Source organism: Streptomyces sp. NPDC048434, from assembly GCF_043200375.1.
Classification (GTDB): Bacteria; Actinomycetota; Actinomycetes; order Streptomycetales; family Streptomycetaceae; genus Streptomyces.
In genome coordinates, this window is the sequence record NZ_JBICXQ010000034.1 from 1 (window position 1) to 54,879 (window position 54,879).

Genomic DNA, 54,879 nt, shown 5'->3' on the forward strand with positions numbered 1-54,879 from the left:
GGACCTGGCGGCCGGCGCTCGTACCCCACCAGCCCTCGCATCTCCTGCACCGCCCGTGGGGGGGGGGGGGGGGGGGGGGGGGCCCCCCCCGGGGGGGGGGGGGGGGGGGGGGGGGGGGGGGGGGCGCCCCCCCCCCCCCCACGGCCCCGTCAGATCTCGCGCACCTCGAAGGTGTCCAGGACGAACTCCGCTTTCCCGTCGTCGGCCACCTTGCGCAGCCCCACCCATGCCTCGCCGTCGGCCGGTGCGGTGAACTCATAGGTGTGGGCGGCCGGTTCGGTGGCGACGGGCAGCGGGGTGCGGGTCAGTTCGCGGGGTGCGGGCGCGTCGACGGCGGTGACCCAGGCGTACTGGCCGGCCTTCTCGTTCTCGTAGCGAAAGGTGATCCGGTAGCGGCGGCCGGGGAGGAAGCGGACGGTGTGCGGGACCGTCCGGTAGACGAGCCCGGTGTTCTCGCCGCGCGACTTGAGCGACTGGCCGCCGTCGATGACATCGTCGACGGCCTTGCCGTTCCAGCCGCGCCGGGTGAATGGGGCGTGCCGCTGGGCGATATGGGTGCGGGGGTCGGTGACGCCGCCCGCGTCGCCCTTGACGAAGACGCCCCAGCCCTGGGGCACCTGCTCGAAGTCCTCGTAGGCCAGGGCACCCTTCTTGGTGGTGGGACGGGAGGGTACGACGCGCAGGCTGTCGAATCTGACCCGGGCCCGGCCCGCCGCCGCGGTGAGGGCGAGGGTGACCGGTCCGCCGCCCTCGGGGACGGTGAAGTGGGTGAAGAGGCGCTGGAAGCGGGTGCCGGACTTCCGGTCGGCGGCGACGTAGTTGCCGGCGGTGGAGGTGTCGGTCCAGTTGGCGGCACCGACGCCGTCGGCAGTACGGATCTCCAGGGCGGCCCGCCGCCGCTCGCCCGCCGTGGCGCCGACCTCGACCTGTACCGAGGCGGCATAGCTGCCGGGGGCGAGCCGGGCGAGTGACTGGGCGACGGTGGCGGCCGCGCCCGCCTCGATGACCAGCTCATAGTCGCCCAGCTTGCTGAGCTGGACGGAGGCCGGGCCGGTGACCTGCCGGCCGGCCAGGTTCCCGGAGTGGAAGCCGGGGTCGGTCAGGGGCGTGCCCTCGCCCCAGGCGGGGTCCCTCCGGGCCGGGGCCTTGCCGCGGTGGACGACGTAGGCGACGCCGGGCCGGGCGGTGAGGGTGATCCTGCCGCCGCTGACGGGGACCCGGGTTTCCTGGGTGCGGCCCTGGTCGGTGAGCCGGTAGGCGTAAACGGCCGCCGTGCCCGACCAGCCGCGGGGCAGGGTCCAGGTGGTCGTGCCGCCGTGCGGGCTGTAGTGGTAGAGCCGGTGCGGGTCGGTGGCCCGGCGGGGTTCCCAGGGGAGCAGATAGGTGCCGTCGTCGTAGACGAGGCGGCCGTCGGTGGTGATCTTGCGGGTGCCGTCGGCGTCGCTGACGGAGGTCTTGGTGGGGCCCTCGAAGGCGATCTCGTGCGCGCCCCAGGTCCTGATCGGGTACGCCTGGAGGTACTTGGCGGGCAGGGCGTCGGTCCAGATGATGGTGTGGAACGCGTTCCAGTCGGTCTTGCCCACCCAGCCCTCGAAGTTGCCCATCCGGCCGTTGCCGAGCAGGGTGGGCCACTTGTCGGCGAAGACGTCCTTGTGGTGGTTGCGCAGGAAGCGGATCAGCCGGGAGTTGATGCCGCGGGAGGTGTCGGGGCCGTAGTCGGTCTCGTTCGCCCAGTGCGACCAGAGGGCGGAACGCTCCAGGCCGTGCCCCCATTCGGTGGCGATCTGCCAGCCCTGGTCGCGCAGATGGCGCTGCAGCCGGTCGGAGTTCCAGCCGGACTCGCGGAAGACGTCGAGGTAGAGGGTGTTCAGCGCGGGGTCGGTCTCCTTGCGCAGCTGCGCGAAGCGCCGGGCGATATCGCCGGAGACCAGATCGCGGCGGGCGTCGATGCGGTAGGACTGGTCGAGCCAGTCCCACTGCTCGTCGTCCTTGTCGACGAGCGTTTCGGAGAAGGCGTGGGCGACGGGGTAGGACTCGGTGGCGTTGACGTGCACCGCGAAGTCGCTGTTCCACTTCTTTCCGGCGCGGAGCAGGGTGTTGAGGTCGTCGAGTCCGCCGGCCCGCGAGTTGTAGTTGCCGCCGTAGTCGGGGTGTGCGGAGTCGTGGCCTTCGGACTGGTAGCCCTTGAGGAGGGTGAACTGCCGCAGTCCGTCGGTGGCCAGGGAGATCCGCTTGACGTGGTCGAGGGTGGCGAGGAACGGGTTGGTGGCCTGGCTGGCGAAGTTGAACGGGATGTGCGGGACGACCCGCAGATGCTGTTCGTCGGCGCCCAGCGGCACGACCATGATGTCGCGCAGCGCGAGGGCGCCGTCCTGCCAGTCGGTCTTGCCGTCGCCGTTGCGGTCGCGGGTGACGATGACGGTCGCGTACGGCAGCGGGTCGGTGGCGAGGGGGGCGCCTCCCGCGCGAGCGGAGTCGAGAGTGGGGGACGGCTGCCCGGCCGCCCGGTGTGTCCACTGGCCGCAGGACAGCTGCGCCTTGACGAACCCGTCGCCCTTGACGGTCTGCCGCCAGAGCCGGCCGTTCTCCCAGGTGGTGGCTCCGGCGGGCTTGTCGTAGGAGGTGTTGGTCTCGACGGCGGCGGCCAGCTCGTCGGTGGCGACGACGGCGTAGGCGCATCCGGTGGGTGCGGCGTCGGCGGGGGTGGCGCCGGTGACCTGCACCAGGGTGTCGCCGCTCTTGGCCTTGTCCAGTTCGATCCGGGCGGCCAGCAGAGCGGCGCCGGGCTGGTCGCTGCGGACGCTCAGCAGGGCGAGGCCGGGGATCTCCAGGGTGCCGATGCGCAGTGCCGGGGTGTCGGTGATGCCGGTGACCCGCCAGGTCGTCTGCCGGCCCCGGACGGCGATCTCGACGGTGATCCTGGTGCCGCCGTCGAAGCCGAGGGTGTAGGCGGCGCGGTCGGCGCGGGTGCGGTGGGTGACGTGCGGGGTGCGGGCGGTGCCGTCGATGAGGACCTGGGTGACCGGGGTGTCCTGGCCGTGCAGGACGGCGCCGGTGCCGCGGTCGGTGTAGGAGACGATGCGGGGGAAGGCGGTGTCGACCCGGACCTCCAGCGCGTCGGACCGGAGTACCGCCTCGCCGGCGCGGGGCGCGGCGGCGGCGGGGGGCGCGCCGAGCGGGAGGGCGCCGGTGACCCCGGCGAGCGCGGTGGCGGCGACGACCGTTCTGCGGCTGGGCCCGCGCGGGGCGCCTGTCTGTTCGTTCACGCGCGCTGTCCTCCTTCGTGCCTGCACTGCCTGTCGGCGGACAGCGTGCTGCGCATGCGGGGTGTGCGCCTATGGACAAAGGAGGGACAGGTGTTGGACAGATGTGGGGCGCCCGCGGGTGGCGGCGGGAAGCCGGTCCGGCCGGGTGGCCTCAGACCGTCGCCCCGCCGTCGAGGGGCAGTACGGCGGTGAGTTCCCAGCCGCCCTCCGCCGCGGGGCCCGCGCTGAGCCGTCCGCCCATCGCCTCGGCCCGTTCGGTGAGGCCGGCCAGGCCGAAGCCGCCGCCGCGGGCCTGTTCGCACAGCCGCGCCGGGCTGCCGCCGTCGTTGGCGATACGCAGTTCCGCCCCCACGGGTACCGGCCGCAGGCCGATCCGTACCGCCGTGGCGTCCGCCGCGTGCTTGCGGACATTGGTCAGCGCCTCGCGCACGATGCGGTAGACCGCCGCGGCCACATCGTCCGGCAGCGCCTGTGCCAGGCCTTTGTCGACGGAGAGGACGACCGGCGGGCCGGTGCGGGCGAATGCCTCGGTCAGCGAGCAGACCTCGGCGAGCCCGGCGACCGGGTGGGGGTGCACCCCGTCCTCGCGCAGCACCCGCACCAGCCGGCGCATCGCGCCCAGCGCCTCGCTGCCGGAGGCCTCGATCCGTTCGAGGGTGGCGCCGGCCTGACGGCCTTCGGGGGCGGTGAAGCGGGCGGCGCGGGCCTGGACGACGATGCCGGTGACGTGGTGGGCGACCAGGTCGTGCAACTCCCGCGCCAGTTCCAGCCGCTCGGCGGCCCGGACGGCCGCGAGATCGCGCAGCCGCCGGGCGTCCTGCCGGCGCAGGATCGTCGAATAGGCGGCGACGACCACGGTGAGCACGACGGAGACGACGGTGAAGAGGCCCGGCCGGATGTCCCGTACCGGGGCGAGGACGCAGGCCAGGCCCAGCATCGGGCCGAGGACGGCGGCGGTGCGGCCGGGCGCGCGGCGGACCACGGCGGTGAGCAGGACGAGCAGGGCGATGCCCTCGCCCAGGCCCCACACCTCCCGCGCGTGCTGCCCGGCGATCAGCACCGCCGACGCGGAGAGGGAGACCACGGCCGCGGTCCGGGCCCGGGCGGTCAGCGGGATCCGGGCGGCGGGTACCGCGCACAGACAGACCACGATGCCGGAGGCCACCACGATCAGGTGCGTGTGGGTGGGCCGACGGGCCAGCGCCAGGGCCTCGATACCGACGAGGAGCAGCAGTGCCACCGCCAGACCGGCCCGGGCGGCAACGGCTTTCCGTGGATGGGTCCTCGCCCACTCCGCCGGGCTCCGGCGCGCGGCCCGCCGGGCGCGACCCGGTCCGCCGCCCGGGACGCGACGCCTTCCGGTGCCCGCACCGTGCTCGCTCACGAGCTGCCGGAGCCCAGACCGCTCTCCCAGGCCCAGAAGGCGACCTCGACCCGGTTGCGGGCGTCCAGCTTGGTCTGCACGTTCGCCAGATGGGACTTGACCGTGGACAGCGAGAGATACAGGGCGCCGGCGATCTCGGCGTTGGTCCGGCCGCCGGCCAGCGCGCACACGACGTCCCGTTCGCGGTCGGTGAGCGGCTCGGAGGGGGTGCGGGCCGCCCGGCTCGGGCCGCCGGCCGGGGCCGGCTCGCGCAGCAGCCGGGCGGTGATCGCGGGCGAGAGCAGCAAGTGGCCGACGGCGGCGGCCCGTACGGCCTCCACGAGCAGCGCGGGGCTGGCGTCCTTGAGGAGGAAGCCGGAGGCACCGCCGTGCAGCGCGGCGTGCACATATTCGTCCAGGTCGAAGGTGGTGACGATGACGATCCGGGGGGTGTGCCGGTACCCGGGGCGGCCGGCCGCGCGCCCGGTCAGCCGGCGGGTGACCTCCAGACCGTCGGTCCTGGGCATCCGGATGTCCAGCAGCAGCACGTCGGGGCGCAGCCGTTCGACGGCCGCGAGGGCGGCCTCGCCGTCGGTGACATCGGCGACGACGTCGATGTCGTCCTGGCTCTCCAGGACCATCCGGAAGCCCATGCGGACCACTTCCTGATCGTCCGCGATCACCACACTGATCGGCATGTCGTTCCTCCTCGGCGCCATCGGGGTCGCGGGCCCGTATCCGTCCCTGCGGCCGGCCGGCCGTGCGCGCGGGCCGCTGCCGGGGGCGGTCCGGTGGACCGGCGCCGGGGCCCCGGTCAGCCCCGGACCGCGTTCGGGGGATCGTCGGCCGGCAACTCGACGGGCTCGTGCGGGCCGCCGAGCAGCACATAGGCGAGGGTCGCGGCGGAGGCGGTGAGGAGCAGCGCGGCGAGGACCGTCACGCGGTGATCGCGGTCGCGTGCCGGGCGCCGGGGGCGGGTCTCGGTGGTCATGCCGTTCACGTTAGGGAGCCGTGCCGCGGCAGCCCATAGGCCGTCCGGTCATCCGTGACGGCACAAGGCCCGTCCGGAAGCACGAACTTGGTCCCGCGGCGGGCGGACCAACGGCCGTGGGGCGAAGGGACCAACGGCCGGGACCAAGGTCCGGGACTCCGGACCCGGCGAAGGGCCCGGGGAGCGGCTCCCCGGGCCCTTCGTGTGCGTGGTGCGGTCAGCCGCCCAGTTCGCCCGCGGCCTTCTTGATGTTCGCGGCGAAGGTGCTCACCTCGCTGTAGACACCGGGCTTGCCGGGCCGTGCGCAGCCCTCGCCCCAGGAGACGATGCCGACCTGGAGCCACTGCCCGCCGTCGTCCTTGCGGAACATCGGGCCGCCGGAGTCACCCTGGCAGGTGTCGACGCCACCGGTGTCCAGCTTGCCCGCGCAGATCTCGTCGCCGGGCGTCAGCTGGTCGCCGTAGGCCTTCTGGCAGGCGGCGTCGTCCACGAAGGGCACGGTGGCCTTGAGGAGGTAGCGCTGCTGGCTGCCGCCTTCCTTGTCGGCGCCCCAGCCGGCGATGGTGAAGTCGCCGTTGTTGAGCTTGTCGTCCTCGGCGATCTTCAGCGTGGGCTGGTCAATCGGCTTGGCGAGCTTGATGAGCGCCCAGTCCTTGCCCTTGCCGTTGTAGCCGGGGGCCTGCAGGACCTTTGTGGAGTTCACCTTGACGGCGTGGGCGTCCTCCAGGTCGGCCACGCCCGCGGTGGCCGTGATGGAGGTGTTCGCTCCGCTGCCGTCGACGCAGTGCGCCGCGGTGAGCACGATGTCCTTGGCGTACAGGGCGCCGCCGCAGCCCATCGACAGCCGGACCATGAAGGGGAATTCACCCTGGTCGGCCTTGGTGCCGCCGACGACCTTGGTGTGGACGGAGCCGGACGGGCCCGGCGAGGGGGCGGCCGAGGCCGATCCGGGCTGGAGGCTGAAGGCGGCCAGGGCGACCGCGCCGAGGGCAGTGGTTCTCTTGAGGTACTTCCGGTAGCTGCGCAACGGGCTTCCTTTCGTGGGGGGTTGCCGTCGCTGACGAGCCCATGCCAACACCGGAGCCGGACGTGGCCGCCGCAGAAGGTGCGTGGAGGACGGCAGCACGCCGCAAGGCGTCCGGACCCAGTGGGGGATGAGTCCGTAAAGCGCCCTGTGATTATGTGGAGTGTCCGATCAGGGTGACAAGAGTGCGCATCCGGCCAACTCGCCTGCCACACAGGCCCCGTACGGCCCATACCGGACCTTCCCGGCCCCCCGTACAGTGGCCGGGTGACCACGGGCGGCAGTGAGATCGAGCACGGATACCCTCATCTCGACACGGTGCGCGCGGCCGTCCATGCGCTGTTCAAACGCCTGTCGTACGACACGGTGAACACCTTCGCCACCAGCGTGCTGCCGGTCGATGTGGCCTTCGACGAGACCGAGGATCTGCACCTGGGGGCCCAGCGGGTCGCCCGTGCCATGGTCCGCCGGCTGCATCTGCCGGACGCACGGACGGTCATCACCTTCCGCGAGATGGAACACGCCGCCGCCGTCGAACTCACCGCGGGTCCCGAGTACTTCATCGAGCTCAACGACCGCTTCAAGAAGCACCGCAAGGACATCGGCGCCGCGCTGGCCCATGAGGTGATGCATCTGTACCTGCACCGTCTGGACCTGTCGTTCCCCGGCACCCGCGACAACGAGATCCTCACCGACACCGCCGCCGCCTACCTCGGCGCGGGCTGGCTGCTGCTGGACGCCTACCGTGAGCACGGCCCGTTCTCGCAGAAACTCGGCTATCTGACGCCGGAGGAGTTCGGCTATGTCCTCGCCAAGCGGGCCGAGTTCTTCGGCGAGGACCCGTCACCGTGGTTCACCAGCCCGCAGGGGTACGACGCGTACACCGCGGGCGCGGCGCGGGCCCGGCAGGACGCGCGCCGGCCACCGCTCGCCGCCGCCGGCTGGGCCGCCCGGCTGCGCTACGCCAAGGACCGCCGGGCGGCGCAGGATCCACGGCGGGCCGGTCACCCGCCCACCGCCGGCGACTACGCCTTCGAGGGCCCGCCGCCGCTGCGGGTGTCCTTCCCCTGCCCCGCCTGCCACCAGCGGATCCGCGTCCCGGTCCGCGGCCGGCTCCAGGCCCGCTGCGGGCTGTGCAAGACGCTGCTGGACTGCGATACGTGACGGCGGGCAGCGCCGTTCGGGACCGGCCGCCGTTCGGTGGGCCGGGCCCTAGACCCACCCCTCCAGACCCGCCATGAAGCCGTCGAAGTCGTCGCGGTGGATGGTGTGTCCGACGCCGGGCACCGTACGGACTTCGAAGCCGCGGCCGGTCAGCTCGTCCGCCGCCTGCTCGGAGAAGAGGAACCCCTCCCCCGCGAACTGCACCAGCGAGGGGACGACCGGCTTCTCGGGCACATGGTCCTGCCGGTGCACGGCGGACAGCGCGAGGGCGGTAGCGGTGTCCCACTCCGCGACCGTGGCCAGCTCGATGTCGAGATCGGCCTCGTTCCAGCGCGGATTGAAGGTGCGCAGCATCGCCCGGTCCGCCCGCTTGAACGTGACGAACAGGGCCGGGTCGACGGGCTCCTGGAACCGGGGGAACGACCACGCCGGATCGCTGTAGACCGCCCGCCGCGGCTGCAGCCGCTCCACCGCCAGGGACAGCGCCAGGCCGCCCAGTGAATGCCCGATGACGACCTCGGGGGAGGCGGGCAGGGTCTCCACGAGGTCCTCGGCGAACAGTTCGGTGTCGTAGTCGCCGCGCGGGCTGCGGCCGTGGCCGCGCAGATCGACGGCGAGGACGCGATAGCCCCGGTCGGCGAGCGCCGGACCGACGCGGTGCCAGGTGCGGTGATCGGACATCAGCCCGTGGACCAGCACCGCGGTGCGTTCACCGGAGCCCCATTCGTGGGTGTGCAGCTGCATGCCCGTGCCTCTCCTCGGTTCCCGCGCTCGCCGCCTGCCGATGTTCTCCGGCCCGGTGCCCCGGGCCGGGCCGCACCCGCGCGAGATTACACGTGTAAGTAGCGTTGAGGGATCCGCCCCGCCCCGGCCCGCCGCACCAAATCCCTGTGCGAGGATGCCCAGCAGCATGACTGACCGAGCCGGCCCTCGGGCCACCTCAACTCCCCCGACCAGTGCGGCTGTTGCCCGCCGCGCCGGGGTGTCGCGCGCCACGGTCTCCTACGTACTGAACGGGCAGACCGCCGGGCGGGTCGGCGAGCGCACCCAGGCCAGGGTGCGGGCGGCCGCCGAGGAGCTGGGGTATGTGCCGCACGCCGCCGCCCGCAGTCTGCGGTCCGGCCGGGGCAGCCTCGTGGTGCTGGCCGCCCCCGCCGACACGGCCCCGGTCTTCGGCCCCCTCTTCACCCGCTTCGTGGCCGGCTTCCAGACCGCGCTGGACCGCCTCGGCTACACCGGCGTGCTGCACGGCGCACCCGCCGGCTCCCCCATGGCGGCCGCCCGCGCCTGGGCCGAACTGCGCCCCGCCGCCGTGCTGACCCTGCACGGCCCGCCGCTGGACGCGCCCGCCGTCGAGCTGCTGCACCGGTCCGGCACCGCCGCTGTCCTCACCCACGGCCCGTCGGCACCCCCCGGCGCCCACACCCTCCTCCTCGACCAGCGCGAGGCCGGACTCCGTGCCGGTGAGCGCCTCCTGGCCCGCGGCCGTCGCCGGATCGGTGTGGTGCGGCCGGCCGAACCGGGCCTGGCGGACCGGTCGGAGTCCCGCCTGGCGGGCGTACGGGCCGCGGCCGCCGGGCACCCCGGTGCCGAAGTGCGCCCGCTCGGCCTCGCCCGCACCGAGGAGTCCGCGGCGGCGCTGGCGGCGGCGTGGCCGGAGCTGGGCCTGGACGCGGTGTTCGCCTACGACGACGAGTACGCGATGCTGCTGATGCGCGCCCTCCAGGACGCCGGCCACCTCATCGGCGCCGACGGCCCGGACCGCCTCGCGGTGGTCGGCGCCGACGATCTGCTGCTGGCCCGGCTGCTGCGGCCCCGGCTGACCAGCGTCCGCGCCGAGATGACGCCCCCGGAGCAGATCGCCGGTCTGGTCGCCGCCCTGATCCGCGACCCCGCCACCGCGCCCACCACCCACCGGCTGGGCACCTTCCACGTCGAGGCACGCGACTCGGGCTGACGGCCGGGGCCCGTCACGGCGGCACCTCGCGGACCGTCATGCGCCTCGGGCGCCTGGGCGCGCACCTCGCCCCGTACGGGTCACCGCACCGTCCGGCCCCGGCCCGCCCCGGGCGGTCCGCGCCCTCACAGCCAGTGCTTCTCCGGCGTGGCCGCGGCCAGGACGTCCCGTGCGCCGGTGCGCAGGGGTACGCCGTGCGGTACGCACACCGTGTCCACGTCGTCGAGCGCGGCGAGCCGCCGGAAGGACGCGATGGCTTCCTCCCGTGCGACGTTGAACGGGCCGAGGACCACTCGGCCGCCGTCGGGGCTGGTGGCGATGATGTCGCCGGGGAAGAGCAGCCGGCTCGCGGGCAGGTGCAGTGCGATGCCGCCGGGTGTGTGGCCGGGGACGTGCAGCACCCGCACCGTCTCCCCCCAGCCGTCGAGGGTGTCTCCGTCGTGCAGGACGACATCGACCTCGGCGTGGCGCAGCGGCGGTGTCCCGGCAGCCGCCAGGTCCGCCATGACCCGTTCGTGCAGGGTCAGTTCCATGGGGGTCGGCACCGGCGTGGGTTCGGGGGCGGTGCCACGGATGTACGGGGCGTCCAGTGCGCCGGCCAGGACGCGGGCGCCGGTGGCGGCGGCCAGGTCGGCGGCGGAGCCCATGTGGTCCAGGTGGAAGTGGGTGAGCACGATCTGCCGCAGCTGTTCCGGCCGGCCGCCGAGCCGGGCGAGGGCGTCGAGGATGGCGGGGGCCGAGCCGGGGATGCCGGTGTCGACCACCGCGTAGCCGTCGTCGGGGAGGGCGACGACATACACATGCCCGACGGGGAAGGGCAGTTGCCAGACGGTGGGGGTGATCTCGATGAGTGCGTCCATGACCCGGACGCTAGCGGGCGGACGGTCCACCGCCGCCGCTTTTTCGCCGTGGGCGGACCGGGCGAAGGGACCTCTCCCCGGCCCCGACGGCATCGACGGAATGCGGCCGGAACCTGTCTTGCGCCTGGTGCGTCCCATCCGTGACACAAGGAGGCAATGTCATGCGAGGATCCCACCTCTCCCGCACCCGTACCCTCACCACCGTGCTCGCGCTGGCGGCGGCCGGTGCCGTCGCGCTGTCCGGCTGTGGCCAGAATCAGCAGAAGGTGACCCCCGCGTCGCCGCCGAAGAAGCAGGATGCGTTCGACCGGCGGGCGGACCAGATAGTGCAGGACTGGCCGAAGGTCTCCCCGGTGCACGGCCGGCAGCAGGCGCTGCTGCCGCTGGTCGCCGCGGAGCGCCCCAAGAACACGGGGGTACGGGAGATCACCGTCACCGTCGGGCACAGCGCCTGCGATATCCGCTTCGGTGCGCGCAGTCATGAGTCGAAGGACCTCGTGGTGATCACCGGCTGGGGCAAGCGGAAGAGCGCCAAGGGGATGTGCACCGAGCAACTGGCCACCGACAAGGTGACGGTGCACCTCAAGAGCGCGCTGGACGGCCGCAAGGTCGTGGACGCGGCGACCGGCAAGCAGCTCCTCAAGGGCTGACCGGCGCGCGCGGCAGGACAGCGCGTCCGCTGCGCGGTGCGCGTTTCGAGCGCACTCCAACACCTAGGCTCGTCCGTATGAGCCCTTCCATCGCCAGCAACACCCGTGTCGAGCTGCCCGAACTGCTGGAGTTCGTCCGCCCCCGTCATCGCGCGATCCTGCTCACCCGCCGCAGCGACGGCACCCCGCAGGGCTCGCCGCTGACCTGCGGGGTGGACGACTCCGGGCGGCTGGTCATGTCGACGTATCCGGAGCGCGCCAAGGTCCGTAACGCCCGCCGGGTCTCGTCGGTCAGCGTCATCGTGCTGTCCGACGAATGGAACGGGCCGTGGGTGCAGATCGATGGCGAGGCCGAGGTCGTCGACGCCCCGGATTCGATCGAGCCGCTCGTCGACTACTACCGCAACATCGCCGGGGAGCACCCGGACTGGGACGAGTACCGGGAGGCGATGCGCAAGCAGGGCAAGTCGCTGATCCGGGTGACGCCGCTGCGCTGGGGGCCGGTCGCGACCGGCGGTTTCCCGGCCCGGCTCACGGAGGACGGCGACGCCTGACCCGCGCCCGTCGCGGTCCGGTGCGCCGGCCGGGCGGGCGTCAACGGGTGGTGCGGGTACCGCCGTTGACGTTCAGCACCTGGCCGGTCAGGTGCCGGGCCGCCGGTGACGCCAGGAAGGCCACGGTCCCGGCGATGTGGTCCGGGGACCCCGGGCGGCCCACCGCCGAGGCGGCCACCAGGCGGTCACGGCGCTCGTCGGTGAGCCGGTCGCGGAAGAAGTCGGTGCCGGCGATATAGCCGGGCGCGACGACGTTGGCGGTGATGTCGCGGGGGCCGAGGGTCCGGGACAGCTCGACGTTCCAGGAGGCGAGGCCGGCCTTGGCCGCTCCGTAGGCACCGGCGCCCTGGTCGGCGGCGATCGATCCGATGTGGACGACCGCGCCACCGGGCGCCAGCCGGCCGTCGAGCGCCTTGGTGGTCAGCGCGGCGCTGACCAGGTTGGCGTCGAGGTTGGCGCGGAAGTCCCGGGCGTAGGCCCCCAGGCCGGTGGCGCCGTCCGCGTCGAGGTCGGTGTTGCCGCCGGCGTTGTTGACCAGGACGTCGATCAGCTCGGGGAGTCCGGCGAGCAGCGCGGTGAGCGCCCGGGGGTCGGTGTGGTCGCACACCAGCAGGCGGACGGTCCGGCGGCCGGCCGCGGTCTCGTCGAGGGGCCCGGGGCGCCGGCCGGTGACGATGACATCGTCGCCGGCGTCCGCGAAGTGGTGGGCGACGGCGCGCCCGATGCCGGTGCCGCCGCCGGTGACCAGGATGGTGCGTGCCATATGCTGAGCTCCGTCCGTCACGTTCAGCTCTAAATTTAGAGCTGAACATAACACCGCCGGGAGGGCCCGTGGCAAGAGAATCCGAGCCGGAGGACGGCTACGGCTATCCGATGGCCCACGCCTCCTCGTACCCCGTCGAGGAGATCGCCGCCGCCTGGGAGCGCGAGCGCCCCGGCACACCGGTCTCCTCCATCGGCATCGTGACGCCGATCTGGCGGCTGGCGAAGCTGCTGGGCGACGACCGGCGCCGGGTGCTGGCCCGCGCCGGGATGGACCCGGCCACCCTCGACCTGCTCAGCGTGCTGCGCCGCAGCGGGAAGCCGTACACCCTGACCACCCGCGAACTCGGCCGTCGCTCCCTGATCACCGCGGGGGCGGTCTCCCAGCGGGTGGCCCGCGCCGAGCGCGAGGGGCTGGTCACCCGGCGGCCCGGCGAGGGGCGTCCGCGTACGGTCGTGGTCGAGCTGACCCCGGCCGGCCATGAGCGGATCGAGGCGACCGTCGACCAAGTGCTGTGCCGCGAGGCCGAGTTGATCGACGGACTCACCCCCGAGCAGCAGGAACAGCTCGCCGGTCTGCTGCGGATCCTGCTCCAGGACACCCAGCGCAAGCTCGGCGACGACCGGATCGGCCAGGTCGGCGAAGACTGAGAACCCGGCCGGTCAGGTGCGGGGCGGAGCGAGGGCGAGGGAGGGGAACAGTGCCTCGTCGGACAGCCCGAGCTGCGCACGGAAGGCCGTACGGCCCGTCGCGGTGACGGTGAGGATGCGGGTGGCGACGGCCTTGACGATCCAGCCCTGCTCCAGGGCGTGCCGGTAGAGGGCGGCGCCGACCGCGCCGGAGAGATGCCGGCGGCGCACCGTCCAGTCGAGGCAGGTGCGGACATGGGCCCGGTGGACGGCCGAAGGACCGGCGTCGGGGATGCCGAGGGCGGTCAGCCAGCCGGCGCCGGCGCCGGTCAGCACCGGGCCGTAGTCCCGCCCCAGCAGGCCGCGTTCGATCATCGCCTCGACGATGGCGACGCCGAGCGCACCGGCGATGTGGTCGTAGCACGTCCGGGCGTGGTGCAGGGCCCTGCGGTGATTGGCCTCGGCCAGGGAGCGGATCGGGACCTGGCGGTAGGGGGCCAGGGCGGCGAGGTTCTCCAGGGTTTCCGCGGCCTCCGTTCCGGCCAGGCGTACGTAGCGCCGTCGCCCCCGGCGCTCCTCGGCGAGCAGGCCGCCGGAGACCAGGAGGTTGAGGTGCTCGGTGGTGGTGGAAGGTGCGACCGCGGCGTACTCGGCCAGTTCGCCGGCGGTCCAGGAGCCGCCGTCGAGCAGGGCCATACAGATGGCGGCACGGGTGCGGTCCGCGAGCAGCGCCGCCAGGGCGGCCAGATCGGGGGTTTCCGCGACGCTTTCCAGATCGGCGTCCCATCGTTTCATGTACACAGAGTAACCTCTGATAACATTTCGGTGAGCACCGAATCATCCGGCTTCTATCCTCGGGACCATGAAGGTCGCGCTGGAGAAGAGCAGTTCGGTCGTCCCGGCGCTGCTGTCCACGGAGAATGACGACGGGACATTCGTGCTGGTCGAGCTGCGCATCCGATGGGAGCTCGGACCGGTCGTCAGCGTCTGGCTGCCGGCCCGCGGGCGGACCGCGCAGAATCTCGCGGTGCGCCCGGACGTGGTCTTCAATCTGCCGCCGGACGGGGCGGGAGCCGAGGAGGGGACGAGCGTCATGCCCCGCGCCACGGACACGCCGTGGACGGAGCCGTCCGAACTGGTGCGGCCGCCCCGACTGGTGCACTGTCCGGTGCAGTTGGAGGCGCGCCGGGTCGGGGAGCGGACGGTCACCGACGGGGCGTGGACACAGATCGAGGCGCAGGTGCTGCGGGTGCATGCCGATCCGCGGTGGGTGCTGCCGCTGGGCGGCCGGCGGACCGACCGGGAGTCCTGGCATCCGCCGGTGCACGATTTCCGGCCGTCGGGCACTCCCCCGCCACCGGCCGTGCCGGCGCCCGCGCGGGAGATGGCACGGCAGTTGGGGCGGCGCTTCCCCGCCGGCCGCGGCGGCTCGTAGGGCGCCTGCCGCAGCGCAGCGGGCCCGGTGGCAAAAATCCGCGGCGCCTGCCCTCCGGTCGGGGGGAGGGGACAGGCGCCGCGGCTGTTCCGTACGACGTTGTACGGGACATCAGGGGACGGGTCACACGGTCAGTGCGCGATCCGTCGGCTTGATGGGAGCCGGCAGGGCGCTGGCTCCGGTCAGGAAGCGGTCCACGCCCTTGGCCGCGGAACGGCCCTCGGCGATGGCCCACACGATCAGCGACTGGCCTCGGCCGGCGTCACCGGCGACGTACACGCCGGGGACGTTGGTGGCGAAGTCCGTGTCGCGGGCGACGTTGCCGCGCTCGTCGAGCTCCAGGCCGAACTGCTCGACCAGGCCGTTCTCCCGGTCGGTGCCGGTGAAGCCCATGGCGAGGGTGACCAGCTGGGCCGGGATCTTCCGCTCGGTGCCCGGCCTCGGCTCCGGGCGGCCGTCCTTGAACTCCACCTCGGTCAGGTGCAGCCACTGGACGTTGCCGTCCTCGTCGCCCTCGAAGTGGGTGGTGGAGACGGAGTAGAGCCGCTCACCGCCCTCCTCGTGCGCGGAGGTGACCTTGTAGAGCATCGGGAAGGTCGGCCAGGGCTGGTTGGGGTTCCGCTCGTCGCCCGGCTTGCCCATGATCTCCAGCTGGGTGACGGAGGCCGCGCCCTGGCGGTGGGCGGTGCCGACGCAGTCCGCGCCGGTGTCGCCGCCGCCGATGACGACCACGTGCTTGCCCTCGGCGCTGATCGGGGCGACGGTCAGGTCGCCCTCCTGCACCTTGTTGGCGAGCGGGAGGTACTCCATCGCGAAGTGGACGCCGCTCAGCTCGCGGCCGGGCACCGGAAGGTCGCGGGAGGTGGTGGAGCCGGCGGCGATGACCACGGCGTCGTAGCGCTTGCGCAGCTTCTTGGCGTCGAGGTCCCGGCCGATCTCCACCTCGGTACGGAACTTGGTGCCCTCCGCGCGCATCTGCTCGATGCGGCGGTTGATGTGGCGCTTCTCCATCTTGAACTCGGGGATGCCGTAGCGCAGGAGGCCGCCGAGACGGTCCGCGCGCTCGTAGACGGCGACGGTGTGGCCGGCCCGGGTCAGCTGCTGGGCGGCGGCGAGCCCCGCCGGGCCCGAGCCGATGACGGCGACGGTCTTGCCGGAGAGGCGCTCGGGCGGCTGCGGGGTGACGTCGCCGTTGTCCCACGCCTTGTCGATGATGGAGACCTCGACGTTCTTGATGGTCACCGGCGGCTGGTTGATGCCCAGCACACAGGCGGCCTCACAGGGTGCGGGGCACAGACGACCGGTGAACTCCGGGAAGTTGTTGGTCGCGTGCAGCCGCTCGCTGGCCTCGGTCCAGTCCTCGCGGTAGGCGTAGTCGTTCCACTCGGGGATGAGGTTTCCGAGCGGGCAGCCGTTGTGACAGAACGGGATACCGCAGTCCATGCAGCGCGACGCCTGCTTGCTGATGATCGGCAGCAGGGAGCCGGGCTGGTAGACCTCGTTCCAGTCGTTGACGCGCTCCTCGACGGGGCGGGTCTTGGCGATCTCGCGCTCGTGGTTCAGGAAGCCCTTGGGGTCAGCCATTGGTCGCCGCCTCCATCATCTTCTCGTGGGTCTCGGACTCGGAGAGTCCGGCTCGCTCGGCGGCGTCCTTGGCGGCGAGCACTGCCTGGAATGTGGCCGGGACGACCTTGCTGAAGCGGGCGGCGGCCGTGTCCCAGTCGGCGAGGAGCTTCTCGGCGACGGTGGAGCCGGTCTCCTCCTGGTGGCGGCGCACGACGTCGTGCAGCCACTGCTTGTCGGTGTCGTCCGGGGTGGTGACCGCATCGGCCAGTTCACGGTTGACGTTGTCCGGGTCGAGGTCGATGACGTAGGCGATGCCGCCGGACATGCCCGCCGCGAAGTTGCGGCCGGTCTCGCCCAGGACGACGGCATGGCCGCCGGTCATGTACTCGCAGCCGTGGTCGCCGACGCCCTCGGAGACCACCGTGGCACCGGAGTTACGGACGCAGAAGCGCTCGCCGACCCGGCCGCGCAGGAACAGCTCGCCGCCGGTGGCGCCGTAGGCGAGGGTGTTGCCGGCGATGGTGGAGTACTCGGCGAGGTGGTCCGCGCCGCGGTCCGGGCGGACGATGACCCGGCCGCCCGACAGGCCCTTGCCGACGTAGTCGTTGGCGTCGCCCTCCAGGCGCAGCGTGATGCCGCGCGGCAGGAACGCGCCGAAGGACTGGCCGGCCGAGCCGGTGAAGGTGATGTCGATGGTGTCGTCGGGCAGACCGGCGCCGCCGAACTTCTTGGTGACCTCGTGGCCGAGCATGGTGCCGACGGTCCGGTTGATGTTCCGGATCGCGATCTGTGCCCGGACCGGCTGGGCGGCCTCGGCGTTCTCCGCGGCCAGGGCGTCGGCGGCGAGCTTGATCAGCTCGTTGTCGAGCGCCTTCTCCAGGCCGTGGTCCTGCTCGATGACCTGGTGGCGCACGGCGCCGTCGGCCAGCTCGGGGACGTGCAGCAGCGGGGCCAGGTCCAGGCCCTGCGCCTTCCAGTGGTCCACGGCGCGGGAGGTGTTCAGCAGTTCGGCGTGGCCGACGGCCTCGTCGAGGCTGCGGAAGCCCAGCTCGGCGAGGATCTCACGGACCTCTTCCGCGATGAACTGGAAGAAGTTGACGACGTACTCGGCCTTGCCGCTGAACCGCTCGCGCAGCGTCGGGTTCTGGGTGGCGATGCCGACCGGGCAGGTGTCCAGGTGGCAGACGCGCATCATGATGCAGCCGGAGACGACCAGGGGTGCGGTCGCGAAGCCGTACTCCTCGGCGCCCAGCAGGGCGGCGATGACCACGTCGCGGCCGGTCTTGAGCTGACCGTCGGTCTGCACCACGATCCGGTCGCGCAGGCCGTTGAGCAGCAGCGTCTGCTGGGTCTCGGCCAGACCCAGCTCCCAGGGGCCGCCCGCGTGCTTCAGCGACGTGAGCGGCGAGGCACCCGTACCGCCGTCGTGGCCGGAGATCAGCACCACGTCCGCGTGCGCCTTGGAGACACCGGCGGCGACCGTGCCGACGCCGACCTCGGAGACCAGCTTCACGTGGATGCGGGCCTGCGGGTTGGCGTTCTTGAGGTCGTGGATCAGCTGAGCCAGGTCCTCGATGGAGTAGATGTCGTGGTGCGGCGGCGGCGAGATCAGCCCGACGCCGGGAGTGGAGTGCCGGGTCTTGGCCACCCACGGGTAGACCTTGTGGCCGGGCAGCTGACCGCCCTCACCGGGCTTGGCGCCCTGGGCCATCTTGATCTGGATGTCGTCGGAGTTGACGAGGTACTCGCTGGTCACACCGAAGCGGCCGGAGGCGACCTGCTTGATGGAGGAACGGCGCGCCGGGTCGTAGAGACGGTCCGGGTCCTCGCCGCCCTCACCGGTGTTGGACTTGCCGCCCAGCTGGTTCATGGCGATGGCCAGGGTCTCGTGCGCCTCCTGGGAGATGGAGCCGTACGACATGGCGCCGGTGGAGAAGCGCTTGACGATGTCGGACGCCGACTCGACCTCTTCGATCGGGATCGAGGGGCGCTCGGAGGCGAAGGAGAACAGGCCGCGCAGCGTCATCAGCCGCTCGGACTGCTCGTTCACCCGCTCCGTGTACTGCTTGAAGATGTCGTAGCGGCGCGAGCGGGTGGAGTGCTGGAGCCGGAAGACGGTGTCCGGGTCGAAGAGGTGCGGCTCGCCCTCGCGGCGCCACTGGTACTCGCCGCCGATCTCCAGCGCGCGGTGCGTGGCGGCGATGCCGGAGGCCGGGTAGGCCTTGGCGTGCCGCGCCGCGACCTCCTTGGCGATGACGTCCAGGCCGGCGCCGCCGATCTTGGTGGCGGTGCCGCGGAAGTACTTCTCGACGAACGCCTCGTCCAGACCGACGGCCTCGAAGACCTGCGCGCCGCGGTAGGAGGCGACGGTCGAGATGCCCATCTTGGACATGACCTTCAGGACGCCCTTGCCGAGCGCCTTGATGAGGTTCTTGATGGCGGCCTCGGCCTCCACACCGGGCAGGAAGGTGCCGGCGCGGACCAGGTCCTCGACGGACTCCATGGCCAGGTACGGGTTGACGGCCGCGGCACCGAAGCCGATGAGCAGCGCGACATGGTGCACCTCGCGCACATCGCCGGCCTCGACGAGCAGACCGACCTGGGTGCGCTCCTTGGTGCCGATGAGGTGGTGATGGACCGCGGCGGTGAGCAGCAGCGACGGGATCGGCGCGTGCTCGGCGTCGGAGTGGCGGTCGGAGAGCACGATCAGCCGGGCGCCGTCGTCGATGGCGGCGTCGGCCTCGGCGCAGATCTCCTCGATCCGGGCGGCCAGCGACTCGCCGCCGCCGGAGACCCGGTAGAGGCCGGAGAGGGTCACGGCCTTCATGCCGGGCATGTCGCCGTCGGCGTTGATGTGCACGAGCTTGGCCAGCTCGTCGTTGTCGATGACCGGGAAGGGCAGGGTCACGCTGCGGCAGGAGGACGGGGTCGGCTCCAGGAGGTTGCCCTGGGGGCCGAGGGAGGAGATCAGCGAGGTGACGAGCTCCTCGCGGATGGCGTCCAGCGGCGGGTTGGTGACCTGCGCGAAGAGCTGGGTGAAGTAGTCGAACAGCAGCCGGGGGCGCTCGGAGAGCGCGGCGATCGGCGAGTCGGTGCCCATCGAGCCGATGGGCTCGGCGCCGGCCTTGGCCATCGGGGCGAGGATGACGCGCAGCTCTTCCTCGGTGTAGCCGAAGGTCTGCTGGCGGCGGGTGACCGAGGCGTGGGTGTGCACGATGTGCTCACGCTCGGGCAGGTCCGCGAGCTCGATCAGACCGGACTCCAGCCACTCCTGGTAGGGCTGCTCGGCGGCGAGCTGCGCCTTGATCTCGTCGTCCTCGATAATGCGGCCCTCGGTGGTGTCCACGAGGAACATCCGGCCGGGCTGCAGCCGTCCCTTGCGGACGACCTTGGCGGGGTCGATGTCCAGGACGCCGACCTCGGAGGAGAGCACGACCAGGCCGTCGTCGGTGACCCAGTAGCGGCCGGGGCGCAGACCGTTGCGGTCGAGGACCGCGCCGACCTGGTTGCCGTCGGTGAAGGTGACACAGGCCGGGCCGTCCCAGGGCTCCATCATCGTGGAGTGGTACTGGTAGAAGGCACGCCGGGCCGGGTCCATGGAGGGGGAGTTCTCCCACGCCTCGGGGACCATCATCAGCACGGAGTGCGGCAGCGAACGGCCGCCGAGGTGGAGCAGCTCCAGGACCTCGTCGAAGGAGGCGGAGTCGGAGGCGTCCGCGGTGCAGACCGGGAAGATCCGCTCCAGTTCCTCGCTGCCGAAGAGCTTCGAGGCCAGCTGCGACTCACGTGCCCGCATCCAGTTGCGGTTGCCCTTGACCGTGTTGATCTCGCCGTTGTGCGCGACGAAACGGTACGGGTGCGCGAGCGGCCAGCTCGGGAAGGTGTTGGTGGAGAACCGCGAGTGGACCAGCGCGATGGCGGTGGCGAAGCGGCGGTCGGACAGGTCCGGGAAGAAGGGCTCCAGCTGGCCGGTGGTCAGCATGCCCTTGTAGACAATCGTCCGGGCGGACAGCGAGGGGAAGTAGACCCCGGCCTCCCGCTCGGCGCGCTTGCGCAGCGCGAAGGCCTTGCGGTCCAGCGCCAGGCCGGTGTTCTGGCCATCGCTGACGAAGATCTGGGAGAAGGCCGGCATGGTGGCGCGGGCGCCGTTGCCGAGCAGCTGGGGGGCGACGGGAACGACGCGCCAGCCGATGACGTCCAGGCCCTCCTCACCGGCGATCGTCTCGATGCGTGAGACGGCCTCGGCCGCTTCCTGGGCCTCGGACGGGAGGAAGGCGATGCCGACGGCGTAGGCGCCGGCCTCGGGGAGCTCGAAGGTGACGTTCTCGCGAAGGAACGCGTCCGGCACCTGGAGCAGGATGCCGGCGCCGTCACCCGAGTCGGGTTCCGAGCCGGTGGCACCGCGGTGCTCCAGATTCGTCAGGACGGTGAGTGCCTGCTCGACCAGTGCGTGGCTGGCCTCGCCGGTGAGGGTGGCCACAAAGCCGACGCCACAGGCGTCGTGCTCATTGCGCGGGTCGTACATGCCCTGCTGGGCAGGGCGGCCGTCCATGGGCGACCAGGCGGCGGCGCTGGCGCTGCTGGTGGTCGCGGAGTGCGTGGACGCGAAACGCATCGGCTCTCCCAACGTCGTCGTGGCATAGGCATTGCCGAGGGACGACGTTGGCCCTCCGCGAAATTTCGTGCAGGTTACAGGATGGCTCCCTTCCCAAAAAGCGAAAAGGGGCTTCCAACATGCGGACACCGCACATGCGGTGAGTCAGTACGCGGACGGAATCGGGGCCGTCCCACAAGGCGGCGTTCGGCGAGCGACATTGCCCGCGACGCCTGGGCCTTATGCCCGGTCGTCAACAAACCGAAACCGCTGGGTAACGCGGTAATTATGCAGTCACTCGCATGACACCTCAGCCTACGACGGTTCCGAACAGTGCTCCCAGGGCGTACGTCACACCCGCCGCGGCGCCGCCGAGGGCCAGTTGGCGCAGCCCGCTGAACCACCAGGAGCGCGCCGTCACCCGTGCCACCACAGCCCCGCAGGCGAACAGTCCGGCCAGCGCGAGCAGCACCGCGGGCCAGATCTCGGACGCCCCCAGCAGATAAGGAAGGACAGGCAGCAGTGCGCCGAGTGCAAACGATCCGAAGGAGGAAACCGCGGCAACGGTGGGCGAAGGAAGGTCGGACGGGTCGATACCCAACTCCTCGCGGGCATGGATCTCCAGGGCCTGCTCCGGGTCCCGGGAGAGCTGTTCCGCGACCCGCCGGGCGAGCGCCGGCTCGACCCCGCGCGACTCGTAGAGGGCCGCCAGCTCCTCCAGCTCGTCCTTCGGGTGCTTGCGCAGCTCGGTCCGCTCAATATCCAGCTCGGCCTCCACCAGCTCCCGCTGCGAGGCGACCGAGGTGTACTCCCCCGCGGCCATCGAGAAGGCGCCGGCGGCCAGGCCCGCGAGGCCGGTGATGATGATCGTCTGCTGCGACAGCGCACCGCCGGCGACACCCGTCATCAGGGCGAGGTTCGAGACCAGCCCGTCCATCGCGCCGAAGACCGCGGGGCGCAGCCAGCCGCCGTTGACATCACGGTGGGTGTGGTTGTCGCGGTGGGCCACATGCGTCGGCGCCGCGGCATCCATGATCTCCATGACGGACATATCGGTACCTACTCCCTGCAACGAGGTGTGGGCCGATGGCGGCACTTCCCCCTCCAACACCTCGAAGTTATGCGCGCATTACCCTCCGCCGCTAGCAAGGAAGGCCGAACTTACCGCGCTGACCTGCGGTTTTTCCGCGGGCCCGGTGATGAGATCCGGGTCACACACCCTTTTCGGGTCCTCGGGCGGTCCGGTCCGGCGGGCCGCCCGAGGGAGTCGACCGGGTGACCCTGCCGCCCCGGAGAGGAGAGCCGGGCCGCCGCGTGGCACGGATACAGCGCAGCGGTCCGAAGCCGGCCGGCGCCCCGCGGTCCCGGGCGGCGGTCCGGCCCGTACGACAGAACGGCACGCACCATGAGCGCAGCGCACTCCCCGCCCGCGGATCCGGCCGTGCCCGCCGCGGGCGACGGTGGGCGCGACCGGGCCCGCGGCGCGATGCTCGGGCTCGCCGTCGGTGATGCGCTCGGCGCCCCGGCGGAGAACATGAAGCCCTCGCAGATCCGCCATCGCTGGGGCCGGATCGAGGGGTATGTCGAGGACGACCCGGCCGGCACCGACGACACCGAGTACGCCATCTTCTCGGGGCTGCTGCTCGCCGGGCACGGCTCGGCGCTGACCGTCGCCCACGTCGAGGCCGCGTGGCACCAGTGGATCGCCGACCGCGACGAGGGGCCGTTCCGCGGCGCGGGCTTCAGCGAGCGCGGCACCTTGGAGAACCTGCGCCGGGGCCTGGCCGCCCCCATCTCCGCCCAGCACCGGCATGCCTGGAGCGACGGGCTGGCGATGCGCGCCGCGCCGTTCGGGGTGTTCGCCGCCGGGCGGCCCGCCGAGGCCGCCCGGCTGGTCGCCATCGACGGCACCGTCAGCCACGACGGCGAGGGCATCTACGGCGGCATGGCGGTGGCCGCCGGGGTCGCCACCGCCATGGTCGCCCTCCCCCAAGGACCTTCGACAGGCTCCGCTCCAGGGGGGACCCCCAACACCGACGCGGTGATCGCCGCCGCGCTGTCCGTCGTACCGGAGGACTCCTGGACCGCCCGCTCGCTGCGCCGGGCGGTCGGCGCCGCCCAGCGCTCCCGCTACGACTCGGGCATCACCCAGCTCGGCACCGAGCGCGCGGTGCGCTCCGCGGTCGTGGTCGGCGGCTACCCCTGGACGGATCTGGCGCCCGAGGCCGTCGGCTTGGCCTTCGGCGCCTTCGCGGCGGCCCGCGGCGACTTCTCCGGCTCGGTGCTGACCGCGGTCAACATGGGGCGCGACGCCGACACCACGGCGGCCGTGGCCGGCGCGCTGGCCGGTGCGCTCTGCGGCGCCGCCGCGATCCCCGAGGACTGGGCCGGTGCCATCGGCCCGGCGCGCGGCAGCTGTCTGCCGTCGATGGCCGGCTATCACGTCCTGGACATCGCGGAACTGCTGACGCCGCAGGGGGCCTGGGCCCGTACCGCGGTGCGGCCGGGGACCGGGAGGGACGTCGGGGCCGGAGCGGGCGCCGGGGTGGGGGCCGGATGAACGGCGGGCGCGCCCCGCGGGACGCCGCCGCCCCGGGCGGTCCCCCGGACACCGCCGACGCACGGGGCCGTATCGAAGGGCTGCTGCTCGGGCTGGCCTCGGGCGACGCCGCCGGGTGGCCCGCGGCCCGGCACCGGGCGGCGCGGATGCCGGAGTGGACCCGGCGGCTGACCCGTGAACTGGACACCTTCGCCGAGCAGAACGCGACCACGACCCTGCCGGTGCCGATCGCGCTGAACCAGCCGCCCGAGCCGCTGCGGCTGGGCCCCTCCGACGACGCCGAGTGGGCGGCCTTCACCGCCGAATCGGTGCTCACCGCGGCCGATGCGCTCCTCAGCGACCTGGGCCGCGACCGCCGGATGCGGGCCGCGATCGACCTCGCCTGGAACGCGCTGGCCGGCGAGGTCGCCGCGGCCGCCGACCGGGCACCCGAGGTGGAGTCCGCCGTGCTGCCGCTGCGCGCCCGGATCTCCGTACGGGCCGGGCTCGGCAACCTGGCCGCCGGGCTGCGGCCGCCCGCCACCGGCCACGACAACCCGCACTTCTTCGACGACGCGGCCTGTGTGCGCGCCGTCGTGCTGGCGGTGGTGCATCCGGGCGAGCCGTCCGCGGCGGCCGACCTGGCCGAGTACGACGCGCGCTACACCCAGGACGGCGACGGGGTGCACGGCGCCCGTGCGATGGCCGCCGCGGTCGCGGCCGCGCTGGGCGGCGCGGGGGCCGGCGGCTGTGTGGACGCGGCGCTGGACCAGCTCCCCGAGGGCACCGAGATCCGCCGCAACGCGCTGCATGCGGTCCGGCTCGCCCAGGCCTTCGCCACCGACGGTCGTGGCCGTTGTTGCCGCCCCGGCACCGCCTTCGCCCTGGTGCCCGTGCTGGAGCACGAGATCGTCGATCACGTCTACAGCTACGGCATCGCCGCGGCCGAGACCGTCCCGGTGGCACTGGCGCTCGCGCTGGCGTCGGACGGGCTGGTCGCCGAGGCGGTACCGGCCGCCGCCTGCCTCTCCCGGGTCGCCGACTCCGCCCCGGCCCTGGCCGGGGCGCTGACCGGAGTGCTCGGCGGCGCCCACGCCCTGCCCCGCACCTGGCGCGACGCCTGCCGGGTGCTGTCCGGCTGTGCGCTGCCACGGCTGGCCGGCACGGACCTCGTCGAGCTGGCCGGGCTGCTCGCCGGTACGGAGCTGACCGCCCCCGAAGCCGCGGGGGCGGCCGTCCCGCCGGCCCTCCCGGAAACCGTCCCCGGCGCCCTTGCGGCCGCCTCCCTCTCCCCCACCGTGGAAGGACTCACCCGCACATGACCTACGCAAGCGAGCAGACACCGGCCACGACGCCGGGCACGGCGGACGCGTCCGGCGCGGAGGCCGCCCAGGCCACCCGGGTCCTGCCGGGCATCGCGGTCACCCCGGTCGCCACTTCCTCGCCCATGAGCCCGGTGCCTCCCGTCGTCTCCGCCCCGCCGTCCCTGGAGGACCGGGCGGCCGGGGCTCTGGTCGGCGCCGCCGTGGGCGATGCGCTCGGCGGGCCCGTGGAGGGCTGGTCGCCGCAGGAGATCGTCAGGCGGCACGGCGGCCGGGTCGGGGGCATCGTCGGACCGTTCCACGACGACTGGCGCACCGCCCGCCCGATCGCGCCGTACCACAAGGGCGACGGCCACGTCACCGACGACACCTTGATGACGCATGCGCTGGTGCGGGTCTACGAGACCGTGCGCGATCACCTCGACGCCTATGACATCGCCGACCACCTCGTACCGGATCTGATCGGGACTCCCCGCTGGATCCCCGAGCTGGAGACCGAGGCGCTGCCGCTGCAGCGGATCTTCCTCGCCGAGAAGTGGATCGTGGCACGGCTGCACTACGGGCATGCGGACCCGCGCGAGGCGGGCGTCGGAAACATCGTCAACTGTGGTGCGGCGATGTACATGGCACCGGTCGGCATCGTCAACGCCGGTAATCCGGACCGGGCGTACGCCGAGGCGCTGGACATCTCCGGCGCCCATCAGGCCTCCTACGGGCGGGAGGCGGCGGGGGTGTTCGCCGCGGCGGTGGCCGCCGCGTTCACGCCGGACGCCACCCCGTCCTCGGTCGTCGTCCAGGCGCTGCGGCTGGCCAAGGACGGCACCCGCGCCGCGATCGAGGCGGTCTGCGAGGCCGCGGCGTCGCTCACCGACCCCGAGTCGGCGCTGGTGCCGCTGCGTGCGGCGATCGCCCCCTTCGACACGGTGGGCCCGGACTACCGCAACCCGTCGCTCGGTGCCCGGCGCCCCTCCCGGCTGCACGCCATCGAGGAACTCCCCATCGCCCTGGGCATGTTGCTGATCGGTGGCGGCGACTTCCGGGCCACGGTCCTCGGCGCGGTCAACTACGGCCGTGACTGCGACTCGATCGCCACGATGAGCGGCGCGCTCGTCGGCGCCCTGCGCGGCGCGGCGGCGGTGCCGGCCGAGTGGAGCGAGGAGGTCGCCCGCGCCAGCCGTCTCGATCTGCAGGCGCCCGGGACCGCGCTGGCCGCCGTCGCCCGCGAGATCTTCACCCGTGACCGGGCCCGCGCCCGCACCCATGAGCAGGCCTTCACCGCCATCTCGGCCATCCCGGCGATGACGGAGGCGGGCGAGCGGTGACGGCCACGGCGGCCGTCGCCCGGCCCGTTTCCGCGGCGCCGCTCCGGGTGACCTGGGTGCAGCCCGAGGACCTGATGGGTCATGAGCTGCGGCAGGCGGCGGAGGACGGCCGGGACGCCGCCGGGATCGCGCGGCGGTGGCGGGTGGCGGGCGGCACGACGGCTCCCGGCCGGGCGGGCGCCTCCCCCGGCCCCGCGGACCCGGCGCTTCGGGCCCTCGCCGGGACGCTGCTCGACGAACTCGCGCTGCTGCCCTGCCCGTCGGAGGACGACGAGCCCACCGGACTGACGGCCATTCAGGCAACCTGGGCGCCGGTGAGCCGCGGCCCCCGGCCGGACGGCCGCACCCTGACCGCCCGCCTGGAGGCCGCCTGGCTCGGGCGGGCGGCCGGCTGTCTGCTCGGCAAGCCCGTCGAGAAGCTGCCGCTCAGCGGTGTGCGCGCGCTCGCCCGCTCGACCGGTAACTGGCCGCTGGCCGCGTACTTCACCGACAGCGGACTCGATCCCGCGGTGGCCGCGTGCTACCCGTGGAACCGCCGCAGCCGCACCACCTCGCTCGCCGGGAACATCGACGGCATGCCCGAGGACGACGACCTCAACTACCCGCTGCTCGGTCTGCTGCTCCTCGAACGCCACGGACACGGCTTCGCCACCGCCGATGTGGCGCGACTGTGGCTGGACGAACTCCCGGCCGGCCGTACCTTCACCGCCGAGCGCCTCGCGTACCGCAATCTCCTGGACGGCATCGAGCCGCCGCACACCGCGCGGCACCGCAACCCGTTCCGGGAGTGGATCGGCGCGCAGATCCGGGCCGACATCTTCGGCTGGACGCACCCCGGCGATCCGGCGGCCGCCGCAGCCGAGGCCTGGAAGGACGCCACGCTCAGCCATACCGCGAACGGCGTGTACGGCGCGATGTTCGCGGCCGCCGCGCTCGCCGAGGCGGCCGGCGGCACCGCCGACGTGCACGGCGCGCTGCGGGCCGGGCTGGCCGTGATCCCGGCGCCCTCCCGGCTCGCGCAGGCCGTCCGCTGCGGGATCGCGGCGGCGCACGACGAGCCCACCGGTACGCCGGCCGGCTTCGCGGCCGTCGTCGACCGGCTGCACACCGCGTACGGGCACCACCACTGGGTGCACGCCGTGCCGAACGCGGCACTGCTGGCCGCCGCGCTCACCCACGCCGACGGCGACTTCACCGGCTCCATCTGCCGTGCGGTGTCCGGGGGTTGGGACACCGACTCCAACGGCGCCACGGCCGGCTCGCTGGCGGGGCTGCTCGCCGGATCGCCCCGGGCGCTGCCCGCCCGCTGGACGGCACCGCTGCGCAACCGGCTCGCCACCGGCGTCGGCGGGCTGGACGGCATCGGCTTCGACACCCTCGCGGCACGTACCGCCGCCCTGGCCGTGCCACGCCACTCCCCCGACCGACCGGAGGCACCCGCGCCATGACCGACCCGTCCCTGTCCGGGATGACCGGGCCCGCCGCCGGCGACCGCACCGCCGCTGAGCCCCCCGCCGGCGGTCCGCTCGCCGGGCTGCGGGTGCTCGACCTCGCCACGCTGTTCGCCGGTCCGCTCGCCGCCACCCTGCTGGGGGACTACGGCGCCGAGGTGATCAAGGTCGAGCATCCGCACCGGCCCGACCCGTCGCGCGGCCACGGCCCCGCCAAGGACGGCATCGGGCTGTGGTGGAAGCTGCTGGGCCGCAACAAGAAGACCATCACGCTCGACCTCTCCCACCCGGACGGCCGGGACGTCCTGCTGCGGCTGGCAGCCGGGGCGGACGTCGTCGTCGAGAACTTCCGGCCCGGGACCCTGGAGCGATGGGGGCTGGGCTGGGACGAGCTGTCCGCCGCCAACCCGCGGCTGGTGCTGGCCCGGGTCACCGGCTTCGGGCAGTTCGGCCCGTACGCCCGCCGCCCCGGGTTCGGCACCCTGGCCGAGGCGATGAGCGGCTTCGCCGCGATCACCGGTGAGCCGGGCGGGCCGCCGACCCTGCCGCCGTTCGGTCTCGCCGACGCGATCGCCGGGCTGACCACGTCGTACGCCGTGATGGCCGCGCTGCACGGGCGGGCGGCCACCGGGCACGGCCAGGTCATCGACCTGGCGCTGATCGAACCGATGCTGACCGTCCTCGGCCCGCAGCCGCTCTGGTACGACCAGCTCGGCCATGTCCAGCCGCGGACCGGCAACCGCTCCGCCAATGTCGCGCCGCGCAACACCTACCGCACCGCCGACGGCTCCTGGGTGGCGGTCTCCGCCTCGGCCGAGTCGGTCGCCGAGCGGGTGATGCGGCTGGTCGGCCGGCCCGAGGTGATCGACGAGCCCTGGTTCGCGACCGGGGCGGGACGCGCCCGGCACGCCGATGAGCTCGATACGGCGGTCGCGGACTGGATCGCCCGGCACGACCGGGCCGAGGTGACGGCCGCCTTCGAGAAGGCCGAGGCGGCTGTGGCGCCCATCTACGACATCCGCGAGGTGATGGCGGATCCGCAGTACCAGGCGCTGGGCTCGATCACCGAGGTCCCGGACGACGAGCTCGGCACCATCCGGATGCAGAACGTCCTCTTCCGGCTCTCCCGGACGCCGGGCGCCATCCGGTGGGCGGGCCGCCCGCACGGCGCGGACACGGACGAGGTGCTAGCCGGAATCGGGCTGACCGGTCCCGAGATCGACGGGCTGCGCACGGCGGGTGCACTGTGAAGCCGGCTCCCCCGGCGCCTCGGCAGACCGCCGTTCCCACGCCGCTGACCTGGCTGTATGTTCCCGGGGACCGCCCCGAGGTGGTCGCCAAGGCGCTCGGCTCCGGGGCCGATGTGGTCGTGATCGACCTGGAGGACGCGGTCGCCCCGGACCGCAAGGAGTACGCGCTGCACGCCACCGCCGAGCTGCTGAGCGACCCGTCCCCGGGCCCCTCCCCGGTCCATGTCCGCGTCAATGCGCTGGACGGCCCGCTCGCCGAGACCGAGATCCGCACGCTCGCCACGCAGCCGGGCCTGGCCGGTCTGCGGCTGCCCAAGGTGCAGAGCCCGGCGGATGTCCAACGCGCCGCCGGCTGGGCGACGGCGGCGGCCCGGCCCGTCCCCGGGCACCTCCCCTACGCCGCGGAAGGGGCCGTGCGCCCGGCCGGGCGCACCCTCGCGGGCCACCGGCCCCCTTCCCGTACGGCCGCGGGAACCACCACCGCCACCCTCGCCCCCGCGGCCACCGCGAGCGCGCTCCCCGCCACCCCGGCCCTGTACGCCCTGCTCGAATCCGCGCTGGGCATCGAGCACGCCTTCGCCATCGCCACCGCGCACCCGGCGCTCCGCGGGATCGCGCTCGGCGAGGCCGATCTGTGCGGGGAGCTGGGGGTGCGGGACGACACCGGGCTGGCCTGGCCGCGCAGCCGGACCGTGGTCGCCGCCCGCGCGGCGGGGCTGGCCCCGCCGCCGCAGTCGGTCTACCCCGACCTCCACGATCTGGACGGGCTGGCCCGGTCCTGCGACCGGGGCCGCGCCCTGGGGTTCCTGGGCCGGGCGGCAGTGCATCCCCGCCAGCTCCCGGTCATCGAGGCCGCGTATCTGCCCTCGGCGGAGGAGATCGCGGTGGCACGGGAGACGGTGCGGGCGGCCGCGGCGAAGGGCGGCGGGGCGCTGGCGCTGCCGGACGGCCGGTTCGTGGATGCGGCGGTGGTCGCGGGGGCCCGGCGGGTGCTGGAGCTGGCCGAGCGCCGGCGCTGACCGCGCGCCGCCGCCGGGTCCGGATTCCGGGTCCGGGTCCGGGTCCGGGTCCGGACAGCACAGCGCCGGGCGGATCCGACGTATCGGGTCCGCCCGGCGCGGTCGGCAGCCGGTGGCCGCCTCAGGTCTTCTTGGTGCTGCCGCTGCCGGCAGGCTTGGAGGCATCCGCCGCGGGGGCATCCGCCGCGTCCTCGGCCTTCTCCTCGCCGGGCTCGCCCTTCGCGGACTCCGCGGCCCCGTCGGCGTCCGACTCCGTCCCGCCGTCGTCGCCGGATCCCGTCGTCGACGGCTTCTCGACCGACACCTTGGCCTCGTCGGCGCTCTCGGCGCTCTCGGCGCCCTCGGTCCCTTCGGCGCCTTCGCCGTCCTCGCCCTCCGCCCCCGGCTCGACGACCGCTTCCCGGCCGGGTGCCTTCTTGGCGGAGATCACCAGGTAGGCGACGGCCAGGACGAAGACGATCAGCGCGGTCCAGACGTTCAGCCGCAGGCCCAGGATGTGGTGCGCCTCGTCGACCCGCATGTACTCGATCCAGGCGCGGCCGGCGCAGTAGGCGGCGACATACAGCGCGAAGGCCCGCCCGTGGCCGAGCCGGAAGCGCTTGTCGGCCCAGATCACCAGCGCCGCGACGCCGATGCACCACAGGCACTCGTAGAGGAAGGTCGGGTGGTAGGTGCCGCCGACCCGTCCGATGGCCGGGTCGGAGCTGATCTTCAGCGCCCACGGGACATCGGTCGGCCTGCCGTACAGCTCCTGGTTGAACCAGTTGCCCCAGCGGCCGATCGCCTGCCCGAGGGCCAGACCGGGCGCCAGCGCGTCGGCGTACGCGGGAAGCGGGATGCCGCGCCGGCGGCAGCCGATCCAGGCGCCCACGGCGCCGAGCGCGACCGCGCCCCAGATGCCGAGGCCGCCCTCCCACACCTTGAAGGCGTCCAGCGGGTGACCGTTCGGGCCGAAGTACGGCTCGTACGTCGTGATGACGTGGTAGAGGCGGCCGCCGACCAGCCCGAAGGGCACGGCCCACACGGCGATGTCGGCGACGGTGCCGGAGCGGCCGCCACGCTGCACCCAGCGCTTGTTGCCGAGCCAGACGCCGACGAAGACGCCGATGATGATGCAGAATGCGTAGCCGCGCAGCGGAATCGGGCCGAGATGTACGACGCCGACCGACGGGCTGGGAATGAATGCGAGGTCCATGGCAGGGTCGACGCTACCGCGCCAGGCGGGGTCGACGACAACCCGCCCGGCAACGGCTGCGTAACGACCCCGCATTCACGCCATGACGCTGCGTGTCCGGGAAGACCGCGGCGCCTCTCGGGGCGGGGCCCTAGGACCCCGGTGTGACCCCCACTCCGGGCTGCTTCCCCTGGGGCGAGGCGCTCCGTCCGGCCTGCTTTCCCTGGGGTGAGCCGTGCGTGTGCGGTGCGGCGCCGGTGTGCGGCGAGGAGCTCTTCCCCGGCTGCTTGCCCTTGTTGGCGTCCTGCACCATCTTCTTCAGGTCCGCGGGCGTGAACCGGCCGCCCTTCTCCTTCGAGAGGTCCTTGCCGTTGAGCAGGACGGTCGGGGTGCCGCGGTATCCGGACTTGGCGAAGGCGTCGTTGGACTTCTGCACGAAGTGGTCGTACCTCCCGTCGTTGACGCACGTGGTGAAGGCCGGGGTCGTCAGTCCCTTGACCTTGCCGGCCAGTTGGAGGAGGTACTTCTTGTCGGCGAACTTGTCCTGCGGCTCGGGCGGCTGGTGGGAGTAGAGGACGTCGTGGTACTCGCGGAACTTCCCCGCGTCCTGGGCGCACAGGGCGGCGTTGGCGGCGTTGACCGATCCCTTGCCGCCGGAGTTCCCGTCGATGATCGTCACGAGGTGGTACTCGGTCTTGAGCTGGCCGGAGTCCTCCAGCTCGTGGACGGCCGGGCGGAAGCCGGTCTCGAACTGCTGGCAGGCGGGGCAGCGGAAGTCCTCCCACACCGTGAGTGTGGAAGGGGCGCCGGCTGCACCGACGGGAATGGCGGGTCTGCTGCCGCCGCTGGCCTGCTTCGGACGGGCGGTTTCGTTGTCGGAGCTGCTCCCGCCACTGCCGCCCGACGAGGTCGCCCAGACGGCGATGCCGCCGGCGATCGCCAGCACCACCAGCACCGATCCGGCGACGACGGCCTGACGGCGGCGCCGGGCGCGCACCCTCTCCTTTTCCCGCTGTTCCTGCAGCCGCTCGCGGGCGGTTCTCTTACCCTCATGGTTCTTCTGGCTCACGCCCCTGGACAACGAAGCGGAGGGGCGCTCCCGCACCCCTCCGCACCGATGTTCGCCCTATCGAGGGACAGCGCGCCGGGCCCGCGTACCCGCAGGCCCGGCCGCACGCATCCGCTCAGGACCGCTTGCGCACGCCCTCGGCCAGCTCGCCCGCCAGGGCGCGGATCCCGGCGAGGCCGTCCGCCAGGTCGCCGTCCGCCGCCAGCAGCCGCTTGACGAACGCCGAGCCGACGATCACACCGTCCGCGAACCGGGCCACCTCGGCGGCCTGTTCGGGGTTGGAGACGCCGAGGCCGACGCAGACCGGCAGGCCGGTGGTCGCCTTGGTGCGCCGTACGAGATCCTGCGCCTGCGCGCCCACCGACTCACGGGTGCCCGTGACGCCCATCAGCGAGGCGGCGTACACGAAGCCGGAGCCCGCCGCCGTGATCTCGGCGAGTCGCGCGTCCTTGCTGCTGGGGGCGACGACGAAGACGGTGGCGAGGCCGTGCTTGTCGGCGTGCTCCCGCCAGGTCGCGGACTCCTGGACCGGCAGGTCGGGCAGGATGCAGCCGGCGCCGCCCGCCTCGGCGAGCTCGGCGGTGAAACGCTCGATGCCGTAGCGGTCGATCGGGTTCCAGTACGTCATGACGAGGACGGGCTTGCCGGTGGCCTCATGCGCCTCGCGCACGGTCCGCATCACGTCCGCGATCTTCACGCCGCCGCGCAGGGCGATGTCGTCGGCGGTCTGGATGACGGGTCCGTCGAGGACCGGGTCGCTGTGCGGCAGCCCGATCTCCACGACGTCCGCGCCGCCGTCGAAGACGGCCTTGGCCGCCTCGATGCCGCCCTCGACGGTCGGGAACCCGGCCGGCAGATAGGCGATGAGGGCGGAGCGGCCCTCGGCCTTCGTGGCGGCGAGGGTGTCACTCAACAGCTTGATGTTCCCGCTCACTTGACGTCCCCCTCGATCTCCGCGTCAGCGGTGTCGGTGTCCGCCTCGACGGCGGCGTCGGTGTCGTACAGGCCGAAGTAGTGGGCGGCGGTGTCCATGTCCTTGTCGCCGCGCCCGGACAGGTTGACGACGATCAGTCCGTCCGTGCCGAGCTCCTTGCCGAGGTCCAGGGCCCCGGCGAGGGCGTGGGCGCTCTCGATGGCCGGGATGATGCCCTCGGTCTGCGAGAGCAGGCGCAGCGCCTGCATCGCGGCGTCGTCGGTGACGGCACGGTACTCACCGCGGCCGCTGTCCTTGAGGAAGGCGTGCTCGGGCCCGATGCCCGGGTAGTCGAGACCGGCCGAGATGGAGTACGGCTCGGTGATCTGGCCCTCCTCGTCCTGGAGGACGTAACTCCGGGAGCCGTGCAGGATTCCGGGCTCACCGGCGCTGAGCGTGGCGGCGTGCTCCCCGGTCTCGATGCCGTGGCCGGCCGGCTCGCAGCCGATGAGCCGTACGCCGGCGTCCGGGAGGAAGGCGTGGAAGAGCCCGATGGCGTTGGAGCCGCCGCCGACACAGGCGACGGCCGCGTCGGGCAGACGGCCTGCGCGCTCCAGGATCTGGCGGCGCGCCTCGACGCCGATGACGCGGTGGAAGTCGCGCACCATCGCGGGGAACGGGTGCGGTCCCGCGACGGTCCCGAACAGGTAGTGGGTGTGGTCGACATTGGCCACCCAGTCGCGGAAGGCCTCGTTGATGGCGTCCTTGAGGGTGCGGCTGCCGGACTTCACGGCGATGACCTCGGCGCCGAGCATCCGCATCCGGGCGACATTGAGGGCCTGGCGCCGGGTGTCGATCTCGCCCATGTAGACGGTGCAGTCGAGGCCGAAGAGCGCACAGGCCGTGGCGGTGGCGACGCCGTGCTGGCCGGCGCCGGTCTCGGCGATGACCCGGGTCTTGCCCATCCGCTTGGTGAGCAGCGCCTGCCCCAGCACGTTGTTGATCTTGTGCGAGCCGGTGTGGTTGAGGTCCTCGCGCTTGAGGAACACCCGGGCCCCGCCGGCGTGTTCGGCGAACCGCGATACCTCGGTGAGCGCGCTGGGGCGCCCGGTGTAGTTGACCATCAGGTCGTTGAGCTCGGCGGCGAACGCGGGGTCCGCCTTGGCCTTCTCGTACTCGACGGCGACCTCGTCGACCGCGGCGACCAGCGCCTCGGGGATGAACTTGCCGCCGTAGGCACCGAAATAGCCGTCGGGGCCGGGCACGAGCCCCTCGGGGTCGGGAAGGAAGAAATCGGAGGACATCAGACGCACTCCTAGGCCGGGGCAACTGCCCCGGAAGTCCGGTTATGTCGGAGATATTCGGGATTTGAGCATCACGGTATGCGGCGCGCACGCTGCGGGGTCGCTGCCGCCGCAGAGCCGACGGGACCGGTTCTGCGGACGGGCGGTGCGTGGACCGACGGTCGTCACGGGACGCCGTCGGCCGGCGGTCAGCGGACCGCTGTGCCCCGGAGCGACCCGGCGCCGGCCCGGGGCCGACGCGTCAGCGCGCGGACCCCGGTCGCCATCGCATGCCGTTGATCTGTCCCGGCTCGGATCCGATGTGATACCTCACCCGGCGTCCGTGGACCCGCCGTGCGGGCGCCCGGCAGCCGCGGTGCCAGGGGGGCAGCGCACAGCGCTGCGGCTCGGGGCGGTGGCGGGCCACGCCGAGCACCGGGTAGGGGACGCGGGCGGCCCCCGCCGCGGCGGGCACGCCGACCGGGCCCGGGTACGGAACCCGGGCCCGGCAGCGGATGCCTGCGGCGATGGCGGTCATGTCGGTGTGTGCCGTCCCCGGGCGCTCAGGACCGGCCGTGCCGGATCGCCGGGTGGGAGCCCGCGGCGACCAGGTCGGCGACCGCGGTCTTGGGGTCCTTGCCGGTCACCAGGGACTCGCCGACCAGCACCGCGTCCGCGCCGTCATTGGCGTACGCGATCAGGTCGTGCGGTCCGCGCACCCCGGACTCGGCGATCTTGACGATGTGGTCGGGGATCTCGGGGGCGATCCGGGCGAAGTTGCCGCGGTCGACCTCAAGGGTCTTCAGGTTGCGGGCGTTGACACCGATGATCTTGGCGCCGGCGTCCACCGCGCGGGCGACCTCGTCCTCGTCGTGCACCTCGACCAGCGGCGTCAGCCCGATCGACTCGGCCCGCTCGATCAGCGAGACCAGCGCCTCCTGCTCCAGCGCGGAGACGATCAGCAGCGCGAGGTCGGCGCCGTAGGCACGGGCCTCCCACAGCTGGTAGGCGGTGACGATGAAGTCCTTGCGCAGGACGGGGATGTCGACCTTGGCGCGGACGGCCTCCAGGTCGGCCAGCGAACCGCCGAACCTGCGCTGCTCGGTCAGGACGGAGATGACCGCCGCGCCGCCCGCCTCGTAGTCGGCGGCCAGGCCGGCCGGGTCGGCGATCGCGGCGAGCGCGCCCTTGGAGGGGCTGGAGCGCTTGACCTCGCAGATCACCGTGACGCTCTCGCCCTTGAGTGCGGCGACGCCGTCCTTGGCGGGGCGCGCCTTCTGGGCCCGTTCCTTGAGCTCGTCGAGGCCGACGCGCGCCTGCCGCTCTGCGAGGTCGGCACGGACGCCGTCGATGATCTCGTCGAGCACACTCACGCGAGCGGCCTCCTTCTTGAGCGGTGGAGGTGAACAGTGGCCTGCTGGGACAAGCTGACCCACCCGGCACTCCGATGGTATCCGCCAAGGGATGCAGGTCTCACATCCGGTGGACCGCGGTCCCACGACCTGGACATATCCGGGTTGCGTAGTGGGATGCACCGCCGGTCCGCACACCGGCGGATCACGGTGCCAGCCCGCTGCCGAAGGGGAGATTGCGGATGACCGTGAAGACCAGCAGCAGGCCGCCCAGCGCCCACCAGTGGACGGCCCGCGGCCGCGGGCCCGCCGTACGGCGTCCGCGCACCGCACGGCCCAGCCAGAGGGCCCAGAAGACCGCACAGGCGGCGTACCCGGTCACCGCGAGGGCGTTGGCGCCCAGCGCCGCGGCGAGATCGCCGTGGACGACGGCATGGGCGCTGCGCAGGCCGCCGCAGGCCGGGCACAAGAGGCCGGTGAGGTGCAGCAGCGGGCACACCGGATAGTGGCCGGGCTCGTTCGGGTCGACGGCGCCGAGGTAGCCGAAGGCGGCGGTGGCGGCGGCCAGGGCGCCCAGGGGTGCCGCGAGACGGCGTGGCAGGCCACCGTGGAGTGGGGCTTCGGGCCGGGGCCGCACCGCGGGTTCGCTCACGTGCTGATTGTGCTGCCGCATACGCAAAGGCGCAGCTTCTCGGCCGCCGTACGGAACGGGCACGGACGGCGGGTACGGCACCAGGGTGCGTACGGCCGGGAAGCGGCGCCTTCGAGGGGTGCCACGAGGGTGGCGCCGGGCGGCGCCACGGGAGCGGGAGCTCAGCCCTCCTGCGGCTGCGCCTGCGCCTGGGGGCGCGGCGTGGCCGAGCGCTTGGGCTCCTGGCCAAGGCCCGCCGAGCGCATCAGACCGCCCACCACGGCGCCGAGGCCGATCAGCACGATGCCGGCCCAGAAGCCGGGCACATTCGCCAGCACGATGAAGGCTCCGGAGACACAGAAGCCGATGAACGAGATGATGACGCCGGTCCAGGCGGCGGGGGTGTGTCCGTGGCCACTGCTCGACATGAATGCTCCTCGTTGCTCTCTCGCGCCGGGGTCGGGGCGCGGTGATCCTCGCGCCCATTGTCACCGATGCCGGGCGGAGCACCGTTACCGGGTGGGGTCCTCACCGCGGTCCAGGGACTTCCAGATCTCCTCCGGACGGTCCAGATCCGGCGCGGCCGGAGCGCGCCGCGGGCCGCGGGCGCCACCGGGCGTGCGCTCGTACCGGCCCGACATTGCAGGCCAGTGGCGTCCCTGGGCCAGCGCCAGCAGCCCGGCGACCAGCAGCAGCAGACCGCCGGCGGCGGCCACCCACGGCCATCCGGTGTGCGTGACGTGATGCACATCGGCGCCGGTCAGTCCGACCGCGGTGGCGGCCTTCTCCCGCAGCGCCGAGGTGTCGGAGTTGCCCAGCGCGGCGGCGACCGTGATGCCCACCCCGCTGAGCGTGAGCAGAGCGGCGACCGCGATCCGGCCGGCCCGGCGCACCGCGAAGACGGCGACCAGCGCGGCCAGGCCGACGACGGCCAGCGCGCCGGGCACACCGGTCACATCGGCGCCGGTCACGCTGCGCGGCAGCTCGCCCTGGGCCAGCACCGCGGTGCCCTCGGCCCAGGTACGGCCGGAGGCCAGCAGCGCCAGGGCGGCGCCGACCGCGCCGGCCGGCAGCGCCAGGGCGAGACTGCGTGTGGCGCGTGGCGCGGGCCGGGCCGGCGGGGGCGCGGGCACGCCCGGGGGCTCGGTCTCGGCAGGGGTCTGGGGTACGGCACTCACGCGTACCACTATCGCGCACCGGCCGGCGGGTACCGGCGCGCGGGGTGGTGGTCGGCTACCTGCCCAGGTGGTTCGCGGTGTTGACGGCACGCAGCACCGCGGCCGCCTTGTTGCGGCACTCGGTGTCCTCGGCCACCGGGTCGGAGTCGGCGACCACTCCGGCGCCCGCCTGGACGTAGGCGGTGCCGTCCCGCAGCAGTGCCGTGCGGATCGCGATGGCGGTGTCGGAGTCGCCGGCGAAGTCGAGGTAGCCGACACAGCCGCCGTACAGACCGCGCCGGGTCGGCTCCAGCTCCTCGATGATCTGCAGGGCGCGCGGCTTGGGGGCGCCGGAGAGCGTGCCGGCGGGGAAGCAGGCGGTGAGCACGTCGAAGGCGGTACGGCCCTCGGCCACCTGCCCGGTGACCGTGGAGACGATGTGCATCACATGGCTGTAGCGCTCGACGGACATGAAGTCGACGACCTCGACGCTGCCCGGCTCGCACACCCGGCCCAGGTCGTTGCGCCCCAGGTCGACCAGCATCAGATGCTCGGCGCGTTCCTTGGGGTCGGCCATCAGCTCGTCGGCCAGGGCCTGGTCCTCCTGGACGGACGCTCCGCGCGGGCGGGTGCCGGCGATGGGGTGGACCATGGCCCGGCCGTCCTCGACCTTCACCAGCGCCTCGGGGCTGGAGCCGACGACATCGAAGGCCGACCCCTCACCGTCCTCGCCGCCCTCGAAGCGGAAGAGGTACATGTAGGGGCTGGGGTTGGTGGCCCGCAGCACCCTGTAGACGTCCAGCGCGCCGGCCGTGCACGGGGTCTCGAAGCGCTGGGAGGGCACCACCTGGAAGGCCTCACCGGCCCGGATGCGCTCCTTGATGTCCTCGACGGCCTCCTGGAAGGCGGGGCCGCCCCACTCGGCGGTGTACGGGGGGACCTCGGACGGCGGCAGCGCGGCGGCACCGGTGTGCGCGGGCCGGGCGAGGTCGTCGGCCATGGTGTCCAGACGGGCCACCGCGTCCGCGTAGGCCTCGTCGACACCGGTGTCGAGGTCGTTGTGGTTGATCGCGTTGGCGATCAGCAGGACCGTGCCGTTCCAGTGGTCGAGGACGGCGAGATCGGAGGTGAGCAGCATGGTCAGCTCGGGCAGCCGGAGGTCGTCCTCGGTCTGCTCGCCGACCTTCTCCAGGCGGCGCACGATGTCGTAGCCCAGGTAGCCGACCATGCCGCCGGTGAACGGCGGCAGCCCCTCGCCCTCGATGAGATCCCGGGGGGTGTGCAGCGCCTCGACGGTGGCGCGCAGCGCGGCGAGCGGGTCGCCGCCCGTGGGCATGCCGACGGGCGGGGTGCCGAGCCAGTGCGCCTGCCCGTCGCGGGTGGTGAGCGTGGCGGCGCTGCGGACACCGATGAAGGAGTAGCGCGACCACGTACGGCCGTTCTCGGCGGACTCCAGGAGGAAGGTGCCGGGGCGTTCGTCGGCGAGTTTGCGGTAGAGCCCGACCGGTGTGTCACCGTCCGCGAGCAGGCGCCGGGTGACGGGGATGACCCGCCGGTCCTTGGCGAGGGTGCGGAAGGTGTCGAGGTCCGGAGTGGCGGTGCCGGTGGTTCCCGTGGTCATGGCAGCGGAGCCTACTGGTCCTGACCGGTCCCGGTGGCCAGTACATCCGCGTCGAAGCAGGTGCGGTCGCCGGTGTGACACGCGGCCCCGACCTGGTCGACCTGGACCAGGACGGTGTCGGCGTCACAGTCCAGCGCCACCGACTTCACGTACTGGACGTGGCCGGAGGTGTCGCCCTTGACCCAGTACTCCCGGCGGCTGCGGGACCAGTACGTGCAGCGGCCGGAGGTCAGGGTGCGGTGCAGCGCCTCGTCGTCCATCCAGCCGAGCATCAGCACCTCGCCGGTGTCGTACTGCTGGGCGATGGCGGGGACCAGACCGTCGGCGCCGCGCTTGAGGCGGGCGGCGATGGCGGGGTCCAGGGCGGGGGTGGTGTCCGGGGTGGCGGCGCGGCTGCTCATGGTGTCCATTGTGCCGTGCGGCATCCTGCAGACATGCATCATCAGCAGCCGCCCGTGCCGCCACCGCCGCCGGACCCGGACCGCGCCGCGCGGGTGGCGGCGCGGGTGCTGGTGGCGGTGTTCGTGGCGGCGGTGGTGGTCGGCGTGGTGCTCGTGGTGGTGGTGTTCCGCTCGTGAGCCGGAGGGGCCGGAGGAGCCGAAGGGCTCATACCCCCAGCTTCGCCGCCGTCAGCCGTTCGATGGCGTCCTTGTCGCCGTCCAGGTCCACGTCGGCGACCTCCTGCCGGCCGAAGGCGAACATCGTCAGCTCGCCCGGCTCGCCGACGACCGTGACCACCGGGGTGCCGCGATGGGCCACCGCCGTCCGCCCGTCCGGGCGCCGCAGCACCAGGCCCACCGGCGATTTCCGGCCCAGCACACGGGCCATCCGCTCGATCCTGGACCACAGGGCGTCCGCGAACACGGGGTCCAGCTCGCGCGGGGCCCAGTCCGGCTGGGCGCGCCGTACGTCCTCGGCGTGGACGTAGAACTCGACGGTGTTGGCCGCCTCGTCGATCTGCTTGAGCACGAACGGCGACATCCGCGGCGGCCCGGTCCTGATCAGCCGGATCAGCTCCTCGTACGGCTTGTCGGCGAACTCGGCCTGCACCCGCTCCAGCCGTGCGGCCAGCGGCTTGACGAGGATCCCGCCGGCCGCGTCGGCGCGCCGCTCGCGCACCACCACATGCGCGGCCAGTTCCCGCGCGTTCCAGTTCTCACACAGCGTCGGCGCCTCGGGGCCGGCGCTCTCCAACAGGTCGGCGAGAAGGAGCCGTTCACGCTTCGCATGGGTCGACATGCGGCCAGCCTACGACCGGCCGGGGCCCCCTGCCACGGGGCCGCGCCCGCCCCGGCCCCGCTCCCGCGCCCGCCCTGGCTCGTCTCCCCCGCCCGCCCCGGCCCTGCTCCCCCGCCCGCCGGGCCGCACCCTCAGGGCCGCCCCGGCTCCAGGTGGGCCATCAGGATGCGCTCCAGCTCCCGGGCGGCCCGCGGCGGGGAGACATCGCCCCGGTGGGCGACGGACACCACGCGGTGCATTCCGGGCGTCGAGAAGCGGGTGATGCGCAGGCCGGAGCGTTCGGCGACCATGCTGGGGACCACGGCGATGCCCAGCCTGGCCCGGACGAAGCCGAGGACCGCGTCCATCTCGCCGCCCTCGACCGTGAAGGCCGGCTCGAACCCGGCCGCCCGGCACGCCGCGGTGGTGAATTCCCGCAGGTCGTAGCCGCGGCGGAACATGGCCAGCGGCCGCCCTTGCAGATCCTCCACCCGGATGCGGGTGCGCCGGCCGACGGGGGCCGGGCGGTCGGGCGCGGAGACCACGACGAGTTCCTCGCGCAGCAGGTCGGAGGTGGTCAGCGCGGGGGCCTGGACCGGCAGCGGGGTGATGATCAGGGCCAGGTCCAGGGCGCCGTCGGCCAGCGCCCGGACCAGATCCTGCGAGCCGTCCTCGGTCACGAGCAGATCCACGCCCGGGTAGGCGGCGTGGAAGGCCCGCAGGACGTCGGGGACGAGGCTGGCACACAGGCTGGGCGGGGCGCCGAGGCGCAGCCGCCCGCGGCGCAGCTGGGCGACCTCCTGGACCTCCCGGCGGGCGGTCTCGGCGTCGGCGAGGATGCGCCGGGCGAGCGGCAGCAGCGTCTCGCCGGCGTCGGTGAGGCTGATGTGGCCGCGGGCACGGTGGAAGAGCTCCGCGCCCAACTCCCGTTCCAGCGACCGGATCTGCTGGGAAAGGGAGGGCTGGGCGACATGTTCGCGCTCGGCGGCGCGGGTGAAGTGCCGGGTGTCGGCCACGGCGGTGAAGTAGCGGAGCTGCTGCAGCTGCATAAGGGGCATGGTAGGCGGTGATAGCCACAGCCTATGGAGATGAGCCGGACCATGTCTTGGACTGATGAGAGATCCGGTCCTTACCGTCGGGACCCATGGCACTGGACACACGGACGGACCGACGGCCGTCCTTCGCGGGCCTTCTGTGGCGCTCGACCGTCGGCAAGAAGACGGCAATGGCCGTCAGCGGCATCGTGATGCTGCTGTATCTGGTCGTCCATATGCTGGGCAATCTCAAGATCTTCTTCGGGGCGGTGGACTTCGACGCGTACGCCGCCTGGCTGCGCACCATCGGCGAGCCGTTCCTGCACCACGAGTGGTTCCTGTGGATCGCGCGGGTGGTGCTGCTCGCCGCGGTCGTGGTGCACGCGGTGGCCGCGTACCAGCTCAGCCGCCGCGACATCGCCGCCCGGCCGGTCGCCTACGCCCGCCCGTCGCCCGGCCACCGCCCCTGGCCGAGGCGCTTCGCACCGCACCTCCTTCTCCCGTCCCCCGGCCACCTCTCCCGGCCGAGGCGCTTCGTACCGCGCCGCCTTCTGCGGCGCCGCGGGAGCTATGCCACCCGGACGATGCGCTGGGGCGGTGTCATCCTCGGCCTCTTCCTCGTCTGGCACCTCCTGGACCTGACGACGCTGACGGTGAATCCGCGCGCCGAGGCCGGCCACCCGTACGCGAACGTGCTGGCGACCTTCTCCACCTGGTACGGCAACACCGTCTACATCGTGGCGATGCTCGCCCTCGGCCTGCACGTCCGGCACGGCTTCTGGAGCGCCGCGCAGACGCTCGGCGCCAACCGTCCCGGCCGCGACCGGACGCTCAAGACCCTCGCGAACGCCCTCGCCGCCGCCCTGACCGCTGGCTTCCTCGCCGTCCCCGTCTCCGTGATGACCGGAGTAGTGAGCTGACATGACTTCGACCGCTGATCCGACGCCGTACGGAAGCTACGCCGACTACACGACCGGCGCGCCCGTCGCCGACGCGGCGGCCCCCGGCGGGCCGGTCGCCGAGCGCTGGGACCGCCGCCGCTTCGAGGCCAGGCTCGTCAACCCGGCCAACCGCCGCAAGCACACCGTCATCGTCGTCGGCACCGGACTCGCGGGCGGCGCGGCCGGTGCCACCCTCGCCGAACAGGGCTACCACGTCGAGCAGTTCTGCTACCAGGACTCCCCGCGCCGGGCACACTCCATCGCCGCCCAGGGCGGGATCAACGCCGCGAAGAACTACCGCAACGACGGCGACTCCGTCCACCGGCTCTTCTACGACACCGTCAAGGGCGGCGACTTCCGCGCCCGTGAGTCCAATGTGCACCGGCTCGCACAGATCTCCGTCGAGATCATCGACCAGTGCGTGGCCCAGGGTGTGCCGTTCGCCCGCGAGTACGGCGGGCTGCTCGACACCCGCTCCTTCGGCGGTGTCCAGGTCTCCCGTACGTTCTACGCCCGCGGCCAGACGGGACAGCAGCTGCTGCTCGGCGCCTACCAGGCGCTCTCCCGGCAGATCGCGGCCGGCACCGTGCGGCTGCACGCCCGCACCGAGATGCTCGATCTGATCGTCGTCGACGGCCGGGCCCGCGGGATCGTCGCCCGCGATCTGGTCACCGGCCGCATCGACAGCCACTTCGCTGATGCGGTGGTCCTGGCGTCCGGCGGCTACGGCAACGTCTTCTACCTGTCGACGAACGCCATGAACTCCAATGCCACCGCGATCTGGCGGGCGCACCGCCGCGGCGCATACTTCGCCAACCCCTGCTTCACCCAGATCCACCCCACCTGCATCCCGCGCACCGGCGACCACCAGTCCAAGCTCACGCTGATGAGCGAGTCGCTGCGCAACGACGGACGCATCTGGGTCCCGAAGGCCAAGGGCGACACCCGCCCGCCGGACCGGATCCCCGAGGAGGAGCGCGACTACTACCTGGAGCGCCTCTACCCCTCCTTCGGCAATCTCGTCCCCCGCGACATCGCCTCCCGCGCCGCCAAGAACGTCTGCGACGAGGGCCGTGGCGTCGGGCCGGGCGGCCAGGGCGTGTACCTCGACTTCGCCGACGCCCTCGCCCGGATGGGCAGGGCCGCGGTCGAGGAGAAGTACGGCAACCTCTTCGACATGTACGCGCGGATCACCGCGGAGAACCCGTACGAGGTGCCGATGCGGATCTACCCCGCCGTGCACTACACGATGGGCGGCCTGTGGGTCGACTACGACCTCCGGACGACCGTCCCCGGCCTGTTCGCCATCGGTGAGGCCAACTTCTCCGACCACGGCGCCAACCGCCTCGGCGCCTCCGCCCTGATGCAGGGCCTCGCCGACGGCTACTTCGTCCTCCCCTCGACCCTCAGCGACTACCTGGCCCGCCACCCGCATCACGACACGCTCACGGCCGAGCACCCCCTCGTACAGGAAGTGCTGGCCGAGACCGAGGACCGGCTGAACCTGCTGCCGGCCGTCGACGGCGACCGCACCCCCGACTCCTTCCACCGCGAGATCGGCGCGCTGATGTGGGAGTACTGCGGGATGGCGCGCACGGACGAGGGGCTGCGCAAGGCCCTCGACCGGATTCCGCAGATCCGCGAGGAGTTCTGGCGCCGCATCAAGGTGCCCGGCACCGGCGAGGAGTTCAACCAGTCCCTGGAGAAGGCCAACCGCGTCGTCGACTACCTGGAGCTCGCCGAACTGATGTGCCTCGACGCCCTGCACCGCGCCGAGTCCTGCGGCGGCCACTTCCGCGTGGAGTCGCAGACCCCGGACGGCGAGGCCGCCCGCCGGGACGACGCGTTCTCCTACGCGGCCGCCTGGGAGTTCACCGGCACCGGCGCGGCCCCCACCCTGCACAAGGAAGACCTGGTCTTCGCGTACGTCCACCCCACCCAGCGGAGCTACGCATGAAGCTCACCCTGCGCATCTGGCGCCAGAAGAACGCCGACGCCCCCGGCGCCCTGTCCACGTACGAGGTGGACGGCATCTCGCAGGACATGTCGTTCCTGGAGATGCTCGACACCCTCAACGAGGAGCTCCTCCTGGGCGGCGACGACCCGGTCGCCTTCGACCACGACTGCCGCGAGGGCATCTGCGGCGCCTGCTCGCTCGTCATCAACGGCGAGCCGCACGGCCCCGAACGCACCACCACCTGCCAGCTGCACATGCGGTCCTTCCGGGACGGCGACACGATCGACATCGAGCCCTGGCGGGCCGCCGCCTTCCCGGTCGTCAGGGACCTGGTCGTCGACCGCTCCGCCTTCGACCGCATCATCGGGTCCGGCGGCTACATCACCGCCCCGACCGGCGCCGCCCCCGAGGCCCACGCCACCGCCGTGCCCAAACCGGCCGCCGACGCCGCGTTCGAGCACGCCGAGTGCATCGGCTGCGGCGCATGTGTGGCGGCCTGCCCCAACGGCTCGGCGATGCTCTTCACCGCCGCCAAGGTCGTCCACCTCAACTCCCTCCCCCAGGGCGCCCCGGAGCGGGAGAGCCGCGTCCTGGACATGGTGGACCGGATGGACGCGGAGGGCTTTGGAGGGTGCACCAATACCGGTGAGTGCGCGACGGCCTGTCCCAAGGGGATTCCCCTCTTCAGCATCGCCACGATGAACCGCGAGTTCGTCCGGGCGGCGCGGAAGGGGCGCTGAATCAGACCGCGGCGGTCCCGATGAGCCCTTCGCGGGTGACGAGCGCGGCCAGCTCCGGCTCGCTCCGGCCCGCGGTGCCCTCGGGCCGCCGGGGCAGGACCATATAGCGGCTCTCCGCACTGGAGTCCCACACCGTGATCGCGGTGTCGTCCGGCAGCTCCAGCCCGAACTCGGCCAGCACGGCACGCGGTTCGCGCACCACCCGCGAGCGGTAGGCCTCGCTCTTGTACCAGGACGGCGACGGTCCCAGCAGCCCGATCGGATAGCAGGAGCACAGTGTGCACACGATGACGTGGTGCGCGCCGGCGGTGTTCTCGACGACCTTGAGCCGCTGCTCCTGGATTCCGCCCGCCATCGAGAGCCCCACCTCGGGCAGCGCCGCGTTCGCATCCGCCAGCAGGCGCTCCCGGAACCCCGCGTCACTCCAGGCCCGCGCCACGATCCGCGCGCCGTTGACCGGCGAGGCCCCCCGCAGCATCGTCGCGAGCGCCTCGTCCAGCTGCTCCTGTCCGACCACTCCGGCCTCGATCAGGCGCTCCTCCAGCCGCCTGACCCGCGCCGCCACCGGCACACTCGTGTGCTCGCCGCTCATGACCCGTCCTTCCGCAACCGCTCGATGTACGACTCCCAGAGGTCGACCGTGACCTCGTGACCGCCCTCGCCCCACAGGTCGCCCGCGGCGAAGGCCACGGTGTAGACGGGCTCCACCCGCGGCTCGGCAACACCCGCCGCGCTCTCGTCGGCGAGCGCCCAGCGCCCCTGGCACTCGACGATCCGCCCCACCTGGCCGCGCACATACCGCGGCACCCGGGTATGCCCCACGGGGTCGACGGCGCGCACCCGCACCCGCTCCCCCGCCCGGAATTCAGCCATCGCCGAGCAGCCCCCGCTCGGCCAGCAGGGTCTCGATCGCGTACAGCCACCGCTCGTAATACGACGCCGCCAGATACTCCTGCGGGGCCATCCGCTCGACGGCGTCCCGGAACTCGTCGAGCCGGTAGGCCCCGTTCCGTACCAGCGCGGAGTTCAGCGCGAACACCCGCGCCTCCCAGTCGGCATGGAACGGCGGCTCGTCCGCCTCGATCTCCAGCGCCCCGAACCCGGCCTGGCCACCCACGTCGTTGACACGGCTCATAGGGCGAGCCTACGGGCGCGAGCCGGTCAGCGCACCGCGTGTCCCGCGCCCCGCAGGGCGTCCTTGACCTGGCCGATGCGCAGATCACCGAAGTGGAAGACGGAGGCGGCCAGGACCGCGTCGGCGCCGGCGACGACGGCCGGGGCGAAGTCGTCCAGCTTGCCGGCCCCGCCGGAGGCGATCACCGGGACGGTGACGTGCTTGCGGACGGCCTCGATCATCTCGACGTCGTAGCCGTCCTTGGTGCCGTCGGCGTCCATGGAGTTGAGGAGGATCTCGCCGGCGCCCAGTTCGGCGGCGCGGTGGGCCCACTCCACGGCGTCGATGCCGGTGCCGCGGCGGCCGCCGTGGGTGGTGACCTCGTATCCGGACGGCGTCCCGGCGTCGGTGCGGCGGGCGTCGACGGACAGGACCAGGACCTGGCTGCCGAAGCGCTCGGCGATCTCGCGGATCACGTCGGGGCGGGCGATGGCGGCGGTGTTGACGCCGACCTTGTCGGCACCGGCCCGCAGCAGCTTGTCGACGTCCTCGGGGGTGCGGACGCCGCCGCCGACCGTGAGGGGGATGAAGACCTGCTCGGCGGTGCGGCGGACCACGTCGTAGGTGGTCTCGCGGTTGCCGGAGGAGGCGGTGATGTCGAGGAAGGTCAGCTCGTCGGCACCCTCGTCACCGTAGATCTTGGCCATCTCGACGGGATCGCCCGCGTCCCGCAGGTTCTGGAAGTTGACGCCCTTGACGACCCGGCCGTTGTCCACGTCCAGGCAAGGGATGACTCGGACCGCCAGGGTCATGTCGGTTCAGGCCTCTCTGACAGTTCTCGGAAGGCTTCCAGTTCTACTTCCACCAGGACGCGCGAGTCGACGAAGCCGGAGACCACGACCAGGGTCGAGGCGGGCGGCTCGGCCTCGAAGAGCTCCCGGTGGGCGCGGCCGGCCGCGTCCACATCGCGCAGGTGGGTGAGGTACATACGGGTGCGCAGGACCGCGTCGGCGCCGAGGCCGAAGGGCTTGAGCGCCGCCAGCGCGTTGGTGAAGGCGGCCCTGGTCTGCTCGTAGGGATCGCCCTCACCCTGCAGGACGCCGTCGACCAGTGGCATCGTGCCGGCGACCAGGACCCGGTCGCCGGCCGCCACGGCACGTGCGAATCCGATCTTCTCTTCCCAGGGACTGTCGGTCCGTACGCGCTCGATGGTCATCATGCGGCCTTTCGTTCGCCGTTACGACACTGCTGCCAGCGCCTCTTCGAGGGTGAACGCCTTCGCATAGAGCGCCTTGCCGACGATCGCGCCCTCGACACCTTCCGGTACCAGCGAGGCCAGTACCCGCAGGTCGTCGAGCGAGGAGACACCGCCGGAGGCGACCACGGGCCGGTCGGTGGCCGCACAGACGTTCCTGAGCAGTTCGACGTTGGGGCCCTGGAGGGTGCCGTCCTTGTTGATGTCGGTGACGACGTAGCGGGCACAGCCCTCGGCGTCGAGACGGGCCAGCGTCTCGTAGAGGTCGCCGCCGTCGCGGGTCCAGCCCCGGCCCCGCAGCGTCGTACCGCGCACGTCCAGACCGACCGCGATCTTGTCGCCGTGCTCGGCGATGACCTTGGCGACCCACTCGGGGGTCTCCAGCGCGGCGGTGCCGAGGTTGACCCGGCGGCAGCCGGTGGCCAGGGCCGCGGCGAGCGTGTCGTCGTCGCGGATGCCGCCGGACAGCTCGACCTTGATGTCCATGGACCGGGCGACCTCGGCGATCTGCGCCCGGTTGTCACCGGTGCCGAAGGCCGCGTCGAGGTCGACGAGGTGCAGCCACTCGGCGCCCGCCCGCTGCCAGGCGTGGGCCGCCTCCAGCGGGTCGCCGTAGGAGGTCTCGGAGCCGGACTCGCCGTGCACGAGGCGGACGGCCTGGCCGTCGCGGACATCGACGGCGGGGAGCAGTTCGAGCTTCGATGCGTTCGGCATTACAGGGTCTCGATCCAATTGGTCAGGAGCTGGGCACCGGCGTCGCCGGACTTCTCGGGGTGGAACTGGGTGGCCCACAGCGAGCCGTTCTCGACCGCGGCCACGAACCGCTCGCCGTGCGTGGCCCAGGTGACCTTCGGCACCGCGAGGTGCGGGTTGCCGACCTCCAGCTCCCAGTCGTGCACCGCGTAGGAGTGCACGAAGTAGTAGCGGGCGTCGGCGGGCAGCCCGGCGAAGAGCTGAGTGCCCTCGGGGGCCTCGACGGTGTTCCAGCCCATGTGCGGGACGACCTCGGCCTTGAGCGGGCCGACCGTGCCGGGCCACTCGTCCAGGCCCTCGGTCTCCACTCCGTGCTCGATGCCGCGGCCGAAGAGGATCTGCATGCCGACGCAGATGCCCAGGACCGGGCGCCCGCCGGACAGCCGGCGCCCGACCAGCCAGTCGCCGCGGGCCTCCTTGAGACCGGCCATGCAGGCGGCGAACGCGCCGACGCCGGGGACCAGCAGGCCCTCGGCGTTCATCGCCCGGTCGAAGTCACGGGTGATCTCCACCTCGGCGCCGACGTGCGCCAGGGCGCGCTCGGCGGAGCGGACATTGCCGAAGCCGTAGTCGAAGACGACGACTTTCTTGCGGGAAGCCGGGGCGGTCAATTCCATACCTCCAGCCGCAGCACGCCGGCGAGCAGACACAGCGCCGAACCGAGGGACAGCAGCACGATCAGCCCCTTGGGCAGCTGCTGCTTCCAGAACGAGTAGACACCGCCGAGGAGAAAGAGCCCGAGAAGGATGAAGACGGTGGACAGACCGTTCACAGGGCTCCCTTGGTGGAGGGGATGATCCCGGTTGCGCGCGGGTCGCGTTCGCTGGCGTAGCGCAGGGCGCGGGCCAGCGCCTTGAACTGGCACTCCACGATGTGGTGGGCATTGCGGCCGTACGGGACGTGGATGTGCAGCGCTATCTGGGCCTGGGCGACGAAGGACTCGAAGATGTGCCGGGTCATCGTCGTGTCGTAGGAGCCGATCATCGGCGCCATGCTCTCCGGCTCGGTGTGCACCAGATACGGGCGGCCGGAGAGGTCCACGGTCACCTGGGCGAGCGACTCGTCCAGCGGGACGGTGCAGTTGCCGAAGCGGTAGATCCCGGACTTGTCACCGAGAGCCTGCTTGAAGGCGGCACCCAGGGCGAGGGCGGTGTCCTCGATGGTGTGGTGGGTGTCGATGTGCAGATCGCCGTCGGTCTTGACCTTGAGGTCGAACAGGCCGTGCCGGCCGAGCTGGTCGAGCATGTGGTCGTAGAAGCCCACACCGGTCGACACGTCCACCTCGCCCCTGCCGTCGAGGTCGATCTCGACGAGCACGGACGTTTCCTTGGTTGTGCGCTCCACGCGTCCTACGCGGGTCATCGCTTGCTCTCCTTCAGTACTGCGCGAACCGCGTCGAGGAACGCGTCGTTCTCGGCCGGGGTGCCGGCGGTGACCCGCAGCCAGCCCGGTACGCCGTTGTCACGGACCAGCACGCCGTGGTCGAGGATCGCCTGCCAGGTGGCGTGCGCATCGTCGAAGAGGCCGAACTGCACGAAGTTGGCGTCGGAGGCGACGACCTGGCAGCCGGCCGCCCGCAGCTCGGTGACCAGGCGGTCCCGCTCGGTCTTGAGCTGCTCGACGTACTTCAGGAGCGTGTCGGTGTGCTCCAGCGCGGCCAGTGCGGTGGCCTGGGTGACGGACGAGAGGTGGTACGGGAGCCGGACCAACTGCACCGCGTCGACCACGGCGGGGTCGGCGGCAAGGTAGCCCAGCCGCAGTCCGGCGGCGCCGAAGGCCTTGGACATGGTCCGGGAGACGACCAGATTCGGCCGGCCCTCGATCAGCGGCAGCAGCGAGGGCTGGTGGCTGAACTCGCCGTAGGCCTCGTCGACCACCACCAGGGCGCCGGCGCCGTCGGCCCGGGCCGCCTGCGCCGCCTCGTACAGCGCGAGCACCGTGGCTTCCCCGACGGCGGTGCCGGTGGGGTTGTTCGGCGAGCAGATGAAGACCACGTCGGGCCGCCGCTCGGCGATGGCTGCCACCGCGGCCTCGACGTCGATGGTGAAGTCCTCGTTGCGCGGGCCGGAGATCCAGCCGGTGCCCGTGCCGCGGGAGATCAGCCCGTGCATCGAGTACGACGGCTCGAAGCCGATGGCGCTGCGGCCGGGGCCGCCGAAGGTCTGCAGCAGCTGCTGGATGACCTCGTTGGAGCCGTTGGCGGCCCAGACCTGGGTGCCGGTGACCTCGTGGCCGGCGGTGCGGGTGAGGTAGCGGGCCAGCTCGGCGCGCAGCTCGACCGCGTCCCGGTCGGGGTAGCGGTTGAGCCGCCGGGCGGCCTCGGTCACCCGCTCGGCGATCCGCTGGACCAGCGGCTCGGGCAGCGGGTAGGGGTTCTCGTTGGTGTTCAGGCGCACCGGGACGTCCAGCTGCGGTGCGCCGTAGGGGGACTTGCCGCGCAGCTCGTCCCGGATGGGGAGATCGTCGATACGGGTCACGTGCCTGCTCACTTGCTCTGCGGGACCTTCCAGTCGAACCTGGCCTTCAGCGCGGCGCCGTGGGCCGGGAGATCCTCGGCCTCGGCGAGGGTCACCACATGGTGGGTGACCTCGGCCAGTGCGTCACGCGAGTAGTCCACGACATGGATGCCGCGCAGGAACGACTGCACGGACAGCCCCGAGGAGTGGCAGGCGCAGCCGCCGGTGGGCAGGACGTGGTTGGAGCCGGCGCAGTAGTCGCCGAGCGAGACCGGGGCGTAGGGGCCGACGAAGACGGCGCCCGCGTTGCGGACCCGGGCGGCGACGGCCGAGGCGTCGGCGGTCTGGATCTCCAGGTGTTCGGCGCCGTAGGCGTCCACCACCCTGAGGCCCTCGTCGATGCCGTCGACGAGGACGACGGCGGACTGCCGTCCGGCCAGCGCCTCGGTGATCCGCTCGATGTGCTTGGTGGCCGCGACCTGCTGCTTGAGCGCGTCCTCGACGGCGTCGGCGAGCTCGGTGGAGTCGGTGACCAGGACGGCGGCGGCGAGGGTGTCGTGCTCGGCCTGGCTGATCAGGTCGGCGGCGACGTGCTCGGGATCGGCGGTGGCGTCCGCGAGCACCGCGATCTCGGTGGGTCCGGCCTCGGCATCGATGCCGATACGGCCCTTGAGGAGGCGCTTGGCGGAGGCGACGAAGATGTTGCCGGGGCCCGTGACGAGGTTGACCGGCAGGCACTCCTCGGTGCCGTACGCGAACATCGCGATGGCCTGGGCGCCGCCGGCGGCGTAGACCTCGTCGACGCCGAGCAGGGCGCAGGCGGCGAGGATGGTCGGGTGCGGCCGGCCGCCGAACTCCTTCTGCGGCGGGGAGGTGACGGCGATGCCCGTGACGCCGGCCTCCTGCGCCGGGACGACGTTCATGACCACGGAGGACGGGTAGACCGCCAGACCGCCGGGGACGTAGAGGCCCACCCGCTCGACGGGGACCCAGCGTTCGGTGACCGTGCCACCGGGGACGACCTTGGTCGTGACGTCGGTGCGGCGCTGTTCGCGGTGGACGATCCGGGCGCGCCGGATGGACTCCTCCAGGGCGGCCCGCACGGCCGGGTCCAGCTCGTCGAGGGCGCTGTGCAGGGCCTCCGCGGGCACCCGTACGCGCTCGATCTCGACGCCGTCGAACCGCCGCGCATAATCGATCAGCGCCGCGGTGCCACGATGGCGTACGTCCTCGCAGATGGGCCGCACCTTCTCCAGGGCGGCTTCCACGTCGAACTCGGCACGGGGCAGCAGGTCGCGCAGGGCGCCGCCCTCGGGGAGGGCGTCACCGCGCAGATCGATTCGGGAGATCACCCTCCCAGTGTCTCAGACCTGCTCTTGCGCCCGAGCGGCCGTATCACTCAGTGATACACAGCGGCACACGCCCTGAACAGCCCGTGACACGGCCGCCGGAAGTTGACCGGAGTTGGCCCTGACCACGCGTGTTCAAGCAGTCACGGGGCGGGCAAGGGCCACGTAACGGCGTACGGGGACATCTGTGGGACGCATCACGACCGGTGCACGAAATGCGTCCGAACAGGTTGCGACACACCACGGGAGAGCAAGGGGGATCCACTGTGACCGAGCCCGGGGACGGCGACGCGCCCGCCGACCTGCAGCTGACATCGGCGGAATGGAGCATGTGGCAGGCCTTCCGCAACGGCAGCACCTGCGATCTGCACATCGGCGACCCGGCCCGCGACGATCCGCACGGGCAGCATCTGTGGGGCCCGGAGCGCCGCGTGCGGGCCCGGGTCGTGGCACTCCTGCTGCTCGACGGGCCGCCCGCGCAGCCGGGCCGGGTCTCCGCGCTCCAGCTCACCGGCGCCTACATCACGGACACTCTCGACCTTGCGGGCGGCACGATCAAGCCATTCATCGAGCTGCGGGACTGCCGCTTCGAGGCCGAGGTGGTGCTGCCGGAGAGCCGGTTCACCACACTGCGGCTGGTGAACTGTGCGATACCCCGGCTGGAGGCGGCCCGGCTGCACACCGAGGGCGATCTCCATCTGCCGCGCTGTGTGGTGCACTCCGGCATCCGGCTCACCGACGCGCACATCGGCACGGACCTGATGCTGAACCAGACCGTGGTGCACAAGGACCGGCAGGGCCGGTCGATCATGGCGGACGGGATGACCGTCGCCCAGGACCTGCAGGCCGAGATGATGGAGTCCTACGGCGAGCTGTCGCTGCGCGGCGCGACCATCGGCGTGTCGCTGAGCCTGCGCGGCAGCCGGCTGAGCAACCCCTTCGGCCGCCGGGCGCTGAACGCCCCGCAGCTGACCGTCGAGCGCACCCTCTATCTGACCGCGGCCGGCCTGGCCAACTCCCCCTTCTCCAGCAGCGCCACGCCCCCGTACGGCATCGCGCACACCCCCTCGCGCGGCACCCGGATGCAGCGCTTCGAGTGCGAGGGCGGGATGCGGCTGGACGACGGGCGGTTCGGCGACGCGGTCGACTTCGAGCACGCCCGCTTCATCATGGAGTCCGACCAGGAGCTGTCGCTGCGCCGTATCCAGACGCCCGAGCTGCGGTTCCTCGGCGAGCGGCCACAGCGCGGCCGGGTGATCCTCTCGGGCGCCCGGGTCGTCAATCTCATCGACAAGTCGGCGAGCTGGCCGGGGCTGGGCGGGCTGTGGATGGCCGGCTTCGCCTACGAGACCCTGATCCCGCGCGGTCACTTCCCGCTGGCGCTGCGGCTGCAGTGGGTGGCGGCGGCGACCCCCGAGTACGCGCCCGAACCGTACGAGATGCTCGCGGCCTCGCTGCGCACCACCGGTGAGGACTCCGACGCGCGCGAGGTGCTGCTGGCCAAGCAGCGGCGGCGCCGCGAGACGCTGCCGCTGGCGGCCAAGGCCTGGGGGTTCCTGCAGGACTGGACGGTGGCCTACGGCTACCGCCCGGGGCGGGCCGCGGTGTGGATGGCCATCCTGTGGGCGATCGGCACGCTCTACTTCTCGATGTCCCCGCCGCCGCCCCTCAAGGGGGACGAGGCGCCGCCCTGGAATCCGTATCTCTACTCCCTGGACCTGCTGCTGCCGGTGATCGACCTGAATCAGGGCGCCGCCTGGAAGCCGGGCGGCGGTGCGCAGTGGGCGGCCGCCCTCCTGATCCTGGCGGGCTGGGTGCTCGCCACGACGGTCGCGGCGGGCGCGTCCCGGCTGCTGCGAAGGCAGTAGCTGTCCCCGTTGCCGGCCGTCCCGCCGCGCCCGCGCCACGGCGGGACGGCCGGCAACACACCCGAGACCGCACGACGGAGGCACAACGGCGAGGCAGCGGCCACGACGGGATTCCCGCCCGCGTGGGGGCACAACGAAGTGCAGCGTCTAGGCTTACCGGCTGTGACCTCCGTGCGCCTACCGCTCTTCCCGCTGAACTCGGTGCTGTTCCCGGGACTCGTGCTCCCGCTGAACGTCTTCGAGGCGCGGTACCGGGCGATGATGCGTGATCTGAGTGCGGTGCCCGAGGACGACCGTCGCTTCGCCGTGATCGCGATCCGGGACGGCCGCGAGGTCGCCGCCACCGCGCAGGGCATGCCGGACGCCACGCTGCCGTCCGCGGACGGCCCCACGGCGGGCTTCGGCGACGATCCGATGCAGGCCTTCCACGCCGTGGGCTGTATCGCCGACGCGGCGACCGTCCGGGAGAAGTCGTCCGCCGACGACACCGGCTACGAGGTCCTCGCGACCGGCATCACCCGCTTCCGGCTGCTGTCGGTGGACGCCTCGGGGCCGTATCTGACCGGCGAGCTGGAGGAGCTGGAGGACGGCGAGGGAGAGGGCGCGGGCGCGCTCGCCTCGGGCGTCGTGCGGGCCTTCCGGACGTACCAGAAGCGGCTGGCCTGGGCGAACGAGCGCACCCTGTCGAGCGGGCAGGACCTGCCGGCCGACCCGGCGGTGCTGTCGTATCTCGTCGCCGCGGCGGCCGTGCTGGACGTCCCCGCCAAGCAGCGGCTGCTGGAGGCACCGGACACCGCGTCGCGGCTGGGGCAGGAGCTGAAACTGCTTCGCCAGGAGTCGGCGCTGCTCGGTAAGCTCCCGTCGCTGCCGGCCGTGGATCTGACCCGGCAGCCGACCAGCCCCAACTGAACGACCGGCCCCACGGACGCGAGGCACGAATACGGTGGCGAAGAAGTCCAAGAAGTCCGTCGGCACCCCTGCGACGGCCGCCCTCACCGCGGCCGGCGTCCCGTTCACCACGCACTCCTACGCGCATGACCCGGCCGCCCCGTCGTACGGCGAGGAGGCCGCCGAGGCCCTCGGTGTCGCGCCCGACCAGGTGTTCAAGACACTGCTGGCGGACGTCGACGGCACCCTGACGGTCGCCGTGGTCCCGGTGTCGGGGTCGCTGGACCTCAAGGCGCTGGCGGCCTCGGTGGGCGGCAAGCGGGCCACGATGGCCGACCCGGCGGCGGCCGAGCGCAGCACGGGCTACGTCCTGGGCGGGATCTCGCC

Annotated in this window: 55 protein-coding genes (1 of these 55 only partly in view); 19 read left to right on the forward strand and 36 right to left on the reverse strand. The window is 72.8% G+C overall.

Features of this window, described 5'->3' with window-relative positions; all coding sequences use genetic code 11:
* Window positions 1–149: 149 nt before the first annotated feature.
* The 5 genes from ACGFWI_RS32445 to ACGFWI_RS32465 all read right to left on the reverse strand — a co-directional run bounded on the left by ACGFWI_RS32445 (window position 150) and on the right by ACGFWI_RS32465 (window position 6,647).
* Window positions 150–3,266 (reverse strand): endo-alpha-N-acetylgalactosaminidase family protein, encoded by a 3,117-nt coding sequence (locus ACGFWI_RS32445; protein WP_393909621.1) that lies wholly within the window; start codon window positions 3,264–3,266, stop codon window positions 150–152.
* Window positions 3,267–3,417: 151 nt separating this feature from the next.
* Window positions 3,418–4,506, reverse strand: a complete 1,089-nt coding sequence (locus ACGFWI_RS32450; RefSeq protein WP_393909622.1) for a sensor histidine kinase — start codon at window positions 4,504–4,506, stop codon at window positions 3,418–3,420.
* 140 nt (window positions 4,507–4,646) lie between these two features.
* Complete coding sequence (locus ACGFWI_RS32455; RefSeq protein ID WP_393909623.1) at window positions 4,647–5,327, reverse strand: response regulator; 681 nt, start codon at window positions 5,325–5,327, stop codon at window positions 4,647–4,649.
* A gap of 116 nt (window positions 5,328–5,443) precedes the next feature.
* Window positions 5,444–5,620: a hypothetical protein gene (locus ACGFWI_RS32460; RefSeq protein WP_393909624.1), complete on the reverse strand. Its 177-nt coding sequence runs from the start codon at window positions 5,618–5,620 to the stop codon at window positions 5,444–5,446.
* A gap of 217 nt (window positions 5,621–5,837) precedes the next feature.
* Window positions 5,838–6,647: a S1 family peptidase gene (locus ACGFWI_RS32465; protein ID WP_393909625.1), complete on the reverse strand. Its 810-nt coding sequence runs from the start codon at window positions 6,645–6,647 to the stop codon at window positions 5,838–5,840.
* 264 nt (window positions 6,648–6,911) lie between these two features.
* On the opposite strand from ACGFWI_RS32465, the gene ACGFWI_RS32470 reads away from it, so the two are divergent.
* The gene (locus ACGFWI_RS32470; protein ID WP_393909626.1) at window positions 6,912–7,808 is read left to right on the forward strand and encodes a hypothetical protein; all 897 of its coding nucleotides are present in this window, start codon (window positions 6,912–6,914) and stop codon (window positions 7,806–7,808) included.
* Between the two features lie 48 nt (window positions 7,809–7,856).
* On the opposite strand, the gene ACGFWI_RS32475 is transcribed toward ACGFWI_RS32470, so the two are convergent.
* Entirely contained in the window at window positions 7,857–8,552 is a 696-nt protein-coding gene (locus tag ACGFWI_RS32475) for an alpha/beta fold hydrolase (protein ID WP_393909627.1), read from the reverse strand.
* A gap of 166 nt (window positions 8,553–8,718) precedes the next feature.
* On the opposite strand from ACGFWI_RS32475, the gene ACGFWI_RS32480 reads away from it, so the two are divergent.
* On the forward strand, window positions 8,719–9,765 hold the full coding sequence (locus ACGFWI_RS32480; protein WP_393909628.1) for a LacI family DNA-binding transcriptional regulator: 1,047 nt from the start codon (window positions 8,719–8,721) through the stop codon (window positions 9,763–9,765).
* A gap of 125 nt (window positions 9,766–9,890) precedes the next feature.
* Here the strand turns inward: ACGFWI_RS32480 and ACGFWI_RS32485 are convergent, their stop codons facing one another.
* Window positions 9,891–10,625 (reverse strand): MBL fold metallo-hydrolase, encoded by a 735-nt coding sequence (locus ACGFWI_RS32485; RefSeq protein WP_393909629.1) that lies wholly within the window; start codon window positions 10,623–10,625, stop codon window positions 9,891–9,893.
* Between the two features lie 161 nt (window positions 10,626–10,786).
* Here ACGFWI_RS32485 and ACGFWI_RS32490 point away from each other — a divergent pair, with 161 nt between their 5' ends.
* Together ACGFWI_RS32490 and ACGFWI_RS32495 are read left to right on the forward strand one after the other, a co-directional pair.
* Window positions 10,787–11,275 (forward strand): hypothetical protein, encoded by a 489-nt coding sequence (locus ACGFWI_RS32490; protein ID WP_393909630.1) that lies wholly within the window; start codon window positions 10,787–10,789, stop codon window positions 11,273–11,275.
* Window positions 11,276–11,352: 77 nt separating this feature from the next.
* The gene (locus tag ACGFWI_RS32495; RefSeq protein WP_393909631.1) at window positions 11,353–11,829 is read left to right on the forward strand and encodes a PPOX class F420-dependent oxidoreductase; all 477 of its coding nucleotides are present in this window, start codon (window positions 11,353–11,355) and stop codon (window positions 11,827–11,829) included.
* A gap of 40 nt (window positions 11,830–11,869) precedes the next feature.
* On the opposite strand, the gene ACGFWI_RS32500 is transcribed toward ACGFWI_RS32495, so the two are convergent.
* Window positions 11,870–12,592 (reverse strand): SDR family NAD(P)-dependent oxidoreductase, encoded by a 723-nt coding sequence (locus tag ACGFWI_RS32500; RefSeq protein ID WP_393909632.1) that lies wholly within the window; start codon window positions 12,590–12,592, stop codon window positions 11,870–11,872.
* A 110-nt stretch (window positions 12,593–12,702) separates the two neighbouring features.
* Between ACGFWI_RS32500 and ACGFWI_RS32505 the strand changes: the two genes are divergently transcribed.
* The gene (locus ACGFWI_RS32505) at window positions 12,703–13,242 is read left to right on the forward strand and encodes a MarR family winged helix-turn-helix transcriptional regulator (protein ID WP_393909699.1); all 540 of its coding nucleotides are present in this window, start codon (window positions 12,703–12,705) and stop codon (window positions 13,240–13,242) included.
* Window positions 13,243–13,254: 12 nt separating this feature from the next.
* Here ACGFWI_RS32505 and ACGFWI_RS32510 read toward each other — a convergent pair whose 3' ends face one another.
* Entirely contained in the window at window positions 13,255–14,016 is a 762-nt protein-coding gene (locus tag ACGFWI_RS32510; RefSeq protein WP_393909633.1) for a winged helix-turn-helix domain-containing protein, read from the reverse strand.
* 67 nt (window positions 14,017–14,083) lie between these two features.
* On the opposite strand from ACGFWI_RS32510, the gene ACGFWI_RS32515 reads away from it, so the two are divergent.
* On the forward strand, window positions 14,084–14,656 hold the full coding sequence (locus tag ACGFWI_RS32515) for a hypothetical protein (RefSeq protein WP_393909634.1): 573 nt from the start codon (window positions 14,084–14,086) through the stop codon (window positions 14,654–14,656).
* 123 nt (window positions 14,657–14,779) lie between these two features.
* Here ACGFWI_RS32515 and ACGFWI_RS32520 read toward each other — a convergent pair whose 3' ends face one another.
* From ACGFWI_RS32520 to ACGFWI_RS32530, 3 genes are all read right to left on the reverse strand, one after another.
* Window positions 14,780–16,240, reverse strand: coding sequence for a glutamate synthase subunit beta (locus ACGFWI_RS32520; protein ID WP_393909635.1), 1,461 nt, complete (start codon window positions 16,238–16,240; stop codon window positions 14,780–14,782).
* Window positions 16,233–20,837 carry a glutamate synthase large subunit gene (gene gltB, locus ACGFWI_RS32525; protein ID WP_393909636.1) on the reverse strand — a complete coding sequence of 1,535 codons (4,605 nt, stop codon included), beginning with the start codon at window positions 20,835–20,837 and terminating at the stop codon, window positions 16,233–16,235. Before gltB ends, ACGFWI_RS32520 begins: the two co-directional genes overlap by 8 nt.
* A 289-nt stretch (window positions 20,838–21,126) precedes the next feature.
* Entirely contained in the window at window positions 21,127–21,858 is a 732-nt protein-coding gene (locus ACGFWI_RS32530) for a VIT1/CCC1 transporter family protein (RefSeq protein ID WP_393909700.1), read from the reverse strand.
* 363 nt (window positions 21,859–22,221) lie between these two features.
* Between ACGFWI_RS32530 and ACGFWI_RS32535 the strand changes: the two genes are divergently transcribed.
* The 6 genes from ACGFWI_RS32535 (at window position 22,222) to ACGFWI_RS32560 (ending at window position 29,719) form a co-directional block, all read left to right on the forward strand.
* Window positions 22,222–23,376, forward strand: a complete 1,155-nt coding sequence (locus ACGFWI_RS32535) for an ADP-ribosylglycohydrolase family protein (protein ID WP_393909637.1) — start codon at window positions 22,222–22,224, stop codon at window positions 23,374–23,376.
* Window positions 23,373–24,677 (forward strand): ADP-ribosylglycohydrolase family protein, encoded by a 1,305-nt coding sequence (locus ACGFWI_RS32540; RefSeq protein WP_393909638.1) that lies wholly within the window; start codon window positions 23,373–23,375, stop codon window positions 24,675–24,677. The genes ACGFWI_RS32535 and ACGFWI_RS32540 overlap by 4 nt, the downstream gene beginning before the upstream one ends.
* Before the next feature lie 125 nt (window positions 24,678–24,802).
* A complete protein-coding gene (locus ACGFWI_RS32545) occupies window positions 24,803–25,999 on the forward strand; it encodes an ADP-ribosylglycohydrolase family protein (RefSeq protein WP_393909701.1) in 1,197 nt (398 codons plus the stop codon).
* A gap of 74 nt (window positions 26,000–26,073) precedes the next feature.
* A complete protein-coding gene (locus tag ACGFWI_RS32550) occupies window positions 26,074–27,447 on the forward strand; it encodes an ADP-ribosylglycohydrolase family protein (RefSeq protein WP_393909702.1) in 1,374 nt (457 codons plus the stop codon).
* A gap of 20 nt (window positions 27,448–27,467) precedes the next feature.
* The gene (locus ACGFWI_RS32555) at window positions 27,468–28,700 is read left to right on the forward strand and encodes a CaiB/BaiF CoA transferase family protein (protein ID WP_393909703.1); all 1,233 of its coding nucleotides are present in this window, start codon (window positions 27,468–27,470) and stop codon (window positions 28,698–28,700) included.
* Window positions 28,697–29,719, forward strand: a complete 1,023-nt coding sequence (locus tag ACGFWI_RS32560) for an HpcH/HpaI aldolase/citrate lyase family protein (protein WP_393909639.1) — start codon at window positions 28,697–28,699, stop codon at window positions 29,717–29,719. The genes ACGFWI_RS32555 and ACGFWI_RS32560 overlap by 4 nt, the downstream gene beginning before the upstream one ends.
* A 121-nt stretch (window positions 29,720–29,840) precedes the next feature.
* Here ACGFWI_RS32560 and lgt read toward each other — a convergent pair whose 3' ends face one another.
* The 11 genes from lgt to hisI all read right to left on the reverse strand — a co-directional run bounded on the left by lgt (window position 29,841) and on the right by hisI (window position 39,329).
* On the reverse strand, window positions 29,841–30,914 hold the full coding sequence (gene lgt, locus ACGFWI_RS32565; RefSeq protein ID WP_393909640.1) for a prolipoprotein diacylglyceryl transferase: 1,074 nt from the start codon (window positions 30,912–30,914) through the stop codon (window positions 29,841–29,843).
* Between the two features lie 130 nt (window positions 30,915–31,044).
* Window positions 31,045–31,962 carry a DsbA family protein gene (locus ACGFWI_RS32570; RefSeq protein ID WP_393909641.1) on the reverse strand — a complete coding sequence of 306 codons (918 nt, stop codon included), beginning with the start codon at window positions 31,960–31,962 and terminating at the stop codon, window positions 31,045–31,047.
* Between the two features lie 115 nt (window positions 31,963–32,077).
* A complete protein-coding gene (gene trpA / locus ACGFWI_RS32575; protein WP_393909642.1) occupies window positions 32,078–32,896 on the reverse strand; it encodes a tryptophan synthase subunit alpha in 819 nt (272 codons plus the stop codon).
* Window positions 32,893–34,179 (reverse strand): tryptophan synthase subunit beta, encoded by a 1,287-nt coding sequence (gene trpB / locus ACGFWI_RS32580; RefSeq protein ID WP_393909643.1) that lies wholly within the window; start codon window positions 34,177–34,179, stop codon window positions 32,893–32,895. The genes trpA and trpB overlap by 4 nt, the downstream gene beginning before the upstream one ends.
* A 241-nt stretch (window positions 34,180–34,420) precedes the next feature.
* Window positions 34,421–34,585 (reverse strand): tryptophan biosynthesis modulator TrpM, encoded by a 165-nt coding sequence (gene trpM / locus ACGFWI_RS32585; protein WP_393909704.1) that lies wholly within the window; start codon window positions 34,583–34,585, stop codon window positions 34,421–34,423.
* Window positions 34,586–34,721: 136 nt separating this feature from the next.
* Complete coding sequence (trpC, locus tag ACGFWI_RS32590) at window positions 34,722–35,531, reverse strand: indole-3-glycerol phosphate synthase TrpC (RefSeq protein WP_393909644.1); 810 nt, start codon at window positions 35,529–35,531, stop codon at window positions 34,722–34,724.
* 184 nt (window positions 35,532–35,715) lie between these two features.
* Window positions 35,716–36,183 carry a DUF2752 domain-containing protein gene (locus ACGFWI_RS32595; RefSeq protein ID WP_393909645.1) on the reverse strand — a complete coding sequence of 156 codons (468 nt, stop codon included), beginning with the start codon at window positions 36,181–36,183 and terminating at the stop codon, window positions 35,716–35,718.
* Between the two features lie 140 nt (window positions 36,184–36,323).
* Entirely contained in the window at window positions 36,324–36,569 is a 246-nt protein-coding gene (locus ACGFWI_RS32600; protein WP_393909646.1) for an HGxxPAAW family protein, read from the reverse strand.
* A gap of 84 nt (window positions 36,570–36,653) precedes the next feature.
* A complete protein-coding gene (locus ACGFWI_RS32605; RefSeq protein WP_393909647.1) occupies window positions 36,654–37,319 on the reverse strand; it encodes a TIGR02234 family membrane protein in 666 nt (221 codons plus the stop codon).
* A 55-nt stretch (window positions 37,320–37,374) separates the two neighbouring features.
* Entirely contained in the window at window positions 37,375–38,919 is a 1,545-nt protein-coding gene (locus tag ACGFWI_RS32610; RefSeq protein WP_393909648.1) for an anthranilate synthase component I, read from the reverse strand.
* 11 nt (window positions 38,920–38,930) lie between these two features.
* Window positions 38,931–39,329, reverse strand: coding sequence for a phosphoribosyl-AMP cyclohydrolase (gene hisI / locus ACGFWI_RS32615; RefSeq protein ID WP_393909705.1), 399 nt, complete (start codon window positions 39,327–39,329; stop codon window positions 38,931–38,933).
* 24 nt (window positions 39,330–39,353) lie between these two features.
* Between hisI and ACGFWI_RS32620 the strand changes: the two genes are divergently transcribed.
* Window positions 39,354–39,497: a hypothetical protein gene (locus ACGFWI_RS32620; protein ID WP_393909649.1), complete on the forward strand. Its 144-nt coding sequence runs from the start codon at window positions 39,354–39,356 to the stop codon at window positions 39,495–39,497.
* Between the two features lie 28 nt (window positions 39,498–39,525).
* Here ACGFWI_RS32620 and ACGFWI_RS32625 read toward each other — a convergent pair whose 3' ends face one another.
* Window positions 39,526–40,158 carry a TIGR03085 family metal-binding protein gene (locus tag ACGFWI_RS32625; RefSeq protein WP_393909650.1) on the reverse strand — a complete coding sequence of 211 codons (633 nt, stop codon included), beginning with the start codon at window positions 40,156–40,158 and terminating at the stop codon, window positions 39,526–39,528.
* Between the two features lie 131 nt (window positions 40,159–40,289).
* The gene (locus tag ACGFWI_RS32630; protein WP_393909651.1) at window positions 40,290–41,186 is read right to left on the reverse strand and encodes a LysR family transcriptional regulator; all 897 of its coding nucleotides are present in this window, start codon (window positions 41,184–41,186) and stop codon (window positions 40,290–40,292) included.
* 95 nt (window positions 41,187–41,281) lie between these two features.
* On the opposite strand from ACGFWI_RS32630, the gene ACGFWI_RS32635 reads away from it, so the two are divergent.
* The 3 genes from ACGFWI_RS32635 to ACGFWI_RS32645 are packed head-to-tail and all read left to right on the forward strand — an operon-like array spanning window position 41,282 to window position 44,809.
* The gene (locus ACGFWI_RS32635) at window positions 41,282–42,091 is read left to right on the forward strand and encodes a succinate dehydrogenase (protein ID WP_393909652.1); all 810 of its coding nucleotides are present in this window, start codon (window positions 41,282–41,284) and stop codon (window positions 42,089–42,091) included.
* Window position 42,092: 1 nt separating this feature from the next.
* Window positions 42,093–44,069 (forward strand): fumarate reductase/succinate dehydrogenase flavoprotein subunit, encoded by a 1,977-nt coding sequence (locus tag ACGFWI_RS32640; protein WP_393909653.1) that lies wholly within the window; start codon window positions 42,093–42,095, stop codon window positions 44,067–44,069.
* The gene (locus ACGFWI_RS32645) at window positions 44,066–44,809 is read left to right on the forward strand and encodes a succinate dehydrogenase/fumarate reductase iron-sulfur subunit (RefSeq protein ID WP_393909654.1); all 744 of its coding nucleotides are present in this window, start codon (window positions 44,066–44,068) and stop codon (window positions 44,807–44,809) included. The genes ACGFWI_RS32640 and ACGFWI_RS32645 overlap by 4 nt, the downstream gene beginning before the upstream one ends.
* Window position 44,810: 1 nt before the next feature.
* Here the strand turns inward: ACGFWI_RS32645 and ACGFWI_RS32650 are convergent, their stop codons facing one another.
* Genes ACGFWI_RS32650 through hisD form a run of 11 tightly spaced genes read right to left on the reverse strand, consistent with a single transcriptional unit; the run spans window position 44,811 to window position 51,739 of the window.
* Window positions 44,811–45,401 carry a nitrile hydratase subunit alpha gene (locus ACGFWI_RS32650; protein WP_393909655.1) on the reverse strand — a complete coding sequence of 197 codons (591 nt, stop codon included), beginning with the start codon at window positions 45,399–45,401 and terminating at the stop codon, window positions 44,811–44,813.
* On the reverse strand, window positions 45,398–45,682 hold the full coding sequence (locus tag ACGFWI_RS32655; protein WP_393909656.1) for an SH3-like domain-containing protein: 285 nt from the start codon (window positions 45,680–45,682) through the stop codon (window positions 45,398–45,400). The genes ACGFWI_RS32650 and ACGFWI_RS32655 overlap by 4 nt, the downstream gene beginning before the upstream one ends.
* Window positions 45,675–45,944: a hypothetical protein gene (locus ACGFWI_RS32660; protein ID WP_393909657.1), complete on the reverse strand. Its 270-nt coding sequence runs from the start codon at window positions 45,942–45,944 to the stop codon at window positions 45,675–45,677. Before ACGFWI_RS32660 ends, ACGFWI_RS32655 begins: the two co-directional genes overlap by 8 nt.
* 26 nt (window positions 45,945–45,970) lie before the next feature.
* Window positions 45,971–46,735 (reverse strand): imidazole glycerol phosphate synthase subunit HisF, encoded by a 765-nt coding sequence (gene hisF, locus ACGFWI_RS32665; protein ID WP_393909658.1) that lies wholly within the window; start codon window positions 46,733–46,735, stop codon window positions 45,971–45,973.
* Window positions 46,732–47,139 carry a RidA family protein gene (locus tag ACGFWI_RS32670; protein ID WP_393909706.1) on the reverse strand — a complete coding sequence of 136 codons (408 nt, stop codon included), beginning with the start codon at window positions 47,137–47,139 and terminating at the stop codon, window positions 46,732–46,734. The genes hisF and ACGFWI_RS32670 overlap by 4 nt, the downstream gene beginning before the upstream one ends.
* Before the next feature lie 21 nt (window positions 47,140–47,160).
* Complete coding sequence (gene priA, locus ACGFWI_RS32675; RefSeq protein WP_393909659.1) at window positions 47,161–47,892, reverse strand: bifunctional 1-(5-phosphoribosyl)-5-((5-phosphoribosylamino)methylideneamino)imidazole-4-carboxamide isomerase/phosphoribosylanthranilate isomerase PriA; 732 nt, start codon at window positions 47,890–47,892, stop codon at window positions 47,161–47,163.
* The gene (gene hisH / locus ACGFWI_RS32680; protein WP_393909660.1) at window positions 47,892–48,548 is read right to left on the reverse strand and encodes an imidazole glycerol phosphate synthase subunit HisH; all 657 of its coding nucleotides are present in this window, start codon (window positions 48,546–48,548) and stop codon (window positions 47,892–47,894) included. Before hisH ends, priA begins: the two co-directional genes overlap by 1 nt.
* A complete protein-coding gene (locus ACGFWI_RS32685) occupies window positions 48,539–48,703 on the reverse strand; it encodes a hypothetical protein (RefSeq protein WP_388194714.1) in 165 nt (54 codons plus the stop codon). The genes hisH and ACGFWI_RS32685 overlap by 10 nt, the downstream gene beginning before the upstream one ends.
* Window positions 48,700–49,293 carry an imidazoleglycerol-phosphate dehydratase HisB gene (gene hisB, locus ACGFWI_RS32690; RefSeq protein WP_393909661.1) on the reverse strand — a complete coding sequence of 198 codons (594 nt, stop codon included), beginning with the start codon at window positions 49,291–49,293 and terminating at the stop codon, window positions 48,700–48,702. The genes ACGFWI_RS32685 and hisB overlap by 4 nt, the downstream gene beginning before the upstream one ends.
* Window positions 49,290–50,408, reverse strand: a complete 1,119-nt coding sequence (locus ACGFWI_RS32695) for a histidinol-phosphate transaminase (protein ID WP_393909707.1) — start codon at window positions 50,406–50,408, stop codon at window positions 49,290–49,292. Before ACGFWI_RS32695 ends, hisB begins: the two co-directional genes overlap by 4 nt.
* Before the next feature lie 8 nt (window positions 50,409–50,416).
* The gene (hisD, locus tag ACGFWI_RS32700) at window positions 50,417–51,739 is read right to left on the reverse strand and encodes a histidinol dehydrogenase (RefSeq protein WP_393909662.1); all 1,323 of its coding nucleotides are present in this window, start codon (window positions 51,737–51,739) and stop codon (window positions 50,417–50,419) included.
* 263 nt (window positions 51,740–52,002) lie between these two features.
* Between hisD and ACGFWI_RS32705 the strand changes: the two genes are divergently transcribed.
* From ACGFWI_RS32705 to ybaK, 3 genes are all read left to right on the forward strand, one after another.
* Window positions 52,003–53,604 (forward strand): oxidoreductase, encoded by a 1,602-nt coding sequence (locus ACGFWI_RS32705; RefSeq protein WP_393909663.1) that lies wholly within the window; start codon window positions 52,003–52,005, stop codon window positions 53,602–53,604.
* Between the two features lie 162 nt (window positions 53,605–53,766).
* Window positions 53,767–54,513, forward strand: a complete 747-nt coding sequence (locus ACGFWI_RS32710) for an LON peptidase substrate-binding domain-containing protein (RefSeq protein ID WP_393909664.1) — start codon at window positions 53,767–53,769, stop codon at window positions 54,511–54,513.
* A gap of 34 nt (window positions 54,514–54,547) precedes the next feature.
* Window positions 54,548–54,879, forward strand: the 5' portion of a protein-coding gene (ybaK, locus tag ACGFWI_RS32715) for a Cys-tRNA(Pro) deacylase (protein WP_393909665.1). The gene runs 163 nt beyond the window's last position; the window shows 332 of its 495 coding nt (coding positions 1–332); its start codon is at window positions 54,548–54,550; its stop codon lies off the right edge, out of view.

Excerpts from the sequence above, each read along its gene's own strand:
- ACGFWI_RS32455 (WP_393909623.1), bottom strand. The coding sequence starts at position 5,327 with ATGCCGATCAGTGTGGTGATCGCGGACGATCAGGAAGTGGTCCGCATG.
- ACGFWI_RS32460 (WP_393909624.1), bottom strand. The coding sequence starts at position 5,620 with ATGACCACCGAGACCCGCCCCCGGCGCCCGGCACGCGACCGCGATCAC.
- ACGFWI_RS32475 (WP_393909627.1), bottom strand. The coding sequence starts at position 8,552 with ATGCAGCTGCACACCCACGAATGGGGCTCCGGTGAACGCACCGCGGTG.
- ACGFWI_RS32480 (WP_393909628.1), top strand. The coding sequence starts at position 8,719 with ATGACTGACCGAGCCGGCCCTCGGGCCACCTCAACTCCCCCGACCAGT.
- ACGFWI_RS32485 (WP_393909629.1), bottom strand. The coding sequence starts at position 10,625 with ATGGACGCACTCATCGAGATCACCCCCACCGTCTGGCAACTGCCCTTC.
- ACGFWI_RS32490 (WP_393909630.1), top strand. The coding sequence starts at position 10,787 with ATGCGAGGATCCCACCTCTCCCGCACCCGTACCCTCACCACCGTGCTC.
- ACGFWI_RS32495 (WP_393909631.1), top strand. The coding sequence starts at position 11,353 with ATGAGCCCTTCCATCGCCAGCAACACCCGTGTCGAGCTGCCCGAACTG.
- ACGFWI_RS32500 (WP_393909632.1), bottom strand. The coding sequence starts at position 12,592 with ATGGCACGCACCATCCTGGTCACCGGCGGCGGCACCGGCATCGGGCGC.
- ACGFWI_RS32505 (WP_393909699.1), top strand. The coding sequence starts at position 12,703 with ATGGCCCACGCCTCCTCGTACCCCGTCGAGGAGATCGCCGCCGCCTGG.
- ACGFWI_RS32510 (WP_393909633.1), bottom strand. The coding sequence starts at position 14,016 with ATGAAACGATGGGACGCCGATCTGGAAAGCGTCGCGGAAACCCCCGAT.
- ACGFWI_RS32515 (WP_393909634.1), top strand. The coding sequence starts at position 14,084 with ATGAAGGTCGCGCTGGAGAAGAGCAGTTCGGTCGTCCCGGCGCTGCTG.
- ACGFWI_RS32520 (WP_393909635.1), bottom strand. The coding sequence starts at position 16,240 with ATGGCTGACCCCAAGGGCTTCCTGAACCACGAGCGCGAGATCGCCAAG.
- gltB (WP_393909636.1), bottom strand. The coding sequence starts at position 20,837 with ATGCGTTTCGCGTCCACGCACTCCGCGACCACCAGCAGCGCCAGCGCC.
- ACGFWI_RS32530 (WP_393909700.1), bottom strand. The coding sequence starts at position 21,858 with ATGGAGATCATGGATGCCGCGGCGCCGACGCATGTGGCCCACCGCGAC.
- ACGFWI_RS32535 (WP_393909637.1), top strand. The coding sequence starts at position 22,222 with ATGAGCGCAGCGCACTCCCCGCCCGCGGATCCGGCCGTGCCCGCCGCG.
- ACGFWI_RS32540 (WP_393909638.1), top strand. The coding sequence starts at position 23,373 with ATGAACGGCGGGCGCGCCCCGCGGGACGCCGCCGCCCCGGGCGGTCCC.
- ACGFWI_RS32545 (WP_393909701.1), top strand. The coding sequence starts at position 24,803 with ATGAGCCCGGTGCCTCCCGTCGTCTCCGCCCCGCCGTCCCTGGAGGAC.
- ACGFWI_RS32550 (WP_393909702.1), top strand. The coding sequence starts at position 26,074 with ATGGGTCATGAGCTGCGGCAGGCGGCGGAGGACGGCCGGGACGCCGCC.
- ACGFWI_RS32555 (WP_393909703.1), top strand. The coding sequence starts at position 27,468 with ATGACCGGGCCCGCCGCCGGCGACCGCACCGCCGCTGAGCCCCCCGCC.
- lgt (WP_393909640.1), bottom strand. The coding sequence starts at position 30,914 with ATGGACCTCGCATTCATTCCCAGCCCGTCGGTCGGCGTCGTACATCTC.
- trpB (WP_393909643.1), bottom strand. The coding sequence starts at position 34,179 with ATGTCCTCCGATTTCTTCCTTCCCGACCCCGAGGGGCTCGTGCCCGGC.
- ACGFWI_RS32595 (WP_393909645.1), bottom strand. The coding sequence starts at position 36,183 with ATGCGGCAGCACAATCAGCACGTGAGCGAACCCGCGGTGCGGCCCCGG.
- ACGFWI_RS32600 (WP_393909646.1), bottom strand. The coding sequence starts at position 36,569 with ATGTCGAGCAGTGGCCACGGACACACCCCCGCCGCCTGGACCGGCGTC.
- ACGFWI_RS32610 (WP_393909648.1), bottom strand. The coding sequence starts at position 38,919 with ATGACCACGGGAACCACCGGCACCGCCACTCCGGACCTCGACACCTTC.
- hisI (WP_393909705.1), bottom strand. The coding sequence starts at position 39,329 with ATGGACACCATGAGCAGCCGCGCCGCCACCCCGGACACCACCCCCGCC.
- ACGFWI_RS32620 (WP_393909649.1), top strand. The coding sequence starts at position 39,354 with ATGCATCATCAGCAGCCGCCCGTGCCGCCACCGCCGCCGGACCCGGAC.
- ACGFWI_RS32625 (WP_393909650.1), bottom strand. The coding sequence starts at position 40,158 with ATGTCGACCCATGCGAAGCGTGAACGGCTCCTTCTCGCCGACCTGTTG.
- ACGFWI_RS32630 (WP_393909651.1), bottom strand. The coding sequence starts at position 41,186 with ATGCAGCTGCAGCAGCTCCGCTACTTCACCGCCGTGGCCGACACCCGG.
- ACGFWI_RS32635 (WP_393909652.1), top strand. The coding sequence starts at position 41,282 with ATGGCACTGGACACACGGACGGACCGACGGCCGTCCTTCGCGGGCCTT.
- ACGFWI_RS32640 (WP_393909653.1), top strand. The coding sequence starts at position 42,093 with ATGACTTCGACCGCTGATCCGACGCCGTACGGAAGCTACGCCGACTAC.
- ACGFWI_RS32645 (WP_393909654.1), top strand. The coding sequence starts at position 44,066 with ATGAAGCTCACCCTGCGCATCTGGCGCCAGAAGAACGCCGACGCCCCC.
- ACGFWI_RS32650 (WP_393909655.1), bottom strand. The coding sequence starts at position 45,401 with ATGAGCGGCGAGCACACGAGTGTGCCGGTGGCGGCGCGGGTCAGGCGG.
- ACGFWI_RS32655 (WP_393909656.1), bottom strand. The coding sequence starts at position 45,682 with ATGGCTGAATTCCGGGCGGGGGAGCGGGTGCGGGTGCGCGCCGTCGAC.
- ACGFWI_RS32660 (WP_393909657.1), bottom strand. The coding sequence starts at position 45,944 with ATGAGCCGTGTCAACGACGTGGGTGGCCAGGCCGGGTTCGGGGCGCTG.
- hisF (WP_393909658.1), bottom strand. The coding sequence starts at position 46,735 with ATGACCCTGGCGGTCCGAGTCATCCCTTGCCTGGACGTGGACAACGGC.
- ACGFWI_RS32670 (WP_393909706.1), bottom strand. The coding sequence starts at position 47,139 with ATGACCATCGAGCGCGTACGGACCGACAGTCCCTGGGAAGAGAAGATC.
- priA (WP_393909659.1), bottom strand. The coding sequence starts at position 47,892 with ATGCCGAACGCATCGAAGCTCGAACTGCTCCCCGCCGTCGATGTCCGC.
- hisH (WP_393909660.1), bottom strand. The coding sequence starts at position 48,548 with ATGGAATTGACCGCCCCGGCTTCCCGCAAGAAAGTCGTCGTCTTCGAC.
- hisB (WP_393909661.1), bottom strand. The coding sequence starts at position 49,293 with ATGACCCGCGTAGGACGCGTGGAGCGCACAACCAAGGAAACGTCCGTG.